Origin of the sequence: Vibrio sp. SNU_ST1 (assembly GCF_030563405.1) — a bacterium.
Lineage (GTDB): Bacteria > Pseudomonadota > Gammaproteobacteria > Enterobacterales > Vibrionaceae > Vibrio.
On record NZ_CP130749.1, the window covers coordinates 1441786 to 1499456 of the forward strand.

At 44.0% G+C, this 57671-nt stretch carries 60 protein-coding genes and 1 pseudogene (2 of these 61 only partly in view); 36 read left to right on the forward strand and 25 right to left on the reverse strand.

Annotated features, from left to right (window positions below; all coding sequences use genetic code 11):
* Positions 1-155, forward strand: the final stretch of a protein-coding gene (locus tag Q5H80_RS20600) for a pirin family protein (protein WP_304569995.1). Its footprint begins 718 nt before the window's first position; the window shows 155 of its 873 coding nt (coding positions 719-873); its start codon lies off the left edge, out of view; its stop codon occupies positions 153-155.
* A gap of 237 nt (positions 156-392) precedes the next feature.
* Here Q5H80_RS20600 and Q5H80_RS20605 read toward each other — a convergent pair whose 3' ends face one another.
* Positions 393-674: a pyrimidine/purine nucleoside phosphorylase gene (locus Q5H80_RS20605; protein ID WP_009846125.1), complete on the reverse strand. Its 282-nt coding sequence runs from the start codon at positions 672-674 to the stop codon at positions 393-395.
* A 382-nt stretch (positions 675-1056) separates the two neighbouring features.
* Here Q5H80_RS20605 and Q5H80_RS20610 point away from each other — a divergent pair, with 382 nt between their 5' ends.
* Both Q5H80_RS20610 and Q5H80_RS20615 read left to right on the forward strand, forming a co-directional pair.
* A complete protein-coding gene (locus Q5H80_RS20610; protein WP_304569998.1) occupies positions 1057-1521 on the forward strand; it encodes a DUF2850 domain-containing protein in 465 nt (154 codons plus the stop codon).
* Positions 1522-1921: 400 nt separating this feature from the next.
* Positions 1922-4462, forward strand: coding sequence for a glycosyl hydrolase family 18 protein (locus Q5H80_RS20615; protein WP_304570000.1), 2541 nt, complete (start codon positions 1922-1924; stop codon positions 4460-4462).
* Between the two features lie 133 nt (positions 4463-4595).
* On the opposite strand, the gene Q5H80_RS20620 is transcribed toward Q5H80_RS20615, so the two are convergent.
* Both Q5H80_RS20620 and Q5H80_RS20625 read right to left on the reverse strand, forming a co-directional pair.
* Complete coding sequence (locus Q5H80_RS20620; RefSeq protein WP_041473185.1) at positions 4596-5444, reverse strand: alpha/beta hydrolase; 849 nt, start codon at positions 5442-5444, stop codon at positions 4596-4598.
* 224 nt (positions 5445-5668) lie between these two features.
* Positions 5669-6262, reverse strand: a complete 594-nt coding sequence (locus tag Q5H80_RS20625) for a TetR/AcrR family transcriptional regulator (RefSeq protein ID WP_017100910.1) — start codon at positions 6260-6262, stop codon at positions 5669-5671.
* Between the two features lie 161 nt (positions 6263-6423).
* Here Q5H80_RS20625 and Q5H80_RS20630 point away from each other — a divergent pair, with 161 nt between their 5' ends.
* From Q5H80_RS20630 to Q5H80_RS20640, 3 genes are all read left to right on the forward strand, one after another.
* Positions 6424-7380: an AEC family transporter gene (locus Q5H80_RS20630; RefSeq protein ID WP_304570005.1), complete on the forward strand. Its 957-nt coding sequence runs from the start codon at positions 6424-6426 to the stop codon at positions 7378-7380.
* Positions 7381-7503: 123 nt separating this feature from the next.
* Positions 7504-8544, forward strand: a complete 1041-nt coding sequence (locus Q5H80_RS20635) for an acyltransferase (protein ID WP_304570007.1) — start codon at positions 7504-7506, stop codon at positions 8542-8544.
* A gap of 263 nt (positions 8545-8807) precedes the next feature.
* Positions 8808-9443 (forward strand): START domain-containing protein, encoded by a 636-nt coding sequence (locus Q5H80_RS20640; protein ID WP_304570009.1) that lies wholly within the window; start codon positions 8808-8810, stop codon positions 9441-9443.
* 111 nt (positions 9444-9554) lie between these two features.
* Here the strand turns inward: Q5H80_RS20640 and Q5H80_RS20645 are convergent, their stop codons facing one another.
* The 4 genes from Q5H80_RS20645 to Q5H80_RS20660 form a co-directional block, all read right to left on the reverse strand.
* Positions 9555-10085 (reverse strand): DNA mismatch repair protein, encoded by a 531-nt coding sequence (locus Q5H80_RS20645; protein WP_304570011.1) that lies wholly within the window; start codon positions 10083-10085, stop codon positions 9555-9557.
* Between the two features lie 8 nt (positions 10086-10093).
* Positions 10094-10480: an MAPEG family protein gene (locus tag Q5H80_RS20650; protein ID WP_304570013.1), complete on the reverse strand. Its 387-nt coding sequence runs from the start codon at positions 10478-10480 to the stop codon at positions 10094-10096.
* Positions 10481-11127: 647 nt separating this feature from the next.
* Entirely contained in the window at positions 11128-11595 is a 468-nt protein-coding gene (locus Q5H80_RS20655) for a YjiG family protein (protein ID WP_004737023.1), read from the reverse strand.
* Entirely contained in the window at positions 11595-12332 is a 738-nt protein-coding gene (locus Q5H80_RS20660; RefSeq protein WP_304570052.1) for a nucleoside recognition domain-containing protein, read from the reverse strand. The genes Q5H80_RS20655 and Q5H80_RS20660 overlap by 1 nt, the downstream gene beginning before the upstream one ends.
* Before the next feature lie 652 nt (positions 12333-12984).
* Here Q5H80_RS20660 and nhaD point away from each other — a divergent pair.
* Positions 12985-14424 (forward strand): sodium:proton antiporter NhaD, encoded by a 1440-nt coding sequence (nhaD, locus tag Q5H80_RS20665; RefSeq protein WP_304570053.1) that lies wholly within the window; start codon positions 12985-12987, stop codon positions 14422-14424.
* Between the two features lies 1 nt (position 14425).
* Here the strand turns inward: nhaD and Q5H80_RS20670 are convergent, their stop codons facing one another.
* The 3 genes from Q5H80_RS20670 to Q5H80_RS20680 form a co-directional block, all read right to left on the reverse strand.
* The gene (locus Q5H80_RS20670; RefSeq protein WP_304570054.1) at positions 14426-14809 is read right to left on the reverse strand and encodes a hypothetical protein; all 384 of its coding nucleotides are present in this window, start codon (positions 14807-14809) and stop codon (positions 14426-14428) included.
* Positions 14810-15010: 201 nt separating this feature from the next.
* On the reverse strand, positions 15011-15487 hold the full coding sequence (locus Q5H80_RS20675; protein ID WP_304570055.1) for a methylated-DNA--[protein]-cysteine S-methyltransferase: 477 nt from the start codon (positions 15485-15487) through the stop codon (positions 15011-15013).
* An 83-nt stretch (positions 15488-15570) separates the two neighbouring features.
* Positions 15571-17019: an AlkA N-terminal domain-containing protein gene (locus Q5H80_RS20680; RefSeq protein ID WP_304570056.1), complete on the reverse strand. Its 1449-nt coding sequence runs from the start codon at positions 17017-17019 to the stop codon at positions 15571-15573.
* A 232-nt stretch (positions 17020-17251) separates the two neighbouring features.
* Between Q5H80_RS20680 and Q5H80_RS20685 the strand changes: the two genes are divergently transcribed.
* Positions 17252-17455: a hypothetical protein gene (locus Q5H80_RS20685; protein WP_304570057.1), complete on the forward strand. Its 204-nt coding sequence runs from the start codon at positions 17252-17254 to the stop codon at positions 17453-17455.
* A gap of 179 nt (positions 17456-17634) precedes the next feature.
* On the opposite strand, the gene Q5H80_RS20690 is transcribed toward Q5H80_RS20685, so the two are convergent.
* Positions 17635-18525 carry a LysR family transcriptional regulator gene (locus Q5H80_RS20690; protein ID WP_304570058.1) on the reverse strand — a complete coding sequence of 297 codons (891 nt, stop codon included), beginning with the start codon at positions 18523-18525 and terminating at the stop codon, positions 17635-17637.
* Positions 18526-18679: 154 nt separating this feature from the next.
* Here Q5H80_RS20690 and Q5H80_RS20695 point away from each other — a divergent pair, with 154 nt between their 5' ends.
* The 6 genes from Q5H80_RS20695 to norW all read left to right on the forward strand — a co-directional run bounded on the left by Q5H80_RS20695 (position 18680) and on the right by norW (position 25774).
* On the forward strand, positions 18680-19033 hold the full coding sequence (locus Q5H80_RS20695) for a DUF413 domain-containing protein (RefSeq protein ID WP_304570059.1): 354 nt from the start codon (positions 18680-18682) through the stop codon (positions 19031-19033).
* 470 nt (positions 19034-19503) lie between these two features.
* Positions 19504-20304 (forward strand): glucosamine-6-phosphate deaminase, encoded by an 801-nt coding sequence (gene nagB, locus Q5H80_RS20700; protein WP_304570060.1) that lies wholly within the window; start codon positions 19504-19506, stop codon positions 20302-20304.
* Positions 20305-20679: 375 nt separating this feature from the next.
* Positions 20680-21546 (forward strand): glycerol kinase, encoded by an 867-nt coding sequence (locus Q5H80_RS20705; RefSeq protein WP_304570061.1) that lies wholly within the window; start codon positions 20680-20682, stop codon positions 21544-21546.
* Positions 21547-21876: 330 nt separating this feature from the next.
* The gene (locus Q5H80_RS20710) at positions 21877-22533 is read left to right on the forward strand and encodes an NAD(P)H-dependent oxidoreductase (RefSeq protein ID WP_304570062.1); all 657 of its coding nucleotides are present in this window, start codon (positions 21877-21879) and stop codon (positions 22531-22533) included.
* Positions 22534-23097: 564 nt separating this feature from the next.
* Positions 23098-24603 (forward strand): anaerobic nitric oxide reductase flavorubredoxin, encoded by a 1506-nt coding sequence (norV, locus tag Q5H80_RS20715; RefSeq protein WP_304570063.1) that lies wholly within the window; start codon positions 23098-23100, stop codon positions 24601-24603.
* 1 nt (position 24604) lies between these two features.
* Positions 24605-25774 carry an NADH:flavorubredoxin reductase NorW gene (gene norW, locus Q5H80_RS20720; RefSeq protein ID WP_304570064.1) on the forward strand — a complete coding sequence of 390 codons (1170 nt, stop codon included), beginning with the start codon at positions 24605-24607 and terminating at the stop codon, positions 25772-25774.
* Between the two features lie 173 nt (positions 25775-25947).
* Here norW and gltS read toward each other — a convergent pair whose 3' ends face one another.
* The 5 genes from gltS to Q5H80_RS20745 form a co-directional block, all read right to left on the reverse strand.
* Positions 25948-27174, reverse strand: coding sequence for a sodium/glutamate symporter (gene gltS, locus Q5H80_RS20725; RefSeq protein ID WP_304570065.1), 1227 nt, complete (start codon positions 27172-27174; stop codon positions 25948-25950).
* A 315-nt stretch (positions 27175-27489) separates the two neighbouring features.
* Positions 27490-27846, reverse strand: coding sequence for a YibL family ribosome-associated protein (locus Q5H80_RS20730; RefSeq protein ID WP_086051420.1), 357 nt, complete (start codon positions 27844-27846; stop codon positions 27490-27492).
* Positions 27847-28033: 187 nt separating this feature from the next.
* A complete protein-coding gene (locus Q5H80_RS20735) occupies positions 28034-29998 on the reverse strand; it encodes an acyltransferase family protein (RefSeq protein WP_304570066.1) in 1965 nt (654 codons plus the stop codon).
* A gap of 78 nt (positions 29999-30076) precedes the next feature.
* Positions 30077-31255 carry an O-antigen ligase gene (locus Q5H80_RS20740; protein ID WP_304570067.1) on the reverse strand — a complete coding sequence of 393 codons (1179 nt, stop codon included), beginning with the start codon at positions 31253-31255 and terminating at the stop codon, positions 30077-30079.
* A gap of 252 nt (positions 31256-31507) precedes the next feature.
* On the reverse strand, positions 31508-31894 hold the full coding sequence (locus Q5H80_RS20745) for a tautomerase family protein (RefSeq protein ID WP_304570068.1): 387 nt from the start codon (positions 31892-31894) through the stop codon (positions 31508-31510).
* Between the two features lie 251 nt (positions 31895-32145).
* Between Q5H80_RS20745 and Q5H80_RS20750 the strand changes: the two genes are divergently transcribed.
* The 15 genes from Q5H80_RS20750 (at position 32146) to Q5H80_RS20820 (ending at position 43803) form a co-directional block, all read left to right on the forward strand.
* Positions 32146-32760 (forward strand): LON peptidase substrate-binding domain-containing protein, encoded by a 615-nt coding sequence (locus tag Q5H80_RS20750; RefSeq protein ID WP_304570069.1) that lies wholly within the window; start codon positions 32146-32148, stop codon positions 32758-32760.
* Between the two features lie 110 nt (positions 32761-32870).
* On the forward strand, positions 32871-33518 hold the full coding sequence (locus tag Q5H80_RS20755; RefSeq protein ID WP_304570070.1) for a sigma-70 family RNA polymerase sigma factor: 648 nt from the start codon (positions 32871-32873) through the stop codon (positions 33516-33518).
* Complete coding sequence (locus Q5H80_RS20760; RefSeq protein WP_304570071.1) at positions 33511-34191, forward strand: ChrR family anti-sigma-E factor; 681 nt, start codon at positions 33511-33513, stop codon at positions 34189-34191. Before Q5H80_RS20755 ends, Q5H80_RS20760 begins: the two co-directional genes overlap by 8 nt.
* 143 nt (positions 34192-34334) lie before the next feature.
* Positions 34335-35282 carry a DUF523 and DUF1722 domain-containing protein gene (locus Q5H80_RS20765; RefSeq protein ID WP_304570072.1) on the forward strand — a complete coding sequence of 316 codons (948 nt, stop codon included), beginning with the start codon at positions 34335-34337 and terminating at the stop codon, positions 35280-35282.
* Positions 35279-36694 (forward strand): deoxyribodipyrimidine photo-lyase, encoded by a 1416-nt coding sequence (phrB, locus tag Q5H80_RS20770; protein WP_304570073.1) that lies wholly within the window; start codon positions 35279-35281, stop codon positions 36692-36694. The genes Q5H80_RS20765 and phrB overlap by 4 nt, the downstream gene beginning before the upstream one ends.
* Positions 36695-36708: 14 nt before the next feature.
* Positions 36709-37140, forward strand: coding sequence for a nuclear transport factor 2 family protein (locus tag Q5H80_RS20775; RefSeq protein ID WP_215402721.1), 432 nt, complete (start codon positions 36709-36711; stop codon positions 37138-37140).
* Positions 37140-37871, forward strand: a complete 732-nt coding sequence (locus tag Q5H80_RS20780) for an SDR family NAD(P)-dependent oxidoreductase (RefSeq protein ID WP_304570074.1) — start codon at positions 37140-37142, stop codon at positions 37869-37871. Before Q5H80_RS20775 ends, Q5H80_RS20780 begins: the two co-directional genes overlap by 1 nt.
* A gap of 2 nt (positions 37872-37873) precedes the next feature.
* Positions 37874-39145, forward strand: coding sequence for an NAD(P)/FAD-dependent oxidoreductase (locus Q5H80_RS20785; protein WP_304570075.1), 1272 nt, complete (start codon positions 37874-37876; stop codon positions 39143-39145).
* Positions 39142-39948, forward strand: coding sequence for a DUF1365 domain-containing protein (locus Q5H80_RS20790; protein WP_304570076.1), 807 nt, complete (start codon positions 39142-39144; stop codon positions 39946-39948). The genes Q5H80_RS20785 and Q5H80_RS20790 overlap by 4 nt, the downstream gene beginning before the upstream one ends.
* Before the next feature lie 104 nt (positions 39949-40052).
* Positions 40053-41333, forward strand: a complete 1281-nt coding sequence (locus Q5H80_RS20795) for a cyclopropane-fatty-acyl-phospholipid synthase family protein (protein WP_304570077.1) — start codon at positions 40053-40055, stop codon at positions 41331-41333.
* A complete protein-coding gene (locus Q5H80_RS20800; protein ID WP_304570078.1) occupies positions 41311-41835 on the forward strand; it encodes a DUF2878 domain-containing protein in 525 nt (174 codons plus the stop codon). The genes Q5H80_RS20795 and Q5H80_RS20800 overlap by 23 nt, the downstream gene beginning before the upstream one ends.
* A gap of 3 nt (positions 41836-41838) precedes the next feature.
* A complete protein-coding gene (locus tag Q5H80_RS20805) occupies positions 41839-42402 on the forward strand; it encodes a chalcone isomerase family protein (RefSeq protein WP_304570079.1) in 564 nt (187 codons plus the stop codon).
* Positions 42399-42941 (forward strand): DUF3833 domain-containing protein, encoded by a 543-nt coding sequence (locus Q5H80_RS20810; RefSeq protein WP_304570080.1) that lies wholly within the window; start codon positions 42399-42401, stop codon positions 42939-42941. Before Q5H80_RS20805 ends, Q5H80_RS20810 begins: the two co-directional genes overlap by 4 nt.
* Positions 42942-43169: 228 nt before the next feature.
* A complete protein-coding gene (locus Q5H80_RS20815; RefSeq protein WP_017061275.1) occupies positions 43170-43433 on the forward strand; it encodes a hypothetical protein in 264 nt (87 codons plus the stop codon).
* Positions 43434-43563: 130 nt separating this feature from the next.
* On the forward strand, positions 43564-43803 hold the full coding sequence (locus tag Q5H80_RS20820) for an RNA-binding protein (RefSeq protein ID WP_004732698.1): 240 nt from the start codon (positions 43564-43566) through the stop codon (positions 43801-43803).
* A gap of 148 nt (positions 43804-43951) precedes the next feature.
* On the opposite strand, the gene Q5H80_RS20825 is transcribed toward Q5H80_RS20820, so the two are convergent.
* The 3 genes from Q5H80_RS20825 to Q5H80_RS20835 form a co-directional block, all read right to left on the reverse strand.
* Positions 43952-44296 (reverse strand): ribosome recycling factor family protein, encoded by a 345-nt coding sequence (locus Q5H80_RS20825; RefSeq protein ID WP_304570082.1) that lies wholly within the window; start codon positions 44294-44296, stop codon positions 43952-43954.
* Positions 44297-44450: 154 nt separating this feature from the next.
* Positions 44451-44918, reverse strand: a complete 468-nt coding sequence (locus Q5H80_RS20830; RefSeq protein WP_304570083.1) for an OsmC family protein — start codon at positions 44916-44918, stop codon at positions 44451-44453.
* 28 nt (positions 44919-44946) lie between these two features.
* The gene (locus Q5H80_RS20835; RefSeq protein WP_304570084.1) at positions 44947-45339 is read right to left on the reverse strand and encodes a GFA family protein; all 393 of its coding nucleotides are present in this window, start codon (positions 45337-45339) and stop codon (positions 44947-44949) included.
* A 242-nt stretch (positions 45340-45581) separates the two neighbouring features.
* Between Q5H80_RS20835 and nagE the strand changes: the two genes are divergently transcribed.
* The 4 genes and pseudogenes from nagE to Q5H80_RS20855 all read left to right on the forward strand — a co-directional run bounded on the left by nagE (position 45582) and on the right by Q5H80_RS20855 (position 48732).
* A complete protein-coding gene (nagE, locus tag Q5H80_RS20840) occupies positions 45582-47060 on the forward strand; it encodes an N-acetylglucosamine-specific PTS transporter subunit IIBC (RefSeq protein ID WP_304570085.1) in 1479 nt (492 codons plus the stop codon).
* Positions 47061-47458: 398 nt separating this feature from the next.
* Positions 47459-47887 carry a hypothetical protein gene (locus Q5H80_RS20845; RefSeq protein ID WP_304570086.1) on the forward strand — a complete coding sequence of 143 codons (429 nt, stop codon included), beginning with the start codon at positions 47459-47461 and terminating at the stop codon, positions 47885-47887.
* 6 nt (positions 47888-47893) lie between these two features.
* Positions 47894-48139: pseudogene (locus Q5H80_RS20850) on the forward strand (GNAT family N-acetyltransferase); the annotation flags it as partial.
* A gap of 41 nt (positions 48140-48180) precedes the next feature.
* Positions 48181-48732: a hypothetical protein gene (locus Q5H80_RS20855; RefSeq protein ID WP_304570089.1), complete on the forward strand. Its 552-nt coding sequence runs from the start codon at positions 48181-48183 to the stop codon at positions 48730-48732.
* 53 nt (positions 48733-48785) lie between these two features.
* Here Q5H80_RS20855 and Q5H80_RS20860 read toward each other — a convergent pair whose 3' ends face one another.
* From Q5H80_RS20860 to Q5H80_RS20870, 3 genes are all read right to left on the reverse strand, one after another.
* Complete coding sequence (locus Q5H80_RS20860; protein ID WP_304570090.1) at positions 48786-50072, reverse strand: HAMP domain-containing sensor histidine kinase; 1287 nt, start codon at positions 50070-50072, stop codon at positions 48786-48788.
* Positions 50056-50730: a response regulator transcription factor gene (locus Q5H80_RS20865; protein ID WP_304570091.1), complete on the reverse strand. Its 675-nt coding sequence runs from the start codon at positions 50728-50730 to the stop codon at positions 50056-50058. Before Q5H80_RS20865 ends, Q5H80_RS20860 begins: the two co-directional genes overlap by 17 nt.
* A gap of 206 nt (positions 50731-50936) precedes the next feature.
* Positions 50937-51872 (reverse strand): LysR family transcriptional regulator, encoded by a 936-nt coding sequence (locus Q5H80_RS20870; protein ID WP_304570092.1) that lies wholly within the window; start codon positions 51870-51872, stop codon positions 50937-50939.
* A gap of 116 nt (positions 51873-51988) precedes the next feature.
* On the opposite strand from Q5H80_RS20870, the gene Q5H80_RS20875 reads away from it, so the two are divergent.
* The 3 genes from Q5H80_RS20875 to Q5H80_RS20885 all read left to right on the forward strand — a co-directional run bounded on the left by Q5H80_RS20875 (position 51989) and on the right by Q5H80_RS20885 (position 55119).
* A complete protein-coding gene (locus Q5H80_RS20875; RefSeq protein WP_304570093.1) occupies positions 51989-52672 on the forward strand; it encodes an SDR family oxidoreductase in 684 nt (227 codons plus the stop codon).
* A 97-nt stretch (positions 52673-52769) separates the two neighbouring features.
* Positions 52770-53978 carry an MFS transporter gene (locus tag Q5H80_RS20880; RefSeq protein WP_304570742.1) on the forward strand — a complete coding sequence of 403 codons (1209 nt, stop codon included), beginning with the start codon at positions 52770-52772 and terminating at the stop codon, positions 53976-53978.
* Positions 53979-54030: 52 nt separating this feature from the next.
* A complete protein-coding gene (locus Q5H80_RS20885) occupies positions 54031-55119 on the forward strand; it encodes an alkene reductase (RefSeq protein WP_304570094.1) in 1089 nt (362 codons plus the stop codon).
* Positions 55120-55415: 296 nt separating this feature from the next.
* Here Q5H80_RS20885 and rlmJ read toward each other — a convergent pair whose 3' ends face one another.
* The 3 genes from rlmJ to secD form a co-directional block, all read right to left on the reverse strand.
* Positions 55416-56282 carry a 23S rRNA (adenine(2030)-N(6))-methyltransferase RlmJ gene (gene rlmJ / locus Q5H80_RS20890; protein WP_304570095.1) on the reverse strand — a complete coding sequence of 289 codons (867 nt, stop codon included), beginning with the start codon at positions 56280-56282 and terminating at the stop codon, positions 55416-55418.
* 232 nt (positions 56283-56514) lie between these two features.
* A complete protein-coding gene (gene secF, locus Q5H80_RS20895; protein WP_304570096.1) occupies positions 56515-57453 on the reverse strand; it encodes a protein translocase subunit SecF in 939 nt (312 codons plus the stop codon).
* 2 nt (positions 57454-57455) lie between these two features.
* Positions 57456-57671: the 3' end of a protein translocase subunit SecD gene (gene secD / locus Q5H80_RS20900; RefSeq protein WP_304570097.1), read on the reverse strand. Its footprint extends 1584 nt past the window's final position; 216 of the gene's 1800 nt are visible here — the last part of the coding sequence; its start codon lies off the right edge, out of view; it ends in the stop codon at positions 57456-57458.

Genomic DNA, 57671 nt, shown 5'->3' on the forward strand with positions numbered 1-57671 from the left:
CTTTAGACAGCATAGAAGATTCAGGTGTACTGGTTTTTTCTGGTGAACCTATTAATGAACCTGTTGTGCACTATGGTCCGTTCGTCATGAATTCAATGGAAGAGATTGAACAGACGATTCAGGATTACAACAACGGCGTATTTGAGACCTACTGATTTACACATGTCTGTCTTTGAACTTTGAATTGAAGGTTGAAGGTTGAAGGTTGAAGGTTGAAGGTTGAAGAGATTTTGCAACGAACAACAATTTGGTCATCCATTTGATGACTGTAAAAACAAGTGACACTATCCACTGCCGGTTATTATCACTTATTTAACCACGCTCCTAGAGCGTGGTTTTTTTCTATTAAATCATAGATAAACGATGCTTTGCTTGAACGAACTCAGACCTTCCTACAAGTATTCACACAGGTAAGCTGTCGCTTCTTTTACCTGTAAATCGAATGAAGAGTCACCCGCAACGTCAAAAGATTCACCAGATTGGAATGTCGTCCAATCGTCATCGCCAACACGCTTTACAATTAAAGCACCTTTAACAACGGTCATCTTTTCCGGAGCTGCAGTACCGAATGTGTATTCACCAGCGGCCATCACACCAACACTCACATCAGCACCAGACTGGTTAAACGCTAACGACTTAACACCACCTTCAAAGTATGTATTTTCTTTAATCATTGTACTTCCTTGTTATCTCAAAATTGCATTATTAGGCTCAACGAATAAGCCTATGCGTAAATTTAGGTGATAATTGTTTTAACCAATTCGAGACTGTCCTACAAGAAATAAATGAATATAGCTTAGGATCTGTTGACCTATCGAAGTTAAATTTCGTTCGAGATAAAATCATTTTAGGCGTGGCAATGGGTATACAACCTAATCATTCTAAGTAAATATCCCTTAGCAAAGCATGAAGACTGAATGTGTGGGTAAAAATCACTGAGGCAGTTTGATTCAAAAGAACATTCGATCCTACTTCTAACTCTTATAAGAACCTTTGCAACCTATCGTTTTATTTTATAGAATCATCACCAGTATGAGTAACTAAAATGAAGAGATAATGGCTAAAAATACCACGAAAAGCAGCGATATATTGGCCAATTCGTTACTCTACGCCTTCTTAATTGCAGGCTTTATGATTTTCCTCACCGTCGGCTATTTCGGCTACCAAGCCTACCAAAAATCTGTAAGCCCAAGTAACGTCCATGGCACATGGATCGAGATTGGTGCTCCACCTTACAAAACAGATATTCTTACACTTTCCGATGATGGTGTGATGATGAACTATCGTTTCATCAGTACCTCGTTTGATTTTGATGGCAAAGATGTCACGATCAACACAGGTTCAGGCCCAACGATCTATACCATTAGCGGTACCTACGACTCACCTCGTTTAAAGCGGTTAGTACCTAACACACCATCCAAGCAATTCATTAAAGAAGGTTATGAAGATACTGCAACGGGTGATACTCAAGGCCTCATGCAGCAACGACGCGCAGTACTAGCTGAGCAATTCAAAAAATAATACTTTCAACAGCGCTTTGTTTAGTAACACCCCTTACATCAATACGACAGGCCCTTACAAGCACAGGTATGACGTGCTTCAGATTGTGATGCCACTTCAGTTCGCGATATTTTATTGTAGCTTGTCGCAATTTCTCATAACTTCATGTCGTGTGATTTCACTTATGAGACTTTCCTTCTGAGTGAGGTTTTATTTTATAAAACATGGACTCAGCCTCTCATTCATTAAGCAACAGAATTGTAACAAGTTACAATTTTTTAGTTGTCCATCGAAAACGGATTTATTTTCAGTCATGAAATTAAAACTCTCTCGAATACTGATGGGGAAGCTCCTTCAAAACTGACGGGAGCTGCTTATAGGGCCACTTGGTTCTAAACCTTCAAGGAATGAGAGAAATAGTATGATTCGTATAAACACCTGTGCTGCGAGTATTGCTCTAGCGCTATCTGGTACGGCATTAGCTGCGCCAACAGCACCTAGCATTGACATGTACGGTTCCAATAACCTGCAATTTTCTAAAATTGAGCTCGCAATGGAAACCACGTCGGGCTACAACCAGATGGTTAAGTATCACGACAACGCAAAAGTCGACGTCAAGTTCAACCAATGGAGCGGAACATCAGGAAACACTTACAACATCTACTTTGATGGCGTTAAAGTTGCGACTGGCCCAATTACTGGCAGCCAAACTACAGCTTCATTCGAATATGGCCAAGGCGGCTTATTTGAGATGAAAATCGAAGCGTGTGATGAAACAGGCTGTGCCAAGAGTGCACCCGCTCAGATCACCATCGCTGATACCGATGGATCACACTTAACGCCACTTGCGATGAACGTGGATCCGAACAACAAGTCATACAACACAGACCCAAACACGGTCGTAGGTACTTACTTTGTTGAGTGGGGCATCTATGGCCGTGATTACACAGTCGATAACCTACCTGCTGACAATTTGACCCATATCCTTTATGGCTTCATCCCAATTTGTGGTCCTAACGAATCAGTAAAATCAGTGGGCGGCAACAGTTACAACGCACTAATGACAGCATGTCAGGGCGTTAACGATTACGAAGTGGTGATTCACGACCCTTGGGCGGCTTTCCAAAAGAGTTTCCCGCAAGCGGATCATGAATACAGCTCCCCTATCAAGGGCAACTACGCAATGATGATGGCGCTAAAACAGCGCAATCCAGACTTGAAAATCATCCCATCAATTGGTGGTTGGACGTTGTCTGATCCGTTCTTCGATTTCACAACCAAAGCTAACCGAGACACCTTCGTTGCATCGGTTAAGAAATTCCTTAACACGTGGAAATTCTACGATGGTGTAGATATTGACTGGGAATTCCCTGGTGGAGGCGGTGCGGCGCCAAACCTTGGTGACCCTGTGAATGATGGCCCAGCTTACATTGCACTGATGGCAGAACTTCGCACTATGCTTGATCAACTAGAAGCGGAAAACGGTCGTACTTACGAGCTAACTTCTGCGATTGGTGTCGGTCACGACAAGATCGAAGACGTGAACTATGGTGAAGCAATCCAATACATGGACTATATCTTCGCAATGACTTACGACTTCTACGGCGGTTGGAACAACGTGTTAGGCCACCAAACAGCACTGAACTGCGGTAACTTCATGCGCCCGGGTCAATGTGATGGTACAGGGCTAGATGAAAATGGCGAACAGTACACAGGCCCAGCTTACACTACAGACAACGGCATCCAATTGCTTCTTGCGCAAGGCGTTCCAGCGAACAAACTTGTGGTTGGTACAGCAATGTACGGTCGTGGTTGGGAGGGCGTATTACCGTCATCACTTTCAGATCCTAGCGATCCAATGACAGGCGTGGGTAATGGCAAACTAACCGGCAGCTCTGCGCAAGGCGTATGGGAAGATGGCGTTATTGACTACAAAGGCATAAAAGCGAACATGCTTGGTGCAAACAACCAAGGCATCAACGGCTTTGAATATGGCTACGACGAAATGGCAGAAGCGCCTTACGTTTGGAACCGTACTTCAGGCAAGTTGATCACATTTGATGATGACCGCTCAGTAAAAGCAAAAGGTGCATACGTTCGTAGCCTTGGCCTTGCGGGTCTATTCTCTTGGGAAATTGATGCGGATAACGGCGATATCCTAAATGCGATGCATGAAGGTCTAGCAGGTGGAACTACTGACCCTGTAAACCGTAAACCAACCGCAGCAGCGGGCGCAGACCAATCGATTGAAGGCCCTGCTTCTGTTTCTCTAGATGGCAGCGCTTCAAAAGACAGCGACGGTACAATTGCGAGCTATGCTTGGTCACAAGTAAGCGGTACGGCGGTAACGCTAGCCAACGCGAATGCGGCTGTTACGAGTTTCGATGTGGTTGAAGTCGTGCAACAAGAAGTACTAACGTTCAGCCTAGCGGTAACTGATAACGAAGGTGCTACTTCAACTGACACAGTGGTTGTGACGGTAAATCCTAAAAACACAGGTCCAGTAAACACAGCTCCGATCGCAGTTGTTTCTGCTCCGGCTGAAGTGAGTGCAGGTGATGTAGTTGTCGTTGATGCTTCGGCTTCGAGTGATGCAGACCAAGACACACTGACCTTCACGTGGGATGTACCTGTTGGTATTGGTGCTACTGTTCAAGGTTCTTCAGTAAGCTTTATCGCGGCTGAATACACGCAAGATACGACACTGAATTTCTCAGTGACAGTCAGTGATGGTACAGAGACATCAGTAGCAGCTACTTCAGTGAAAGTTCTTAAGAAAACCACAGGCGGTGGCACGTGTACTAACGTTTGGGATTCAAGTGCGGTCTACAATGGCGGTGATCAAGTGACTCAAGGTGGTAAGGTTTGGGAAGCGAAATGGTGGACAACAGGTGAAGATCCAACAACGACTGGCCAATGGGGCGTGTGGAAAGAGATCGGCCCAGCAAACTGTGCAAACTAAAAATAGGGTTTTGATAAACGCTAACTAAGCGTCGACTAAACACCTAAAAGCAAAGGCCAACCAGATAATGCCTGGTTGGCCTTTTTAGTGTTTGTTTTCTTAACCTGCGTTCTACTTGCTTGATTAGTTAAACTTAGCCAATCAAGTTATCAAAGCTCTCAAACACTTGCGGGCACTTCATCACTCGTCCGTGGCCTTGGCCTTGAGTCGCGATTAAGGTGACAAGATCCATTTCATAGGCTGCACGCTTCGACACATCAAACTTAGTAAACTTATCTTGCTCATCATGAACAATGATAGTTTGAGACTCACGAAGCGCTAGCTTTCCATAAGGATCCACAGACTGAATCGGGTAGTTAAATTGCTCTTCTACTTCTCCGACTACCGCCTCAAACAGTTTCATTGAGTAACCAGAACGAGCAACACTGCCAAATAGGTTTTCTAGATAATCCAACACGGGGGCAATGAGCAATAACGGCTTGTTTTCCAATTTAACGTGCTTACATTCCAATGCAGAAGCGGTACCCATGCTGTGACCGACCAAACCTGCTACCTCTCCCACTGAATCGAGAATGGCTTCAAGGCCGTTCACAAACGCAGGGATATGACCATGCACACCATCACTGCCACCATGAGCAGGATGATCATAAGCCATTGCAGTAAAGCCTTTTGCGGCAATGTGCTCCATTAAAGGGAAAAACTGACTCGCGGTGCCAGACCAGCCATGAGTCAGTACCCAAACTGGCCCCGTACCCAAAGAATAGGTTTTTAAAACGCCATCACGACCTTTGATTTCACTCTTGATAAGCCCTTGCGGATCGGCATTTTTCTGCTCAGTACGCATTGGAGTGAGCAGCAGCTTACGTGCCGTTTTCTTCGCATGACTTGGCGCTAAAATGTAGTGCAGATTGGTTGTGGCGCCAATCAAGCTACGCTTGAAGCTAAATTTGTTCGATGTATTAAAATAGATTTTATCACTCATGACCGTTCCTTATGTCGCCGTATTCACGGACGGATCGAGCTCGGCCACTAAAAACGAACGACCGTGCTATTTGTTGGTATAAAAAATGGCGATAATGCTGTTTATGCATGCTTGCCGCCACTTCTCTTAAAATCTTTTGCAAACATTAATTAAGCAAGGTCACATGCTTTGCGAGCTCAATGGTTTGCGAACTAAATGATTTGCGAGTTAACCTGCTATATGTATTAAACCGCTTTCCAGCTAGCGATTAAGCGCTGTACACCACTCCAAAAATGGGTGTGGCTCGCTTGTTGCCCTCGTAATGAGTAGAACAAATTTGCACTTAGATAGAGGCCATATAACTCAAAAGTTGCCTGTTTCGGGTCTAAATCAGTTCTGAACTGTTTGCTTTCAACCGCTTTCGCTACCTGAATCGTCAAGTAATCAATCCACACTGAAATGGTTTTCTGCAGTGCCTTCTGAATCACCGAGGTTTCGCTGCCTGCATCTTTCCAAGCATCAATAAACATGCAGCTGCCTTGGAACGAGTGGTTCCAACCCAGCCAGTTATCGAGCAGTTGTTTAAGCTTGGCTTCAATATCACCATCTCCCAGCTCTCTTGCGGGAATAATGACTCTATCGGTGAATATGGCGTTGGAATACTCGAGTACAGAGAGTTGCAGGTTCTCTTTAGAGTTGAAGTGCGCAAACAAACCACTCTTAGACATGCCACACTGCTTGGCTAACTCACCAATCGTCAGACTCTCAAGCCCATTCTCACTCGCAAGTGCAAATGCATGGCTCAAAATATACTCTTTAGTTATCTTTCCCTTGCTCATTATTCACCAATAATAAATCTGATGCTTTATTTTTAGCACGTTCGTACTTTTTTGCAATTTTTATTTGTAAAACACTTATTTTGTTTTCTCTGATGTCAGAAACTGTGGAAAAATGCGACAGTATTCAAAGGAATTTGAGATCGACTAACAAAGGAAAAAGAATGAACACACTTTGGGAACAGTTTGCGTTTTCGGCGTCGGTAACAGGCCCTATCTGTTTAATGCTGTTTCTTGGTGTGATGCTCAAGCGAATCGGCTTGATCAATGATAATTTCATTGATGTCGCATCTAAGGTGGTATTTCAAGTCACCTTACCAGCAATGCTATTTCTTAGTATTGTTCAATCAAATCATAATTTTTCAGCCAGTAGCGCGTTAGTTGCCTTTGGCATCATCGCTAACTTTATCTTTTTCTTGTTCACGATTTTCTCGACCAAGTTGGTATTCAAAAGCTCTAAAGATCAAGGTGTGATCATCCAAGGGGGATTCCGCGCTAATACCGCGATCATCGGCCTCGCCTACGTGGCTAATATTTATGGCAACCAAGGCGTGGCATTGGCTGCTATCTATGTCGCATCCCTGACCGTGCTGTATAACATTCAAGCCGTGATTGCACTGACACCCAAAGGCAAAGACACCGGCGCTAAAGCCATTAAAGTGATCGCCAAGTCCATCACCAAAAACCCGTTAATCATCGCTATTTTCTTAGCGGTCGTCTTCTATGCACTTTCAATTCCCATTCCAAAAATGGTGACTGATGCTGGGCAATACTTTGCCAACATGACTTTGCCTTTGGCTCTGCTCTGTACTGGTGGTTCTCTAGATATTAGTTCGCTTAAACAAGAAAAGTTGTCTACGTGGTTCGCCTCTAGTTACAAGTTAATCGCCTCACCTTTACTGACTACACTGGCTGGTTGGTACTTAGGGTTTGAAGGGCTAAATCTCGGACTTATCTTCTTGATGAGCGCAGCACCAACGGCAGCGGCAAGCTATGTTATGGCGCGTGCAATGGGAGGAAACTCAACACTCGCGGCTAACATCATCGCGCTTACTACTGTTGTTTCTCTTATCACTTGTACACTAGGTATATTTGCACTCACTGCAATGGATTTAATATAGCTGCGACAAGCTTCAAAAAACCGACACAAGCCTTAAAACAAAGGTCATAAGCCTTGATTTAGGACTAACTGGTTGGACATAAAGGCTGCTAGATTTCGTAAAAATTTTACTAAGAGATCTGATATGTCTTCCGTTCAACATACGCCTTCACAACACATCGCTAGTATCGAGTTAGGCAGAGTGATTGCTATCTTGGCGATCATTGGTTTGCACGGCCAAATGGCACTCACTTATTGGCAAATAGATGAAGTGCCATGGGTTGGTTATGTGCTCAACCAAACCGCTCGTTTTGCCGTGCCTCTGTTCTTCCTTATTTCAGGCTATCTGATCCAACCTAAGCTCACAGCATCGCCTTGGACAACCTTCACCAACTACTCCAAACCACTACTCAAAGTTTGGTTGGCATGGAGCATCATTTGCTTAGTGATGCCATTCAATCTCGCGAAAGTAGAAGAATCTGGCTATCTAGGTGAACGTGAAGGCTATTGGGGTTTCTTAATGAATACCCCACTCAACTCTTTCTTAGAGGGTGGGTTGGTACATTTATGGTTCATTCCCGCCCTTGTGTGTGCGGTTTTGATCATCGCCTTAATGGTAGATATGAAACTCGATAAGCTTCTGCTGCCGATGGCCATTCTTCTTTACGTCTATGGTGTATTGGCGGGTAGCTACACAAGTTTAACCGACCTTAGCGCCCCTTTCTTCACACGTAACGGTCCGTTCTTCAGCACGTTAATGGTGACCTTAGGTTTCCTCATTCGTCAGCATCAATGGAAAGTGTCCTCAGCCAAAGCATTAGGGTTATTGGCGTTAGGCATGGTCATCCACTTTGCCGAAGCGGCATGGTTAACCCAATTTGATATCACCTTTAATATTCACGATTTCTTATTTGGTACAGCTTTGTGGGGGATTGGTGTGTTCATGTGGCTTTTAGCAAATCCAAACCTAGGCAACTATGCGTGGGTTCGTGCCATTTCAAATCGCATGCTAGGTATCTACGTAAGCCATTTGCTGATCATTATCGTGCTGTTCAATGTCTGTGGAATATTGGGCATCACTGAGCTCGCTAAAGATATCACCGTGTTCTTTGGCACCTTTATCCTGAGCTTTATATTGATCGCTAGTATAGAAAAAACGCCACTGCGACGCGTGTTGCTTCGCTAATCGTTTTCAATGCAGCGCCCCTATAACGTATTTTTCTCCAAGAATCATTTAGCCCTTCTACATCGATGGAAGCCCGTGAATGCACTCAGGTGCTATCACGGGCCAGCTTTAAGCATCAATTCAACCTCAAGCGTCAGTTTTACACCAAGATAAACAGCGATGTAGTGCTCAAATCAGAGAGAAATCAGTGCGATTTCAGCACGAATCAAAACCATTTTTATTCTATACTCCTAAAGATAAGCTTTTCTTTTCATGGAAGAATAATGATATTACCTAGAATTTTAGCAATCGGACTCTATGCTTTATCAACACTGACTTACGCTGATCCATGGCAGTTCGTAAAAAGTGAAGATGGCATCATCATTGATAAGAGACCTCACACTGAAGGCTTGGTAGAAATACGAGCACAAATGCAAACGCCCACCACTTATTCTGGTTTTTTGCTGTTATTGGAAGACAGCGAGAACGTGCCAAACTGGATAGATAACGTATCGGAAAGTCGTGTCTTGATGCAGATATCTGAGGATGAAAATATCGTCTATACTCAGTTCAAAGCGCCTTGGCCTGCTAGAGACCGAGATATGGTGACCTACTCAAAATACAGCATCGAGGATGGGCAGTTTGTCTTGTCGATCAAGGATGCGTCTGATTATTTAGCGAAAGAGTCGGGGTACATTCGAATTTATGATGTAGATGCCTTATGGACTCTGCAACCGCTCACCAATGGTAATACCTATATCACCTATACCGCTTACGCGAACGCCGGTGGCATCCTGCCAAATTGGTTGATGAACAAATTATCGATTGATAGTGCACTGAGCACGTTTAAAGGGCTAAAAGAACAATTACAGAAGTACCAAGGCCAGCAGCACCCTAACCTGCCAAGTGAGTCTCGCTAGCGATACCAGTCGATGGGTAGGTAGGTAGGTAGGTAGGTAGGTAGGTAGGTAGGTAGGTAGGTAGGTAGGTAGGTAGGTGAGTAGATAAGTAAGTAAATAAATAAATAGATACTAAGGCCTTCTAGCGAGGTCGCGAGCCAAGATAAGCGCTAAACCAAACACCTGAAGAAACAGCGCAATATTCTTATAGAAAGCCATTTTCTCATCGAGCCTTTGGATTAACTCAACCAAAGTCAGGTTATCCAAATAGTAGTCATCGATTCGTGAGCGTTGCGATTCTTGAGCGCTGTTTATCAGCATCATAAGCTTGGGTAAATTAGCCAGTGAGATAGCCGGCACCTCATCACTCACCCAACTCCGAAGTTGGCCGCGCAACGCTTCATCAAGAATAATGGCGGGTTGAGCCCTTTCTGCTGATGACTTATCAAGGTGAATAAGAATAGCTTCACGCTTACGCTCTAGGGTTTCAATCGTATTCCAGGCCAATTGTATAGAGTACACATTGCCGTATTTACGATCCTTGTATTCCGATTTTTCCGCTTCAATTTTGTCAAGCACTAAGCTCGACATGACAATCGCCATGATGTTGAGAATTAGCCCCGCAAGGACAATCGCCCAAGCAGGGGGAAGGCGCAATGCCATAATGCTCCCTAGAACATTCTATCAAAAGGTAGGTAAGCTAAGTTTAGGACAATCAAAGAGATCATGCAGATAAGCGTTAACCCCATGCCCACTTTTCTACCCTTTAAGTTTTTTGCCAGAATACCTTTTGCATGAATCACACGCCCCAGAATAAATGCAACACCAATGGCATGAATAAGCCACACACTGGCACCATTCATCTCTAAAAATCCCATCAAAATAACCGTGATTGGGATGTAATCCATTGCATTACTTTGTGCGGAACGTGCTATCTGTAGCGACTCAACACCGCCATCTGCATGAGCAACCAGATTGATTCGTCTTTGCTTAATGACTTCTATCGCCAACCAAATCATTACGACCGTCAACAAGGCTGCGTAAAGTGCTGTAACCATTATATTTTCCTATTACTCTGAGTTTGTTGAGCGTATTTCGCTCACCTATCGACAGATGAGTTCAACAACGAATGATATTCGCGCCCGAACATTTGTAAGAGATCTCTCACACCGAACGTAAGAGATCACAGTCAAGCTTCGCAGAAAAAAGAAAAATTACAAACCCAACCCCTTGTTTTATATGAATCCACGCATATTTATTTTAGTTAACGAGGATATTTATTTCCTAAAGCTAATTGCGAATAAAGCCTCCAAAGTGTTTAATACTCATGTCGACAGGGAGTTGGCAGGAACAGGAAAAAGCCTAACGGATTAGGTATCTTCAGGATGAAGATTTGATGGCTTAGGATGAGTGATCAGCAAGGAAGTTTTACTCTAGGATAGAGTCACTTGTCAGGATGATGAGTTAGCATGGACACCGCTAGGAAGGCGATGGATTGGATAGGTTAAAGGATTTAGCCAAATCAAGGAACGATGCAAGGAGCATACGTGACCTTATTAAAAAATAAGTAACAACGTCAGTAGCAGGATGGCTACGAAAAAGAATAAACCCCGTTTGGTGAAAGCCAAACGGGGTTTCTTTTTTCAACGTCGAAAAGCTATTAGTAGCTAATCGTTCAAATAGTAGCTAACCGTTCAAAGCCACGTTACAAAATAATGTTCATCAAAAACATAGCACCAAACGCATTCAATACTGAAATCGCGATCATCACAGGGATATAACGGCCTTCAGTACCAATTGGTCCCATGATGCGCCCCATATATTGCACCTGAGAACCCATCAAGTAGATAGCTGGCGCCAAGATAGCAATATGGTTGCCGTTCAGAATGCCTTGGTCAAATAGCGTAATAACCACACCGACTGCACCACCCATCGACATCCACGCGCCAATCAATACTGCTGCCGCTTCGCCCGGTAAACCAAATACCGCCATGATAGGTGCAAACACACTACCCATCAGATCCAGTGCACCAGTAATCTGCAACGCCTTAATAATCACAAACGCCATCAGAACATTAGGTACTGTAGAGGTTGTCGCAATGACCCAGCCTTTCTTAGCACCTTCAACGAAAATATCAGTAACCATTGGTTTCTTTGCTTTAACTTCGCTCATTATGCTACTTCCTCTTCCAGTTTTTGTTCTTTGTCTAATTTTGTTTTGTCTTCTTTACCTTCAGTAATGTTGAGGTAGAGGCGGAATAAGTTCGCACCAACAAACTTGAAGATAAACATCACCGCAACAGCAAGACCAATTGACGATGTCACTGCCAAAGAACCATCCATCGCCGTTAGAGTGAACAACACCGCACCTGAAGAGAAAAAGTTAACGATCGCCGCACCCGCAGTAAACTGGAACATGGTGAACACATCGGTTTCACGCTTAGTCAAATGCCCTTCATCTTTGAGCTGACGTGTCATCGCAGCACCAGCATCGGTACTTTGCAGAGAAGCAATCAGTGCCAAGCCTGAGTTACCTGGAATGCCCATCAAAGGGCGAAGCAGAGGTGTCAGTAGTTTACGAGCCGCGTCCAGTGCACCGTAGTGCTCAAGTACGTTGATCATGCCCAATGCAAACATCACGGTCGGAATAAGTGTCAATGCAAAAATGAAACCGTCACGCGCACCACTACCGCCTTTACCACGCAGTGACGTCGTTGCTGCTTGGATACCATCAGCCGACTCACTCACATCGTAAGCGACCTTACCAAATGAACCGTTGAGCGTCGTAAAATCGAGCACTCCATACCATTCATTGGACTGCATTAAGCCTGAAAAGAACACAATCGCGAAGGCGAGTGCGATATAGCTACCGATCGTGACTTTACGATCGGTTTTGGTTGGATTAGTCATAAGGACCTCTATACATCTCGTTTATGTGGAACAGAACACGTATAGATAGTGCAAACTAATGAGCAAAAGGTTAATGACCAAAATCAAATAGTGCATCGGTTTAAATAAAAGAACCAAAGCAACATATAAAACTGTGATTCAAATTTTAAAGCAGAGGTATACGCTAAAAAAATTAAAATATTTCTCATACAAAACTAAACAAACCTAGCTTCAACACCGCAACCAAAAACGCACATAATCGCCACAATAATCAGGCTTCGAATAGAAAAAGCTTTCATACAATGCTAGACACACTGGCTATGGTATATCCAGTACTGATCGCCTATTGAAGTATGCTCTGCAGAATAAACAATATCGCCGAATCTCAATGCTGAATGATATTGGCCATTTCGAACAAGCTCTATCGGTTCTAAACCCGGTAGGGCTTTTTCCCTAACCTCTATTTTCTCTATTTCCTCTATGATTGACGAGTTGCTGATGCTCGACCGTTTTCCTATGAACGACGGAGTTCCTATAATCAACGGCTTTCACTGTGACCTCACGTTTTCAATATAATCTATTGAATTATTAAGATATCTATCACACTGCACAGTGTTATTTAGGTCTACGCTTTTACCCGTGTTAATAACTTATTAACTTCGGAGCGTAATCCATGTTAGGTACCCAGCTTTCTGCTGTTCTCTCTTTGTTATTTTTTTCCACGGTAGCAGGCGCTGCCACTTCTCAGTTAGGAGAACCGCTCAAGCTAACTAGCTCGTTCGCTGGCTACTTGTCGCTGACCATTTTCGTTGTCGCCTACATCGTGGTGATGATGGAAGAATACCTAAAGCTCCGAAAATCCAAACCCGTTCTGCTTGCCGCTGGCCTGATCTGGATAATCATTGGCTTTACCTACCAAGAACACAACCTTGTTGAAGTCGCTAAACAAGCGCTCGAACACAACTTACTCGAATACGCCGAACTATTACTCTTTCTACTCGTCGCCATGACATACATTAGCGCGATGGAAGAGAGAAGACTGTTTGATGCGTTGCAAGCGTGGATGGTAGGCAAAGGCTTTAACTTTCGCTCTTTGTTCTGGATAACCGGTATTCTGGCCTTCTTTATCTCACCTATCGCCGACAACCTTACGACAGCTCTATTGATGTGCGCTGTGGTTCTTAAAGTGGCAGGTTCTAACCCTAAATTCGTCAACCTAGCCTGCGTGAATATCGTGATAGCCGCCAACGCTGGCGGTGCATTCAGTCCATTCGGAGACATCACAACGCTCATGGTATGGCAGGCTGGTTATGTGAGTTTTAGTGAGTTCATTCCTTTGTTTATTCCTTCGGTGATGAATTACCTCGTCCCTGCGTTGATCATGTCTTACTTTGTACCCACCACTCAGCCCGACACAGTCCATCAACACGTTGAATTAAAACGTGGTGCGAGACGCATCGTATTCTTGTTTATTATGACAATCGCGACCGCTGTTGCTTTCCATGCCGTACTCCACTTCCCTCCAGTAATGGGCATGATGATGGGGCTCGCCTATCTGCAGTTCTTTGGCTATTACTTACGTAAGACCTTACCCAACTCACTCGCCAAGAAAAAGGCAGTGGCGATCGCCAATAACGATGAAGGCGCCCTGAAGCGACTCGGTTCTGTTGTGCCATTCGATGTATTTCGAAGAGTTTCTCATGCCGAATGGGACACGCTTTTGTTCTTCTACGGCGTGGTAATGTGTGTCGGTGGCTTGAGTCTGCTTGGTTACTTGGAATTAGCTTCGGGCGTGATGTATAGCCAGTGGGATCCTATTTGGGCCAACGTCATGGTGGGGATCTTATCGGCTATTGTCGATAACATTCCGGTGATGTTTGCGGTGTTATCCATGGAGCCACAAATGTCGATGGGCAACTGGCTACTGATCACTTTAACTGCAGGCGTTGGCGGCAGCTTGTTATCTATAGGTAGTGCAGCAGGTGTGGCATTGATGGGGGCGGCGCATGGTAAGTACACCTTCTTTGGCCATTTGAAATGGATGCCTGTAATCATGATTGGCTATGCGGTCAGTATCGCAGCTCACCTATGGCTGAACAGTGATATGTTTTAGTCTAAGGCTTATCAACTAAAGGCTTATCAACACGTGTCCAGACATTGCTTAACTGCACAGCTGGACACTGGTTGCAGGTTAACACTGCTCCTTCTTGTTGAATGCGCATCATCAACCCAGAATCCACTCGGCTATTTCCTGAATTCAACTCGATGTTAATCAAATCATTTTCAATACGATAAGTTCTAGTGACCGTGTTACCGATTGTTTGATAGGTCATTTGTCCTGACTCAAAAAGTAGATAGCTGTTATCGTCCGCGTTCTCATACATCCCTTTGAACAAAACAAGCTGCGGTACTTCAAAGGGGCGACTAGTATCAGTTAAACAACCGGTCAGCAATAACACACTAGTGAAAGCTACTATCAGAAAATGATGGTTATTCATTTGGGCATCCTTGCCTAAAAAACATGGCTAAATAATATGCAACCAAATCATTATTTTCCAGAAAGTAGCGAATTTATTGCAAAGTCACGTTTTATTGCAGAGTCACGCTTGAGATCTCTTAACATTCACCCTGAGTCGTACAAGCTTCAACCTTAGCCCACAGAACAGCGCTTCAGTCGTTAGCTAAACAAGTTTCCAAGCTTATTTTCTTCCCTCTATCACCAACAAGCGTTGTTTACGTTCTACGCCCCCCGCATACCCGGTCAGCTTGCCATTTTTACCAATCACACGGTGACACGGCACAATCACTGACACCGGATTTTTTCCATTCGCTAAACCCACTGCTCGCACTGCTTTGGGGTTACCAATCGCATCGGCCAATTGTGCATAGCTCCATGTTTCTCCATAAGGAATGGTAGTAAGCGCCTGCCAAACCGACTGCTGAAATGGAGTACCCTTGGCTGCGATCGGCACAGAAAACTGGATTGCTTCACCAGCAAAATAACGATTGAGCTGTTTGATAGCCAACGCAAAGATCGGAAAGCTATCATCTTGAATACCTAACTGTTCGGGCTTGGTAGTGTGTGTTTCAAACCAAAGGCCGAGCAGCCCTTCATCGTTCGCCTGTAAAGTCACGGTTCCCAATGGGCTTTGATAATAAGTAAAACGGTTAGCCATAATATCTCCTAGCTTGATAATTCTGATGTTTGTTCATTGCTTTCTATATCAGAGAGGTATCTCTATTCCACTTGAAACATCGTTTAAGACTGATTCCAACAATGGAACGTGGCGTAACTTCCCCAAGGAGAAACACTCTGTGTATTAATGGCAGGGCGATGCTCGATGAATTTCTTCACCACCAAGTCACCAACTAAAAGGTGGTTAGGTTCGCTTAACCCGCGAAGTAGTGCATATTGAATTGTCCAAGGCCCAATGCCTTTTAGCTCAATCCACTTAGAAGGATGCTCAGATTCGTTGTCGACCATGTATTGGGCAAAACGCTTTAAGGTTTCCTTACGACTTCCCGGCGTTCTTAGAAAACTCACATCAGCATCAGCTATTTGTTTAGGTGTTGGGAAATACGCTTTCTCTGATGCATCAACTATTTGTTGTAAGTCAGAGCACTCTTGTGAATTAGCCTGCTCTTGTAAATCAGAAACCTGATATGAACCAGAGAGCTCTCGCACCAACAAGTTAAGCTGACCAATGGCCGCTGTTACCGAGACTTGCTGACCGAGAATCGCTCTTACCCCAGCTTCCCAAGCGCTCCACACACCAGGTATGCGGATGCCACTCTTAGCCACCAAGTTAGGGTCAATGGTTGTAAAAAATGCCTCGACCTTGGCAATATCGACATCAAGGTCGAATATGCGTCGAATGTTAGCAATCAAGCTTCTTAATTGACTTATATCGTCCAACTCAAATTCAATATCCAAGCGGTTTTCTTTGGCTAAAGTCGCCTTGAACCAACCCTTTGATCCGTTCACATTTACCGTGCGCTTATAATAATCTTCGCCAACGTCCTCTACGCCTTCAATTATTCTTCGTCGATAGAAATCCAGCAAATGCTTCCAGTCCAATGGTCCGTGAAAGCCTAGCTGAATATGATTGCGCAGATTATCACTGAGCTTTGTTCGCCGAATTTGGCTTGGCGAGAGCTGCAGCTCCTTTAGAAAAGCATCATTGAAACGACGCGTGCTATTAAATCCACTCGCAAAGCCGACATCGGTAATACTCATGCTACTGCTGTGCAGTAACTGCTTGGCAAACATCAATTGGCTATAAAGGCTATATTGCTTTGGTGACACGCCGATGTAATTGTTGAATAAGGTTCGTAAATAGCGGTCTGAAATACCTAACCGCGTTGCAAGGTCGACGATAGACCCTGAATTCAGAGCGCCATTATCAATCAACTGCATCGCACGTAAGAAAGTGGTTTCAACGCCCTTCCATGCCGGAGAAAAAGGTGCACTGTCGGGTCGGCAGCGTAAACAAGGGCGATATCCCGCTTTTAAGGCTTGAGCTTGATGAGAAAAATACTCGACATTTTCTTCTTTGGGCGGGCTTGCTGGGCAAATCGGACGACAAAAAATTCCGGTGGTTTTTACCGCCGTAAAAAACATCCCATCAAAGCGAGCATCTCGCGCGTATCGAGCCAAATGGCACTGCTCGCTCGTTAACGCGCTGTTGTGATGAATATTCTTAGACATACTCTGTCCTTCTCGTTAGCCATACTGTGCTCCAATAACTAAAAGTTTACCGTGAACTGTTATGGTCGCTAGCCACTTTCGGAACTGAAGGTTAGATAAATCACAAAAAAGGGTTTTCTTTTCGCTCAATTCGACTAAATTTAACCTTGAGAAAGGATTATTCTCACAACGTCAACGAACGGTACTCAGCACATTAAGATGCAGAGACCTATCGAATAATAAGGAAAAGGCTATGGTTCTTCACACATGTCGTATTGTTTTATCAAACCAACAGGTTCTCACCAGTCAATCAGTCGAGCAATCTCTAAGCTTTCTTGAAGACGAAGCGGATAAGGGGATTTCTAAGATAGAGATTGACGCAACGGATGGTAATAAAATCCATTCTTACATGTCACACTCTCTTGAAGAGTCTATCGAGAATTTAATGAACCTATAGGGCTTTTAAAAAAGGCTACACATACCAGGCTTAAACGATTTTGTTGAAATTAGAAACGATCTCTAATTCAGAAAAGAAGTACACCTCTGGTTTAAAAACAAAAATGGCTCCCAACTATATAACTAGTTAGGAGCCATTTTTATTTAATCAACAAAGCATATTGGTTACAGAAACGGCGGTTACTCTGGTGTTTGTTCCGCGGCTTGTTGCAACGTGTAGGCAGTCGATGGGTCAATTTCATTAACCAACTTCTCAACCTGAATGATCGCATCAACCGAAGTACTGCTTTTACGGTAGCTCAGGTAAATTGGGCGATACCAGTCTTCAACCCCTTTGACCTTGTGCAATTGACCCGACTCGATAAAAGGTTCAACCATAGAAACAGGTAAATACGCACTGCCACCTTTCTCTAAAATAAAATCGAGCGCAATACGTGCTGTAGAGGTACGTAGATACGGTGCTGGAACTCTAGGGTGACGCTCTGCGTGTTCAGAACCGAAGCGCGTTCCCCAATCGACATACACATACTTATGTTGGAATACAGATTCCAGGTCATCTTGCTGCGTTGATACCAACACCAAAACCAAATCAGCGACTTTTTTACAGTTCAGTTCTTCCGCTTTGATCTGATCGAAAGCGAAAGCCATGTCTAAGGTTCGTTCTAGTAAATTACGGTTAAGTTGCTCGCGCCCCATCACCTCGGCCATAAAGCCGTAGCCACCAAAAGAGTCGGTCACCACACTTAAGCAGTTTTGTAGATACGCGTCCCAGATATTCGGTGTGCCACCCAGTGTTAACTGCAAGGCTTTTCCACTTTCTAACGACAGCTCAAATTTGGCTTGTTGTAAGGTGGATACCATCACTTCAGCATAACCAATCAAACGCTCACCAGAAGAGGTCAGCTTGATGTTATTGCGGTCACGAATGAAGAGCTGAGTATCAAAGTAGCCTTCAAGCTGTTTGATCCGCGCACTTACCGCCGCTTGTGTTAAATACAAGTTTTCAGCTGCACGCCCAAAGTGACGCACCCTTGCAACCTCAAGAAAGGTTCTAAATACTTTTACATCCATCAAATACATCTCTGTAATAAATCTGCTAACTAGCCGATCTAGGATTGTTTATCGTAAAGGCAAAAACGTTTTGTTTTCCATTTTAGCCTTTTAACAATATTTTCGCGTGAGCAATAAACACTAATTTCTATCTAACCACATTACTGAGGCTGATATGTCTGAGACCGAATTCCGACACGGAAAAAAACGTTTTTATGACACCATTAAATTCCCACGAGGGTTCGCTAAGTCAGGTGATTTTACTCTGTCAGAAGAGGAAATCCTAACCTTGTTTGGTGACACTATGCTTGCACTTGAGACTGGTGAGTTAACACCAACCAATGCAGAAGAAAAGCACTTCATCAAAGTGTTATCTCACCCTCATAAGGCCAAGTCCAAGTTAGAGCGTGTTTGGTTGAAGTACATTCAACTGGCTCGTGGACGCCGTCGCTTTCATACCCTAAACGGCTGTAAACGCGGCGAAGCACCTAGGGAAGAATTCGAAAGTGAGTTAGTGTTAGAAGATTAGTAAAACTGCTCAAAGTGATACCTCATCACTTTGAGCTTTTTTTTGGTTCATCTCGGATTAGCGGGAACTTAAAACAAACACGCACATTCTTCATCATAATCAAGTGTAGACAACCTACACAAAAACACCAATATTTATATAAAATTCATATCGATAGCGTGATGATCGCACAATTTCAATACGTTCTACGAATGTTAATCCTAATTGGGTTCACCGCACCTCAGCCTACCTTTCTCTTTTAGCGCATGCCTCTGAATTAAGTCAATATGGCGGTATATGAGAAACGTATTAATCTTGTTTAACTGTCCCAAATATCCATACAAGAATTGTGCAATTTTGAACGTTATAGTCTCAAATATGACGAAAAAGCAAAAACTTGACCTAAAACAATAGCGCAACCTGACAACTTATTTTATAATGCGAATTAATGTTTAAGAACACTATAAATTCTAATATCTAGGGGCAAATTAATGAGACTTATCCCGTTAAATCAAGCAGCGCAAGTAGGCAAATGGGCAGCAGCACACATCGTTAAACGTATTAACGATTTTAAACCAACTGCAGAGCGTCCTTTTGTACTTGGTCTACCAACTGGTGGTACGCCACTAACTACTTATAAAGCACTTATCGAGCTACATAAAGCTGGTGAAGTTAGCTTCAAAAACGTAGTTACATTTAACATGGATGAGTACATTGGCATCCCTGCTGATCACCCAGAATCATACCGTACCTTCATGTACTCTAACTTCTTCAACCACATCGACATTCAAGAAGAGAACATCAATCTTCTAGATGGTAACGCGGAAAACAACGAAGTTGAGTGCAAACGTTACGAAGACAAAATCAAGTCTTACGGCAAAATCAACCTATTCATGGGTGGCGTAGGCAACGACGGTCACATCGCTTTCAACGAGCCAGCTTCTTCTCTATCTTCACGAACTCGTATCAAAACGTTGACTGAAGACACTCGTATCGCGAACTCTCGCTTCTTCGATGGCGACATCAACCAAGTTCCTAAGTACGCACTAACAATCGGTGTTGGTACTCTACTTGATTCTGAAGAAATCATGGTTCTAGTAACAGGCCACAACAAAGCTCTTGCTCTAGAAGCAGCGGTTGAAGGTTCTGTTAACCATCTATGGACGGTATCAGCTCTGCAACTTCACCCTAAATCAGTGATTGTTTGTGACGAGCCGGCAACTCAAGAACTTAAAGTGAAAACAGTTAAGTACTTCTCTGAGTTAGAAGCTGAGAACATTAAAGACCTATAATTCTTAGTTCTTGAATGAGAAAGGCGTCTTGTAATAGAAAGCCTCCTTAGGTAGAAAAGCCACTTAAATGTGGCTTTTTTGTGCCTACTATTTTTCTTTTTGATACACGGAAAAGCTCTATACCGTCATAAATATTTTGCAGCTCTCACCTAACTATCCGGTTACCAAGCGATAGGTATTTAGTGCAAGCTGTTTAGATTCAACTAAAGCCCCACCTCCCACAAAATCAAAATCAGACATGGTTTTCTACTAAAAACATAGGCCAGTGAACTGCAGTTAGCATTGATAGATGTGATATGGTATTCACTAGTGCTATCACATCATGTATCTCTCCAACACCCATCAGCGGATCACTCCGCTATTTGAGAAAAGACTATGTCAGACAAAATTTCCACATCCGCACTCGCTAAACAAAAAGGCATAGAAGCTAAAACTCTATTTAGCGATCTAAAGACCGCAGGCTATATAGTGCGCTCACAGGAACGTTGGGTACTCACCGAAAGAGGAGAAAGCTTTGGTGGGGAGTATGTGGATCATAAGAAGTTTGGTGTCTTTATTGTCTGGCCAGAAAAACTGCTTATCGATTTGGAGTCATTCTCGGGAAAAACATTGACCGCTACCCAAGTCGGCAGTGCCTTTCAACTCAGCGCAAAGAAAATCAATTTATTGCTCAATGAGCTTGGCTGGATAAAAAAAGAAGATGACGGTTGGCATGTCACCTCTACAGGCTTAAAAGCTGGTGGTGAACAGAGGGAAGACAAAGCCACTCAAAACTTATTTGTGGTATGGCACGATTCGTTGCTTCGCAATAAACGTTTGAAGCAGTCTGTTGTCGAATTTCTAGGGCATGATGCTGAAAGCTACTCTACCGATGTCTCGTTTTCTAGCTTTCGTCAGAAATTTGAGGCGAAACACCGGACCTTAGACGGACATTATGTACGTTCAAAGGGAGAGCTGATCATCGATAACTGGCTTTATATGGCAGGAGTGGTTCATGCGTACGAGCGTCCGCTGCCGATCTCAAAAGAAGTGATCTGCGATTTTTATCTACCAAGTGGTAAGGTGTATATCCAGTTTTGGGGAACCGATTCTGCGCCAATAACCGAAGACAAGCGTATAGAGACAAGAAAAATATACCAAGAGCACGGCTTTAGCTTAATCGAAATCACTCCTGAGGATATCCCTAACCTAGATAGCGTGCTCCCACCATTATTACGCCAATATGGAATAAAAGCGTACTAAGCCTAAGCCACTGAATCACGATACTCCAAACCAATCAAGTTCACATTTATTGAATCATTATGGACATTATTAACCATAGTGATTTGATGTGTTCGCTATTTTTCCCCAGCCATTCTTCTATTATCTTACACCCATCGACTTGAGCTACCGCAGATACTCGATTTATGGGGGCATGTTCGATAGCCATTTAAGCGTTAAGTCTTTTAGAAATTGACGGTTCGAGCAACGATTTCGATAGAGATACTGCCTAAATGCGTTATCCGTTTATTGTTGACGTTACCGAACATAAAACCCTACAACATTTATTATTGATAGATATTAGGATTCAACATGACTCATCCAATCATTACTGATCTAAACACTCGTTACACAGCTAAAAAATACGATGCCGAAAAACGCATCTCTGCGGAAAACATGGAAGTAATCAAAGAAGCACTTCGTTTATCAGCTTCTTCTATCAACTCTCAGCCTTGGAAATTCATCATCATTGAGAGTGACGCAGCAAAACAACGCTTCCACAATACTTTCGAGAACATGTTCCAGTTTAATCAACCGCATGCGAAAGAAGCGTCACATACGATCCTGTTTGCTCATGATCCTAAATACACTAAAGAGAAATTCGCGAAGCGTGCAGATACGGAAGTAAGCTCTGGTCACCTACCTGCTGAAATGTACGAGCAATTCTTAGGTGCTTACGCATTCGCAGAAATGAACACAGACGAAGCCGGTTTCAACGGTAACTGGACTAAGTCTCAGGTGTACATCGCACTAGGTAACACAATGCACACGCTAGCACGCCTTGGCATTGCTTCAACACCGATGGAAGGTGTAGATGCCGCTATGATCGGTGAAGAGTTTGCAGACGAACTAGACGGTCACGTTGTTGATGTAGCGCTAGCAATCGGCTACCACAAAGACGGCGAAGACTATAACCACGGTAAACCAAAAGCACGTCTAGCTCTTGATGAAATCGTGACGACGCTTTAACGCGTTAATTAAGTGATGAATGAATCAACAGCTATAACACGTTAAACAGTGACAACGCTTAACTGCTACAACGCTTTAATTTTTAAAACGCTTTTTCGTTTTACAAAATATAGTTTCAACAGCACTTCAGACTGTTAAATTACACTGCCTTGTTTTGGCCAGACACTCGTCTGGCCTTTTTCATGCCTGTATTTCGCATCCATCCTTTCTATCTCAGCTTTAGCCATTCCAGCCGCTTTTTAGACCACCAATACTTGATCAGTCCACGCGTTCTAATTCGCGAAGCGCAGGAGTTACGCTATAATCCCCTTTGTTGAAACATGTTCCTCACCCTGCTTTTTCTGAGCAAACATCATTAATTTTCTTGCCAAACCGCCACAAATCTACAAATTAAATCCGAGTCATAAGGACACTTAGGATTCATTTTGACCATAAAAACCATCACGTCAATATGACTCACCAAACAACGAGACTATCAAATAAACACATTAAAAACAAACACTTAAAAACATGGCACGACTAGTGCAGTGATGACCTTAGATATTTAAATAAGGTATTATCATTATGACTATTCACGTTAAATCAAATGTTCACTGGGTTGGCGTCCACGATTGGGAAACAGAACACTTCCATGGTAAGGAATACCACATGAACAAAGGTACCAGCTATAACTCGTACCTGATTCGTGAAGAGAAAACGGTGCTTGTTGATACCGTTGATCATCGCTTTACTGAACAATTTCTTGCAAACCTTGAGATGGAAATCGACATCAATGAGATCGACTACATCATTTGTCAGCATGCAGAAGAAGACCACTCAGGTGCCCTTTCGGCACTATTAGCCAAAATTCCAAACACACCCGTCTACTGCACAGAAGCTGGCGTTAACTCGATTGTTGGCCATCACCATCAGCCTGACTGGAACTTCCGAACCGTCAAAACAGGCGACACGCTCGATGTCGGTAACGGTAAGCAACTCATCTTTGTTGAGATGAAAATGCTGCACTGGCCAGACTCAATGGCAACATACCTCACAGGTGACGAGATCCTGTTCAGTAACGATGCGTTCGGTCAGCACTACTGTGATGAAAACCTATTCAACGATCAGCTAGACCAAGTAGAGCTGCACGATCAATGTCTGCGTTACTTCTCGAACATCCTCACACCTTTCGCACCTTTGGTGAAAGCGAAGATAGAAGAAGTGTTGAGTTTAGGTGTACCGATCGATGTGATTGCGACTTCTCACGGTTGTATTTGGCGCGACAACGCGACTCAGATCGTTGAGCAATACTACGAGTGGTCGAAAGCCTACAAAGAAGATCGCATCACCATTGTCTACGACACCATGTCGAACAACACTCGCATGATGGCCGATGCTATCGCTAAAGGGATCCGTAAAGGCAGCCCAGAAACGGCAATCAAGGTCTTCAATATCTCTAAGCACGACAAGAATGACATCCTTGCCAACATCTTCCGCTCAAAGGGCGTACTTGTTGGTTCATCGACCATGAACAATGTGATGATGCCGCAGATCGCTGCGCTACTTGAAGAGATACACGGCCTACGTTTCGCAGAAAAAAGAGCCGCTGCATTCGGTTCTTCAGGTTGGACCGGTGGCGCAGTTAAACGCATCGATGCTCGCCTACGTGAAGCCAATTTCGAAGTCAGCGCACCACAACACATCCACTGGAAACCAGACACAGACGCCCTTCGTCAATGTATCGATTACGGCATGACACTGGCTGAGGTGTGGCGTGTAGAAGCCGATGAAGTGAGCACACCGAAACAAGTATCACGAAATGTAACACCGCTTGAAGCTACACCAACACCGACAAACACCACTGAAGAACTCAAAGACACGACAGAGCAGAAGCCAGAAGTCGCTCAAGATAAGCCAGTACACAGTGCAGACTGCACTTGCTGGCGTTGCACAGTGTGTGAATGGGTGTACGACCCACAATTGGGCGAACCCTACCAAGGCGTCGAACCTGGAACACCATGGGCACAAGTACCTGATGACTTCCTTTGCCCTGAGTGTCATTTAGGCAAAGAAGTGTTTGTGGAGAAATAACATGTCGAACATTGTGATTGTGGGCGGTGGTTTCGCCGCCCTACAAACCATAAAGATGGTACGGAAAATTGACCAAGATATCGCGATTACCATGATCACGGCAGATGCTGGAATTGAGTACAGTAAGCCGAATCTTTCACACGCATTCAGCCAGGCTCAAACACCACAATCGTTAGCCGTTAATAACGCTCAGCAATTGGCTGAGCAGTACAGCGTGGTCATCAAAACCAAGGCTTTAGTCAGTGAAATCGATACCAGGCAGCAGTGTGTTCATGTTGACGGGCAAATCATCCACTATTCGAAGTTGGTATTAGCAACGGGGGCTACACCTTTCATACCACCAGCGGAAGGGCTTAAACGCAGCGCGACCATTACGCTAAATAGCTTGGAAGAGTTCGATAAACACAAAGCTCAGATCGATGACGCCCAACGTATCACTGTGATTGGTGGAGGCTTGATTGGGGTCGAGCTTGCATTCGACCTTCAAACTGCGGGCAAAGATGTCACGATTATCGAACCCGCAAGTTATCTATTGAACAGCCTTGTGCCGCCTTTCGTTTCACTTGAGTTGGAAAGGGAGCTAGCAAAAACAGGGGTTACCGTCGAAACCGACTCTGCGATTTGTCGAGCGACTTACCTCCACGATGGAGTCAGGCTACAAACTACCGCCTCACGATTAATACGAGCAGATATCGTGATTGCAGCAGCAGGATTAAGGCCAAATACGGCTTTAGCCACGCAAGCGGGAATAGAGGTCAACAGAGGCATTGTGGTTGATGACACCCTGAAAACCAGCGCCAATAATGTGTATGCGATTGGTGATTGCGCTGAAATTGAAGGTCGTGTGATGGCCTATTTGCAGCCAGCAATCTTGTCTGCAAACGTATTAGCTAAGCAACTCACAACGGGAGAAGGGGAACCATTATTGAGAGAAGCAAAGCTCAGCTTGCCTCATATCATCACTAAGGTGAAAACACCGAGTTACCCAATTCAACTGGCAGGGCGTGATATCCAAACCGCTCAGAGTTGGGAAACACGATTCGATCCTAAAGGCATTGTCGCTAAGGGCTTTAATGAATATAACCAGTTGGTTGGATTCATTGTCACGGGAGAACACACCAAAGCCGCGTTCCCTCTGCTTAAGGAGCTCCAGACCAGCTCTCCAGCATAAGTACAAAGGTGAACAAGCAGTCGACTCATTATATAGGTCGACTGTATTCAACACGAAAATGCACATCAAATTCGGGAAAATTTGATGCTTTCAACTAGAACAACTCTAGGTATAAGCAATAAAAAAGCCAGTCAATAGACTGGCTTTCTTGTAAGCAAAACGTGGCGTTCACATTAACCGATAAACGAGATATACCCTTGTAGGATAATCAGGTTAACAATATCGATAAAGAAAGCACCGACGATTGGTACAACCATGAAGGCTTGTGGCGACGGACCGAATCGGTTCACCAAAGAGCCCATGTTCATTACCGCAGTTGGTGTTGCACCTAGGCCGAAACCACAGTGACCACCCGCCATTACTGCCGCATCGTAGTTAGAACCCATTACTTTGAACGTCACAAAATAAGAGAAGATACCTAACACCACAGCCTGAACCGCAAGAATAGCTAAGAACGGAATCGCAAGATCAAAGATATTCCAAAGCTTAAGGCTCATTAGCGCCATCGCTAGGAACAGTGACAATGACACCGTACCAAGAATATCAACCGTTTCGCTGTCCGTCTTATGCAGCTTAGTCACTTCAAACACGTTAGTGATGAACACACCGATAAACAACGCGTAAACGAAGTCAGGAATCATCAACCAAGAAATTTTAAAAGTCGCCACCCACTGCTCTAGGTACTTCGCACCCGTGATACAGATTAGAAGGATGAACAACACTTCAATCACCTTCTTCGCCGTCACTTTGTCTTCTTCATACTCGTTGTAAGTAACCAGTTCAGGAAAACGCTCGTGGGTTTGCGTGCCAGTGCCGTACTCAGATTCAAGCTGGTTTTTATCAATCAACTTTTGAGCGACTGGGCTACCGATAATACCACCGATAATCAAACCAAACGTGGCTGAAGCCATCGCTATTTCTAGAGTATTGGCAATGCCAAACGTGTCGGAAAAAGTTTGCGACCAAGCCGCGCCAGTACCGTGCCCACCCGAAAGCGTGATAGAACCAGCAATCAAACCCATCAAGGGCTCAAGTCCTAGTGCCGTTGCTAAGGTTACGCCTACACCGTTTTGGATAATGATGTAAACCGAAGCCACCCCTAAGAATAGGAATACCTTAGCACCACCTTTCATCAGCTGTGTGTAGTTAGCCGCAAGGCCGACCGTTGCAAAGAACATCAACATAAATGTGTTCTGCAAGGGCAAAGAAAACTCAAGATCAAGGCCGTTAAAGTGCAGGGCTGTAATAGCAAAAGCGACAATCAAGCCGCCGACGATGGGCTCTGGGATATTGTACTTTTTGAGAACCGGAAGCTTTGCATTGACGAAATGACCTAGAAACAAAACACTAATCGCGATTAGGAAGGATTCTAGTGGTCCAATTGAAATTAATTGATTCATATAACCTCTATTTTTTTACGTTCTCATCTTCCTTAACGAGTCTAGTTTTATTTGTAATTATCTGTGCTGCTCTACCTATATTTATAAAAATTGGAGAGAAATTGTAATTCGAAAAGCGAACACATTACTGCGTTCACTTGGTGCCATGTTAGTAGCACGTTAACTTTTAGAGGAGATAAAAGGGTTTGTGACAACAATCACCTCTAAAAAGTTGAAAACGGCGTGAGTATTTTTGCCGCTGACTCTGCTTTTTTAATACCTAAAAAAGCAAAAAGGAGCTATTGCTAGCTCCTCTTTCATCACCATCGCTGGTAATTAGAATTTTTTCGGCGCGTAACCAGTCATAACCTCAATGCGAAGTTCTTTACCAATCTTCGTCATTGGGTGAACAATTACTAATCCTTTAACAGACTTTTTAAGTTTACCCATATCCGCTTGCTCAGCCTTAGTAATCTCACGCTTGAATGGCATATCAACCAGAGACTTACGCTCTTGATTTACATCGAAGCTTTCTTTGTGTTTCAGTTGGGCAATCTTCTTGGTTAGCTTCTTAATCTCGTCTTCAAATTGACGAACAACAGGACGATCATTACGAGTTTTAGCAGCCGCTAACTTGTTGCGACACTTGTCTAGACGGTTGTTAATTTGTTGAAGTTCGTTTTTAACACTCATAATAATTTCCTAAGATTTAACAAGCCAATTCGGATTGGGGCGCGGAGTATAGCACAAGGGTTCACTTGAACCGAAATTTATCTTAAACATCGCTATCTAAACGCATCATTTAAGACCAACACAACAGGTCCAACCACAGAAACGCCCTTATTCTTTCGTGTAAACAATAAGGGCGAATGAGCATTTCCTACGGCGTTGATTGACCCCATATTTTTTCGCGAAATTGAGGAATAAGTTGGCTAGCACCAAATTCATTCAGGTGGTCGTCATCAACGTATGTTGGGTGATTGTTGATATCCCCTCGGCACTGCTGATCATCACAAAATATCGGTTCAGGGTCTATAAGAGTAATTCGACAATTTTGGCTGATTTTTTCATAAGATTCCGTAATCAATGCGGTTCTTTGTCGGTACTCTTCTAGAGGAATGGAAACCGAAATATCAGATTGATTTAGAATCGAATACTTATACATAGTTTTAGGTACATCTTTCTTCAGTTCAGGGACTGGCTTAACCAAATAAACAGGGTTAGATCGGCTTAAAGCGCACATGGTCTTTTCGAAGTTAGACAAAATCGAGTTTAGATATTCTTTCGATCTGTTCTGAAACCTTTTCTCTCCTGCGATTAAACTAATTTGTTCATTCTCGCTTTGCCATCCATCTTCATTAGAGCCATATAAATACCCCCCCATTCTGTTAATGACAACAATAGGAACATTTGGGTACTTGATTCTAGCTTTCGTGATAGAGGATGAAACAAAATCCCCACATTCTTCTGATATTTCACCACTTGCAAGCACTCTTTTTATACCTGAAATCGTCGGACATGCGCTTCTCGTCCAGTCGATGACCGATGTATCATTAGGTGCTGACGCTTCAACACTTCTCACTATCGATGCTCCATGACTATCGCCTAAAACAATCGCGGATACAGGCCCAGAGCCATACTGACACTCAGGAGATGGCCCAAATTCGACGTGGCACTCTCCGCTTCGTGGATTACGGTCATAGACACTTTGTGCAATGACTAGCTGTGTTTTATTCAGACGCCAAAGTAACCCTTCACTTTCATAAATAACCTGCCCTATCAAGGCAATAAAGGAAGCAAGAATGAGAGGATAATAGTTCAAAAAGAACTTACCGCCTTTGGGGGGCTCCTTAGGTCGGTAACTTTCAATGAACTTAAATGAAAGGATCCCCATCAATACCGATACCATTACTCCTACTATATTGTGAGTAATAGTGTTGCTCGTGAGGTTCTTAATGAAAACATTAATAGGCCAATGCCAGAGATAAATTGAGTAGGAACATAACCCAACCCCTTGTATCAGCCGTGATTTATGAAAGGTAAAATTGAGGTCCAAATTCAAAAGCAGAATTATCGCGGTAGCAATGACCGGAATAAGCGTCACATGACTCGGCCAAAGTGTACTGCTGTCGATCATGAAAGGAGATATAAACAGTGAGGCAATAGCAACTAACAGCAACAACTGAACATTGGATTTTTTGAATTCAATGGGCTCTCTTTTCAAAGCAACTACCGAACCTGCGAGCAGTTCCCATGCGCGAGACGGTAATGTGTAATAAGAAGCCGAGCTCCCCAAATACGCATAGTTATAAGCTAGACTTCCTATTAGAGTCGTTCCAATAGCGACGGCAGCACCTTTAGATCCGAATAACTTGTAGGTCGCCATTAAAACGAGAGGATATAGTACATAGAATTGCCATTCTACGGATAAAGACCAAGTGTGAAGCAACCACTTACTTTGCGCGGCCACATCAAAGTATCCCGACTCTTTTAAGTAGGTATGGTTAGAAACAAACCCGACACTGGTGAGAATATGCTTACCTAGTTTTCTTAACGCCCAAGGATCTAGGTAAATAATGCCAACGAGTAACACGACAAGACACATGATCGCCAAAGCAGGAATAATGCGTTTTGCTCTCGCTAAGTAAAAGTCCTTTAATGAGAAGGTATTAGTTTCCAAACTCGACATGATAATCTTTGTCATCAGGAAGCCTGAAATGACAAAAAACACATCTACACCTAAAAAGCCGCCAGTGATAAAACCCGGGAAAAAATGGAAAATGACGACGATTGAGACAGCTAATGCACGTAATGCATTAATGTCATACCTGAAATTTTTATTCATTATTTATTCGTTATAACCTTAAATCAATAAACGCACTAAAACTATCCACAATGAAATTAGCGTAATATGCCGGTTTCATTACGCTTCTGTTCTCACTTGCAGTTTTAGTAGTACTCCAATAAACACAAAGTACATCACAGCTAAATCACCATTCCTGAAAGGTGAATCGAATAGACACATGAAAGAAAAATAAACGACCGGTAACAATACAATAGGCGATAGCTTGTATCTTGAATTAAACAAAGGGTACATCAAACTAAGCATGAGAAGGGCAATGCCTACCAAGCCAGATGACGCAGCTTTATCAATATAATTATTATGAAGGTGTGCATTAACGATAAACCTCTTTCCCGAATTTGTTGGCGTAAATGAGAGTTTATCTAATTGCGCTTCTTTATCACCTCCAATGCCGAGCAAGGGGCTATCCACAAAGAAATCGAACCCTGCTTGATACATTTGTAATCTTAAGCCTATGGAAGTATCCATGTTGCCTTGTGATATCTCATGGTATTCATGCAAGCTATAGTCAATACGTTCACTTACCACGTCATATTTCGACATCAAAAACACAGAAATAACGACCATGGCACTAATACCAAGCAGCGTTTTGTACTGACGATGCTGTATCATCATTTTGAATAGGACAACTAAACCAATAATAATAACGGCTAATAGAGGTCCTCTTGAGCCCACCAAAAACATTGATAGAAAGGCTATAAATGCCAAGATAGCTATTGCTTGGGGCATTTTTCCTTCATACGAAATACAGCCAAGTGCGAGCAACAAAATAACGGAGAAGCCTTGAATCGAAGCTATAACAAGAGCATTAGACGGCAAGCTCCCCCGATCCCCAGAGAGAAAAAAGATATAGTAAGCAACGAGGACAGTTGTACTGACAACAGAAGTGAAACATAAGTTCTGTATATCTGATAACTTAACAAAGCCATTTCGATAAAAAAGGAAAAATACCAGAGCAATCAAAGTTGCCCTCAATTCTTGACTACTGAAACCATGCAACTCGTAAGATACAGTGGAAAAAATAGAGAGCAAGAGCAGTATCCACACCCAGCCATCTTCAAACCAGTCATGCTTCTCCTTGTTTTTTCGGTACAAAAGAGCACAACAGACCGCAATCAATAAAGTGATACCCGCAAGTGGCTTACTCCCCTGACCTAACCACACCTGAACGGTAACAATCCAAAACAAAGGCAGTGTAATGAGTATCTTTTGAATTAAATTCGTGTTGATTCTAACCATAACTAATCTAAAAATGCTGAGAAGAGTTGCACTCTAAAACAAACTTGCCACTGTCGCAAACGAACTGTAGTGACATACAGCGGAAAATAAAGAAACTCGTCCCTCTAGGGCATAGTCCATCGATCATTTACCCATGATTCATATATCCAAACTAAGCCCATCTAACGGCTTTGGCATCAAATTCCAAAACCACGACTAAATAGGTTAACTTAAGTCTTCTGTCTTACGAATTAGAAGTTAGAAGCTTAAACCCTAGACCTTTACTTTATACTTAAGATCTTGGGCCTCATCGCCCGTCATACCTCGAAATCCCCAGCAGTGCGATGGCTGCTCCTTAATAGTGATCTCGATATCAATGGGAGATATGGCCAGCTGCTTCTCTACTTCAGAAAATATCTTCTTAATCAGGCGCTTTTTGGTATTCACCGCTCGCCCTTCCATCATATTGATTTCTATGACGGTATAAGCTTCTGTTCTTCCTTCCGGGTAAAAGAAGTCATCTCGTTCCAATGGCACAAATCGATGTGCTCGCTTGTCATCGGGTAAACCCATCTCACTGTTCAAGCACTGCTGCAATACATTAGAGAGCTGCAACTTAATTGGATTTAAGCACTCTTTGATACCATAAATAACAATCATGACCATTCCTTTGATGCGATGTTAGGTATAGAAGAACGTCAGATGGAAGCATCGTTTGGCGACCATCTGTTCGCTTACTATTTGTACATATAGTACCTAATGACTCGTATGAGAAAAGTTAAAAACAATGAATTTATGAACAGGTGCAACAAAATACCTATCCCTTTGCAAACATAAGTCTAAGCGAATTGATCGAACACCATCATCCCCACGTATATCTTCTCAAATCACATTTAACTAAGGAGTGCTATGTGCCGAATTCAACTGGGAAGATCACGCGGACAGAAGCCAAACCAGACAAACCCGTAGAGTCTTCTCTAGAGCTTGCTGTGTTCCCTCTCCCCATCTTTCTGTTGCCCGGAGGCCGGCAGAGACTGCGTATTTTTGAACCAAAGTATCTCGCGATGGTTGCTCACGCGGCGAAAGGTGATGGTTTCATCATTGCTACTCAAGACAACTGTGAACACCTCTGTTCATGGGGAACAAAGGTGTCCATCGTTGATTTCAATATGTCAGATGATCAGATTTTGGAAATTGATGTCGAAGGCGAAAAATTAGTGCAGCTTCACTCCTCCTTCCGCGACACAGACGACTTGATCAAAAGTGATTACCGCCCGTTGCCTCACTGGCCACAACACAACTATAAGGTGCCAAACGTAGTTACTGCGTTTCTTGTCGAGTTGTTTCGAGAACACGATTCAATCAGAGCACTCTACCCAGCTCCTGACTTCGAAAGCCCTCAATGGATCTGTGCTCGACTACTCGAAATGATGCCTATCCCATTGGAAAAGAAAACAGAATTTACTGAGCCAGCCAGTTTTCCGTCTTTAGTTCCCTTTTTGAATCAAATCATTACGGGGCAGTAAGCACTTTTCTTCACTATAATTTTGTATAGTGGAAATTAATTTAAATTACAGTGATCCCGACCTTCACCTTTCGCGTAGTGTTTCTCAAATTCGCATGATGGTTAGTTACTATGCAAGTGGAAAGCAGAAGTTCAGGGAACGGCAAGGAGCATGTCATTATTCCCGATAACGAAGTACCGACAGACAACAAAGTACCGACAGAGCTCTCGACTTGGTTGGTTTTGGTTGGTACAGAACGAGACAAGCAGGCGTTCACCTGTTTGTTCAAATTTTTCGCTCCTAAGATTAAGCGTTTTGGAATAAGTAAGTTAGGTGGTGAAGCTGCCGCCAATGAACTGGTTCAAGACACCATGACCAATGTTTGGAAGAAGGCACACCTCTACAATGAAGAGAAAGGCGCTGCGACCACTTGGGTCTACACAGTAATGCGTAATGCAGCCTTCGACATGTTGCGAAAAGTGAAAGCGAAAGCCGAACAAACGATAGCTGACGATATCTGGCCGATAGATGCAATGGTAGCCGAATCTCAAAGCGAAGATTTACCATTCGGCGATCATTTGATGAGCAGACATGTAATGACTCAGATAGAGAAATTACCGCTCGCTCAGAAAACCATCGTCAAAGGTGTTTACTTTCAAGAGCTCTCTCAAGAGCAACTCGCTCTACAACTTGGCGTCCCACTTGGAACGGTTAAATCACGTCTAAGACTCGCTTTAGCCAAACTTAAGGTTCACATGGGGGACCAAAGCCATGATTAAACATCATCCAAACGCGGCAATTTTGAAAGACTTCGTCGATGGCACGCTGGCTGATTCAGTTTCTTTAATTGTTTCTAGCCATGTGGAGCTGTGTGAGCACTGCCAACAACAAGTAAAGCAGCTTACCGCTGAAGTAGCTAATAGTGTGTTCGACGCGGATCCAGTATTTTCAAATGAAGATCTAGACAGCTTCTCAATGGACGACATGGGCTTCGATTTTGACGCGATAGAGCAAATTACGGCCGATGCTTCTCAATCAGCTGAAGTAACTCCAGAAGTTCAAGAAGTCACCGTAGCCACAACTACATTCACAATCCCTCGCGCCCTCAGCTCGGTGGCAAGAAAAGATTGGATGAAGCTTGGCAAAATTTCACGAGCAAGACTCGATTTTGATGACGAAGCACACCACACCAGCTTGTTGCACATCGACAAAGATGGGCAAGTGCCTTGCCACACCCACAAAGGCTTCGAGATCACGCTTCTTCTAGAAGGCAGCTTCGAAGACGAAATGGGTGTCTACAACAAAGGCGACTTCATCTGGTTGGATGGCAACCACACTCATCAACCAGCAACCAAAGAAGGTTGTGTATGTTTAACCGTTTCAAGTGATGCCTTGTATTTCACTAAAGGTGTGAGCCAACTGTTCAACCCATTAGGTAAATACATTTACTAGATTGGGGCATTGACTGAATTCGTCACAAGACTCGCATAGTTGGCTAATTAGAAAAGCAATATCCGAATTAGAGAAATGTGAAATAAGCAACAGAATACACAATATAAGAATAACGATGAGCAATGATCGTAAGGAATTGACCAATGGATAAAAAAATAAAAATAGGCATTAGTGCATGTGTCGCCGGTCATAAAGTTCGGTTCGATACTGGCCATAAACGTTCTCGCTTCTGTACAGACGACCTAGCAGATTACGTTGAGTTGGAACCAGTTTGTCCGGAAATGGGCGTTGGCCTTCCAACTCCTCGCCCAACCATTCGTCAAACAAGAATGTTGGATGACATCATTCATGTTTCTCGCCCAGATGGTTCAGGTGATGTGACCAACGAACTGATCGAGTTCGGTCAAAACTATTCAAAGAACAACCAACACATTGCTGGCTTTATTGTGTGTCAAAAAAGCCCAACCTGCGGTATGGAGCGCGTCAAGGTCTACCACCACCATGGGCGCGGTTCTGAATCAACAGGTATTGGCATGTTCACTAAGCAGATAATGGAAGGCAATCCACTGCTTCCGGTTGAAGAAAACGGTCGCCTCAACGATCCCATTTTGCGTGAAAACTTCATGACTCGAGTATTCACTTACCAAAAATGGCTCGACCTTGTTGATGAAGGCATTACTAAACACAAGCTGATTCAATTCCACAGTGCTCATAAGTACCTAGTGATGTGTCACCACGTTGAAGGCTACAAGAGCCTAGGCAAACTTTTAGCGAGTAACGACCTAGAAATCGATGATTTGGCAGCTCAATACATCGAAGGCTTGATGAAGGCGTTATCACATCACGCCAATCGAGGCAGTCACGCCAATACTCTGCATCACTTGCAAGGTTACTTTAAGAAGCAACTGAGTAGCAGCCACAAACAAGAACTCACCAACCAGATCGCTTCATTTAGAGAGGGCGTGATTCCACTACTCGTACCGCTGACACTGATCAATCACTATCTAATGGAGTACCCAAACGAGTACTTAGAATCGCAGGTCTACCTAAACCCTCACCCTCAAGAACTTAAACTGAGATACGGATATTGAGCGACATTCTATGGATACGACGAGACCTGAGGATTCACGATAACCCGGCACTCGTCGCTGCAATTGAAAACGGCGTCTCTGTCGCCGTTTTTATTTCAACACCACAGCAATGGCAACAACACCACCTTGCACCAATCAAAGCTGATTTCATCTATCGTCACCTAAAACAGCTTGAATCCCAGCTCGCCGAGTTTGGGATCATATTGCTGCACCTAAAAGCTACCGATTTTGACGACCAATCCAGACAGCTTGTTGACTTGTGCAGGCAACTTAATGCTCAATGTGTGTTCGCAAATTCAGAGCCTGAAGTCGATGAACAAGCTCGTGACCAACAACTGATATCGAGCGGTATAAATCTTCAGATCAGCGACTGTGATGCGATGCTCCCTCTAGGCAGTGTGCTTAACCAGCAAGGTGAGATGTTCAAGGTTTTCACGCCATTTAAAAATGTCTGGTTAAAAGAAGTGCAAGCAAAAGGCATTCAATGCAGTCCTGCTGCGCTCACTTCTAAAAACAATGCTAAAGCCCTATTGCCTGACAACCTGCAAACGCTCAAGCTTGCCAGTGACTATGACTTCGACTTTCCGCGAGTCGACTCAAGCCGTTGGCCGTTAAGCCAAGACGTACTTGGCAATGTGATACCTAACTTCCTAGCCAACAAGGTCAACGACTACGCTCAGCTGAGAGACATCCCTTCAGTAAAAGGTACATCAGGTTTATCGCCTTATTTAGCGATTGGCGCAGTGAGCCCAAGATGGTTAGCGATTCAATTGATTCAGCAACAGCCCGAACTATTATTTGATACGCAACTGCCTGCCTTTTCTTGGCTCAATGAATTGATTTGGCGAGATTTTTACAAGCATTTGATGTTTCACCATCCTAAACTGGTTAAAGGTGCGAACTTTCAGCAAAAATATAACGGCTTAGACTGGTATCAAGATCAGCCTAGCTTCAAAGCTTGGTGCGAAGGAAGAACAGGATATCCATTGGTTGATGCAGCCATGCGTCAACTGGTTGAAACGGGCTGGATGCACAACCGGCTAAGAATGGTCGTGGCCAGCTTCCTGACCAAGCACCTGCTTATTGACTGGCGTTGGGGCGAACGTTTCTTTATGTCGCACCTTATCGACGGTGACTTTAGTGCCAACAATGGTGGCTGGCAGTGGGCTTCAAGTACTGGCTGTGATGCTCAACCTTACTTCCGAATTTTCAATCCAATCACTCAGAGTGAAAAGTTTGATCCAAAAGGAATTTTTATTCGTAAGTACATACCAGAGCTGCAAAACATCCCTGATCAGCATGTGCATTTTCCACATGACTTTATCGCTAAAAACGGGATAGACAGCGAATACTGGCAACCCATCGTTGAGCATAAAGAAGCACGATTGAGAGCCTTAGCCTTCTTCAAATAATTAGAGTGAATATTATGGATAACTCTCTATGGCTTGAGAACTTTCTCAACATGTATCGAGAACTCGGAACCGACAATTTCGACGTACTTAAGACGGTTTATCACCCTGATATTGAATTCCAAGATCCGCTGCACCATGTCAGCGGTATCTCGGCGCTGACTCACTACTTCGAGAACCTCTACACGCAGGTTACGAGCTGTTACTTCCACATCGAACACACGTTCGAAGCGAACAACGAAGCATCAGTTTATTGGACAATGCAATTTGCTCACAAACAGTTAAATGGGCAGAAGCCTATTGAAGTGCAAGGTCACAGCCACCTCAAAATGCTTGATGAGCAAGTGATTTACCACAGAGACTATCTCGATGTTGGCTCTATGTTGTATGAACATATTCCGGTATTGGGCTGCGCCATCAAATCCATCAAGAAAAGAGCGAGCCGATAATGCATATTATGATTACAGGCGCGACCTCAGGTATCGGCCAGGCCCTTGCTAAAGACTACGCTCAACAAGGGCATCAGGTAATTGCTTGTGGCCGTAACCCAGACAAGCTGCAATCGTTAGTTGATTCTCACAAGACAGACTTAGCGGATTCGTCCATCACACCTCTGTGCTTTAACTTGACCGATTATCACAACTTCCCGGAGCTTGACCAAGACAAACCACTTGACCTTCTGATTCTCAATGCGGGCGACTGTGAATACATCGATGACCCAGTCAACTTTGATGCAGAGCTTTTTGAGCGAGTCATCAACATTAACTTAATCTCTATTGGTTACGCTCTAAAGTCTTGGTTGAAAAACATTAAACCCGGCGGACGCTTGGTTTTAGTAAGCTCCAGCGCCAGCTTTTTGCCTTTGCCTAGAGCCGAAGCTTATGGCGCTTCAAAGGCAGGTCTCACTTACTTAGGAAGAACGCTTTCGGTTGACCTTACCAAGCACAATATTCATGTCTCCATTGTGCACCCTGGCTTTGTTGATACTCCTTTAACCGAGAGAAACACGTTTGCTATGCCTATGATAATTAGTAGTGAGGCCGCCATTCAGCGAATTGTAAATGGTATTGCTCAAGGAAAGAGTGAAATCAATTTCCCAAGACGATTCATCACGTTGATGAAGCTATTCAGAATGCTTCCAACTCCGGTTTGGCAAAAACTCGCTTCAAGGATGGTCTAACAATGAAGAAAATCGCCATTATTGGTTCAGGTATCTCTGGACTCACTTGCGCGCACATATTAGATAAGCACCACGACGTAACGGTATTCGAAAAAAATGATTACGTTGGGGGGCACACCGCCACCGTTGATATTGAACATCAAGGCTCGGCGTTCTCGATTGATACTGGCTTCATCGTGTTCAACGATCGAACCTACCCAAACTTCAATCAGCTCCTTGAACAGTTGGGCGTTGAACGACAACCGACCGAGATGAGCTTTAGCGTCCACAACACCACCACCAAGTTTGAATACAACGGCCACAGCATTAATTCATTATTCGCGCAAAGGAGTAACATCTTCAAGCCGCAGTTCTGGTCTTTAGTGTCTGACATTCTCAAGTTCAACAAACTATGTAAGGCTCAGTTTGAAAGCAATGAATTCACACCAGATGTCACCCTTGGCAGTTTCCTACGCGAAAATCAATTTTCTGATTTTTTCAGCCAGCACTATATATTGCCAATGGGCGCGGCTATTTGGTCGACAAGCTTGGAAGAGATGGAAGAGTTTGAGCTCAAGTTCTTCATCCAATTTTTCTACAACCACGGCCTTCTAGACATTGCCAACCGCCCACAGTGGTATGTAATTCCTAAAGGGTCTCACTCTTATGTTGAGGTCATCCTTTCCCGCCTAAGCAAACCGGTGGCATTGAACACATCAATCAAACAGGTCACCCGCAAAAAAACGGGCATTACGATTGAATTTGAAGATGGCAGCACACAAGACTTCGACGAAGTAATATTTGCCTGTCACTCAGACCAAGCATTACGTCTGCTTGGTGACGCGACAGAACAGGAGCAACAGGTACTGGGCGAAATTCCATATAGCCGCAATGAAGTGGTTCTTCATACCGACACCAACTTGCTGCCAGATAGAAAGCTGGCTTGGGCGAGCTGGAACTATATGTTGGATGGAGACGGTAAACGTCCTGCCTGTGTCACTTACAACATGAACATTCTGCAAGGCATCGAAAGCCAAGACACTTTCTGCGTCACCTTGAATCAGAGCGACGCCATCGATCCGGAAAAAATCATTCGAAGCTTTGTGTATCACCACCCTGTTCTGAATTCGAACACGGTGAACGCACAGCAACAACGTGAAAAAATCTGCGGCCAAAATAAGACTCACTTTGCAGGCGCTTACTGGTACAACGGATTCCATGAAGACGGCGTCCACAGTGCACTCGATGTGACTAAACGCTTCGGTTTAGATTTGAGTACGAGTTCAGAACTATGAACAGCCAAACCCTGACATCCGAAATGGGGATCGCATCCGAAAAGAGTGAAGAACTCAGCGGTATCTATTGGGGTAACGTCAGACATCGCCGTTTTGGCGACATCACCCATGAGTTTAGCTATCAGCTTTACATGATGGGGCTGGACCTTGATGAACTGCCCCAAATCACAGCGCGTAGTGCGCTATTCGGAACTCGATGGTACAACCCGATTCGCTTTGTAGAGTCGGATTATCTTGCTGAAAAAAAAGAAAACACCAGTATTGATGAACCAAAGTCACTTAAGCAACGTATAGCTTCCAAAGTGCAACAACTTGGTGGGGTTTGGTCTGATTCAAACCGTGTGACGATACTGGCACAGTGCCGTTGTTTAGGTATCTATTTCAGCCCGATAAACTGTTTCTTCTGTTATGACGAAACAGGCGACTGCAAATACATGTTGGCTGAAGTGAGTAACACGCCTTGGCGACAAAGACACTACTACCTCATCGACATGCACCAAGAGCTGAAGGTAAAGAAAGCGTTTCACGTTTCGCCGTTTATGGACTTAAACATGACCTATTTTTGGAAAATTAAGCCGCCAGCGAAACGCACGTTAGTCCACATCGAAAGCCGCCGAGACGACAAGCTTTTCGATGCGACATTGGCTTTGACAAAGCAGTCAGTAACAAAGAAAAACATTAGACAAACGGTATGTAAAATTCCGGCGATGACGATAAAAGTCGTGATGGGGATTTATTATCAGGCTCTCAAATTATTCCTGAAAAAAGTACCGTTTGTGGCGCATCCAGACTCAACACCTTAAGCGCCGAAACCAATACTCAATTAGGTTGTGAGTGTGCTCAAACCAACGAATGCCACCCAACTTAGTTGGCAAAAAAGTTAGAATGAATTCTCAGCGAGGTTGACATGGAACAGCTTGCCAAACAAAACAACAACATTGAACAACAAGCTAAAGCCGTTGCTGTTTCAAGCAACTGTAATTATCGAGCTTTGATCTTTAAGGTTTTAGAAAGCCTGCAATTCGCGACGTTGGAAATTATCGAGCGCGACCAATATTCGGTGTTCGGCGATCGAAAATCCGACTTGAAAGGTCGAATCGTGATCCATGATGCGACCTTTTTTAGAGACGTCGTCGTCAACGGAAGTATTGGTGCATCCGAAGCCTACATCGATGGTAAATGGACCAGCCCAAACCTGACTCGTGTTATCCAAATCATGGCGCGCAACCAAGCGCAACTAGACGAATTGGATGATAAAACACAGTGGATCTCTCGAATCAAAAATCTGCTTTTGCGACGTAAGAATGCTAATACCGAGCAAGGGTCTAAACGCAACATTCTCGCTCATTATGATATCGGTAACGAACTGTATGAGCGATTCCTGGACAGCTCAATGCAGTACTCAGCGGCTATCTACAGCGAGGACGCGTTAACCCTTTCTAAAGCACAACAAAACAAGATGAAAACCATCTGTGAGCGCTTAGAGCTGTCTGGAACAGACAAAGTCGTTGAGATTGGTACTGGCTGGGGCGGCTTAGCGATATACATGGCCCAACATTATGGCTGCCACGTCACCACCACTACGATTTCAGACGCACAGCACGAGCTTGCTGAACAACGAGTGAAAGCGCTTGGCTTAACCGACAAGATTACCTTGCTCAAAGAGGACTATCGCAACCTCACTGGTGAATACGACAAGTTGGTTTCTATCGAGATGATAGAAGCGGTCGGTCACGAATATCTGCAAACCTTCTTTGAGAAGTGCTCTTCGCTACTCAAACCTTCAGGCAAGATGCTGATTCAAGCGATCACCATTGCTGACAGCCGTTATGAGAAGTACCGCAAAGGTATCGACTTTATCCAGAAGTACATCTTCCCGGGGGGCTGTTTACCTTCAGTGTCAGTGATGACCCAACATCTTGCGACCAGCACAGACCTTGTGGTTCAAGAAATTGATGATATTGGCCTGCACTATGCTCGCACACTCAACGACTGGAACGTTGCCTTTGAAAACAGCTGGGAAGATTTGGAATCACTGGGTTATTCAGAAGAGTTCAAACGCCTTTGGACCTTCTACTTCTGCTACTGTGAAGGTGCATTCAAAGAGCGAGTGATCAGTACTCACCATTTAGTCGCAAGAAAACCTCGTTACTTTGGAGCGAAAGATGAAACGGTTTTGGATTATTAATCTCGTTCTGTTTCAAGCAACCTGGGTTTGCAGTGCATTCTTTACCGCGCAAGCCCCGTTCATCGCGCCACTGATTGTGGCCGTGCACTTCGTACTCTCTCCAACTCGCAATAGCGACCTGAAAATACTCTGTTTACTTCCATTGGGGCTATTACTCGATAGCCTCATGCTTCACTTCGGCGTGTTTGCCGTCGATTCTGAAGTTGCCAATCAATCATGGTTTCCCGTATGGCTCATCTGCCTATGGATCATGTTTTTGATTAGCTTCAACCACAGCCTTAATTGGCTTTTAAAATGCTCGAAAGTGATCTTGTTTGCCATAGGGTTCGTAGCAGGTACTAGTAGTTATTGGGGAGGCATCAAAGCAGGCGCCCTTCTTACTACATGGCCAGATGCATCTGTAATTGCTGCCCTTGCAATGAGTTGGGGGATCTTGTTGCCCTTACTGGTGGCCGCCTACTCCAACTTAGTACAACCTGAAATGGCAAGGACAACGAGGTGACTTATGGCTTATTCACGCATGTTCAAACCTAAGAGCGGTATTGTTAGCGCTCACCAGCAAGCAAAAAACACACTTTTAGGCTTTATTACTCTCTCGTTAGTGTTTGCTGCTCTGTTATTTTCCGGAAACACCAGAGCTTCAGCTGTCGATGATTTAAACAAGCGTGGTCAGGGTGAAATGAGTTACCTGTTTTGGACTCTCTACTCTGCCGAGTTCTATACCGCACCCTCTACTTCAGAACGTGCTTTGAAAATAGAGTACTACCGAGCGATAGAGAGTAAAGATTTGGTCGAAGCTACTGAAGATCAATGGAATAAGCTTGGCTACCCTAATAGCAATATAAAACGTTGGTTAGAACCGCTCTACTCAATGTGGCCTAATGTAGAAGAAGGCAGCACACTCACTATCCGCGTAACCGAAGACAACGTGAGTCGTTTTTACTTTGATGAGCAGCCCATAGGCATCATCCAAGACAAGCAGTTTGGTGACGCTTTCTTAGCGATTTGGCTATCTGAAAACACCTCTGAGCCCGGTCTACGCAAACAACTTTTAGGTTTAAATAAATGAGTCCAAAAACAAAATTAATCAAACTCGCCTTGACAATATTGTCGCTCGCTTGGCTAACAGGGTGTGGCTCTGCAAGTTTAGAGAACCACGCAGACACCTCACCAGAGCTCAAGCTCAAAACCTTCTTTGATGGTGAATTGATGGCCTACGGCATGGTGCTTGACCGCTCTGGTAACTTACTGCGCCGCTTTGATGCCAAACTTATCGCGACTTGGGACGGTGACAACGGAGAGATAAAAGAGTGGTTCTCTTTTGCTGATGGCGAGCGCTCAACCCGCGTTTGGAACTTGATAAAAACCGGCGACAACACCTATTCTGGGACTGCCAACGATGTCGTTGGAACCGCTTATGGGGAGACTCTAGGTTCAGCGCTTTATTGGAAATACGATTTAGAAATCGAAGTAGACGGTAGCACTTATGAAGTGGAGCTTGATGATTGGATGTTCTTGATGGACGACAAACGCTTGTTCAACAAGACTGAGATGTCCAAGTTTGGCTTTAAAGTCGGAGAGGTCATCTTATACATCGAGAAAATCTGATGGTTCGAGCCTTAGCTTCACCTTGTTTGGTTAGCCTTTAATTACAGCCCACAACGACATATTGTGGGCTGTTTTGTTTGTTCCCGCGAATTGCATTCCTGAAAGCTCAAGCCTCTGTGCTAAGATGCGCCACCAGCATACAAATGGGCTAGACTCATACTCAGTAGTTCCTGTTTGTTTCGCTAAGCGTAGATTCCCTACCATGAATAATTGAAAAGGCTTTAAAGCATGAGCAAGTTGACCTCAGCGGAGCGTAAAGCTCGCGACAATGAACGTTTCTCACAACGTGTAAACGACCGCAGAGAAAAAGGCGAAGACGTAGTTGCTTACGCACTGACCAACAAAAAAGCTGTAAAATTCCTGACTAAGTCAGAGAAAAAACGTTTCAACGAAACAAGAGCAACTCTTCAAGAAGAGAAGCGAGTAAAAGAACAAGAAGAGCTTAACCGAATCGAAGACGCGTTCACGATCAAACAGTTCGACGACGAATAATCACGTTTGATTACTCAAAAGCGCTGGCTCTGCGTAGTAAACCAAGCAAGCGTGATCTCAAATTATTATGTCTGGGTGAGCACGAAAGTGTGCGACAATGCTCGGCGTAAATTCATATTCAAGGTTTATTATGAAACTTCTAGTTCGTAACCTATCGCGCTCTACTGCAGAGCAAGACATCCGTGTTCTATTTTCTGAGTTCGGCTCAGTAAAAGAGTGCAGCCTAGTTTTAGACCAAGAAACTGGCGAATCTAAAGGCTTTGCTTTTGTTGAAATGCCAGAGCACGAAGAAGCTAAAGCGGCACTAAACAAGCTGAACTTGTCAAAGCTTGGCAAAAACACGATTCGTGTAAAAGTAGCTAACTCTTAATCGAGTAAACGTTTTATAAGCCACATGGCTTAGCTTAAGCAGCACAAGCACAGATGATAAAGCCCGTAACGATATGACGTTTTCCAGCGCAATATCACTACGGGCTTTTTTCTGCTCGCGATTCTCTTTTCACACGATTCGAATACACCTACAGCGCTTCATGTTCATCAATGGCACGCCTTGCTTCTGCCATTGAACATCCAGATTCCATCACCAGTTGAGCGACGGTCATTGCAGGTGTAGCGGCCAACAGAGATGCCAAACACACCACAGGTTTAGGCAGCACTTTGTCGATTGCGATTCCTATCCAACCGTCTTTTTCGTGAGTTAACATCATTTTAAATTCAACGAGTTGATGCTCTTGAGCGACCAACAGCCAATTGCGCGAGCGACGAACTCGCTTCAACTGACACCCGCATTCATCAGCACTTGCCATCACTTGGCTTTTATCACTTACACGGTGTACAAAACTATTCAATGGGACGCTAAACATAACTCTCTGATAACCAATCGATTCCTATCATTTAAGCGCTCTTAGCAGCAACTCAAAACTCTCTATCAATAACCCTATAAAATCACACTTAGGATTACACAGCGTTTACGAAACTGCCAGATCCTGTTTTTGCTCACAAAGAATGAACTGCAGGTTACCCAATAGTCTCTACCACAATATCTGTTTTTACCGAGTTCGCGATAAAGCAGTTTTTGTGCGCTAAATGATGAAGCTTGTCGAGTTGTTTGACCGTTGGCTTCTTAGTACCGGAGAACACAATGTCAGGTCGCAGAGTCACCTTAGTGACAGACGAGCGGCCTGATTCATCTTCTTCCAGCACACCAACGGCATCATCGACATAAGAGTCGATCACGTACTTCTGCTTGGCGGCAATGCCCAAAAACGTCAGCATATGGCAACTAGAAAGTGCCGCAATAAAGGCTTCTTCTGGGTCAACATTCGCTTCCACTGAAAACGGCAGTGGTACAACATGAGGAGAAGATGAAGCAGGCACAGTGACACCGCCATCAAACTCCCACGTATGACCGCGGCTGTATTGGTTGTCGCTAAAGGCTTCATCTTCCGCTTTTTGCCAACGAATGACCGCACCATACTCAGACATAAACACTTCCTTTTTAATACCTAATAAATTAACGATCAGCAGGGTGATTGACGCCATCGTTGGTGACCACTTCACCAATATCAAAAGGATTCACCCCTTCCAAGCAACCGATATTAAAACCGTATTCATTTGGGCTTGAGCGGCGTTGGTGATGGGTATAGATGCCGCAGTTTGAGCAGAAGTAATGCTTCGCGGTGTTGGTGTTGAATTGATAAAGCTTGAGATGCTCTGCACCTTTGAGGATCTTGATACCATCCAGCGCCACAGAGCCAACGATCGCTCCCCTACGACGACAGATAGAACAATCACAGCGACGTGGTTTTTCTATGCCATTAGGCAAGCTGAGTTCTAATTCAACCGCACCGCAATGGCAGGTTGCCTTGTGAAAAGGTTGGATAACTGTATCTCCGACGACTTTCATTTTTATCTCTCCAATCACGTCCATGTGGTCAAACTATTTTAACGAGAACGATTTACATTGTCCGTAACCAAGCTTTGAATTTAGCACTTTTAGAACAATCAGATTATCCATAAAATCTTCAATAATTCTCAGTCTTACAACGACATCGCCCTACATTAATAATCGTTAATCTAAGCACAACCGATCCTTAATCCTTATGCAAGTAAGCTCTCTCTATCAATAAAAATAGAGAGAGAAAAAACGTGAACATACTTGGATACTTACAAAAAATCGGTAAAGCACTGATGGTGCCGATCGCCGTACTGCCTGCCGGTGGTTTGATGCTAGGGCTAGGTTATGCCCTTGACCCGTCAGGTTGGGGAGCTAACAGCGCCTTAGCCACCATACTCGTATACGGTGGTAAAGGCATTATGGATAACCAAGCGTGGTTATTCGCGGTTGGTGTCGCTTATGGTTTAGCAAAAGACAATAACGGCGCTGCCGCGCTCTCTGGCCTATTAGGTCTGCTCATCGTGGAAATGATCGTGGGTAACGTGAATGTTATCTCACAAATCACCGGTGTCCCTGTTGACCAAATGGGCGCATCTGAACTTATCGCCTCCAATGCAGCAGTGAGTGCATTCACAGGCATCATGATAGGTATTGTCGCCGCCACTCTATATAACCGCTTCCATACTATAAAACTGCCTGCGGCTCTCGGATTCTTTGGTGGCAAGCGTTTCGTTCCAATCATCACTTCACTGGCCGCAATTAGCATCAGCTTAGTCATGGTTTATGTGTGGCCTGTCGTCTACGGAGCACTGGTTGAGTTCGGCATCTCTATTTCTGAGATGGGTGCGACAGGCGCTGGCCTCTATGGTTTCTTTAACCGCTTACTTATTCCTGTTGGCTTGCACCACGCACTTAACCAAGTTTTCCTATTCGATTTAGTGGGCATCAATGACATTTCTAAATTCTGGTCGGGCACCGGTGAACTCGGTATGACTGGTATTTATCAAGGCGGTTTCTTCCCTGTTATGGGTTATGGCTTACCAGCGGCATGTTTAGCGATGTACCACTGTGCAAAACCAGAAAACAAAAAGAAAGTCGGCGGTATTCTAGGTGCTTCAGCGTTAACCGCTATCTTAACCGGCGTAACAGAACCGATTGAGTTTGCCTTCATGTTTGTAGCACCTGTGCTTTATGTTATTCACGCGCTTCTTGCCGCTATGTCGCTATACATTGCTGCCAGCATGCAGTGGATCGCTGGCTTTACCTTCAGTGGTGGTTTGATTGACTTCGTGTTGTCTTACAATCTTCCACTCGCAGTAAAACCTTACATGTTGATACTTCAAGGTCTATTCTTTGCGACGATTTACTACTCAATATTCCGCTTCGCCATCCTAAAGTTCGATTTAAAAACACCGGGACGTGAAGATGTGGACGTAGCCGAAGTAAACCAAGTTTCATCGAATGAGAAAGCGGCGCAATACTTAAAAGCGCTAGGTGGACATGCCAACCTAACCAGTATCGATTCATGTATCACAAGGCTGCGCTTAACACTTAAAGACATCAGCGTTGTTGATGAAGCGACACTGAAAGCGATTGGCGCAATGGGTGTGGTAAAGATTGGGGCTAACAACCTTCAGGTTATTATTGGAACAGAGGCAGAAGAGATCGCTCATGCGATGACTCAAATCCCTAAAAGCCAAGATCTAACCTCGGTCCCACTTCCGAGTTAAACCCAGCGTCGCTAAAACACAGCACACGTTACTGTGCTCGTTAAAACACTCAGGCCAAAGCGATTCGCTTTGGCTTTTTTGTACTCGCAGCACAAGGAGATTATGGGAGCGAAAAAGAGAAAAAGAGAAAAAGAGAAAAAGACAGGGTCTTAACAATGTGTAAGCACGAACAACCACTTTTAAGACGTTGATTAATCAAGAATTCAAGAACTACTTCAGAGTGATAACGTACTCCACCTAGGCAATAATGCGTGCTTGCAAGGTTGCTCATTTAAACAATAAAACTGTTTTACATTATATGCATAGCATTCAGTTGGTTATAAGCAACAACACTGATACTATAAATGGATACATTCTCACCGAGTTATACAAAAGACTTTGCATTAGGGAAGATTAAGATGACTAAAACTAATAAATTACTTTTGATTTTAGCTCTCTCAATGATTCTCATGGGAGCTTCAAAGGTGGTTGGATACTACTTCAACTATGGATTAACCAACATCGTATACACAATCTACGTATTGATGGGATTACTATTTTGCTTCCTACTTTACGCTAAAATGCAAATTGCTAACTGGCTGTTGTTCGTGTTTTTTCTGGCTCAAGTTGTCGTGGTATATAGTCCCACTTATAGATATGACTTTACTACAGGGTTGACCGTGCACTTCACATATTGGGCAGGATCAATAGATACCCCTCCAAATGAGAGGTTTGGATTTGCTTTCAATTTTCTATCGGTTTTTCTGATGGGTTTGTGTATTGCAGGGATAGGAAACACCAAAAAAGCTGATACCCTCGAAAATAGCGGTAAAGTCGATAATATATAATAAAACTATCGTGCGCAAAGAGTGATGAATACCCATGACTTTATGGTGTCGGATAGCTTTCGTGGTAAAGGTGTTGGCAAGGCGCTGCTGAATGGTATCGAACAGTATTGTCGTGATAATGATTACCTAAAAATCACACTAGAGGTCAGTAATGATAATGTTGCAGCTAAAAATCTCTATAGTTCTTTGGACTACGAAGATTACAAGGTAGTTTTGAAAGGTCAGCAACATTGGCAGAAGTACCTCAATTAGCATGCACTTAACAGGGCTATATCCATAGTTAAAGGAATCAGATGAACAAAATACAAATAGCTTTAGTCATGGTAAGCATGATTGTCCTCGGTTTCATGTTGGGTGGTGGTTTCAACTCTGCTGAACGAGATACAGTGATTCAAGGTAAAGGTTTACCTTTATTTGAAGTCAAAGTTGCCAGTTCTTTCCCAGTGAAACCTCTGGGGAATTTCAATATTACAACTGATAGCCCAGTTACTAACTTTCGAGTGCCTTTAGCGCTTGAGAACGAAACTAAGCTTAGTTTTCTATCAGACTTCGAAGTTACAATAGATAACGAGTCTGAATTGGTGGGGCGAGTTAAAGTTGAGCGAGCTTTTATTAGTAAGGGGGGGTGTATTGCTGCATTAGGTTCCTTAATAGAAAAATTTCAGGAGCACTATCCAGTATTTCAGTTTGAGCCTGGCAAGTCGAGCTACTCGAAAATGGTTGGAGATTTGCGAGTTAGTGCTTCATGCTCGGTTTACGAAAAATCCCCATACGTTTCGTTAGAGTACTATTTAGAAAGTAACTCCGTAGTGGATAACATCCTTAAAGCTTTTACGCAAAGATAAAGCTATAACAAATAAGGATTAAGGTGTTGTTCTGCCTACAAAGTCCACTAAGGTTAACGTTCAAAATAGAGGCGCGCTCTTAATCCGGGGTTGTTGTCTCTTAAAATAAGATGGGCATGGTGACGCTTTACTACGGCATCAACCAGAGACAAGCCAAGGCCATTGCCAAATTCCGTTCTACTTTTATCAGCACGGAACATAGGCCGGCACACATTCATCTTATCTTTGTCTGATATCCCGATACCGTTGTCCGCCACCGTGACACCAAAGTAATCAACCACCACTTCAATTTTTCCCTTTTCAGGTGTGTATTTCACTGCATTTTCAACCAAGTTGAAGACAGCCCTGAAGAGTAGGCTTTTATCCCCCAATACTTCGCACTCTTGGTCTAGCCGACAAACCAAGCTCTGTTGCTTCATTTCAGCAATAGGGCTGATAAACTCGATCGCATCTTGAGCTATTTTTCCAAGGTCTACACGCTCTGTGGCGATCAACGTTTGCCCGCTATTCAGCTTGGTGATCTCTAACATGCTATTGAATAGCGATAAGATGAGCTCCAACTCATCATGGCAAGCCGAGAATTGCTCTTGATGTTCATCGGTCAATGTGGAATCCGACAATACCTCTTCTAAGCGTAACTTTAGCCGAGCCATGGGAGTGCGCATATCATGAGCCATGCCTACTGTTAACGACTTCAATGACTCTTCATTTTTAGCCATTTGCTCAATCATGAAGTTGAGGTGAATCGCCAAAATATCAAATTCATCATCTTGTTTAGAAACAGGGATTTTTACGCTTTTTTCACCACACAACACTCGATTCATCGCTTGGTTGACTCTTTCTAAACGCTTTAAGATCAGAAGCGTAAAAAACAGAGCCGCGATCAGCATCACTGCAATGGGCAGCACGATGCCCGAAAAGACAATCGGGATCAGAGTTTTTCGATACTCTTCAACCGCCTGTCTATCAATACCAATCACCAAGCGATGCGTATCTCCAATGCTAATGTTGGCGGTTTCAGATATAAGAGAAACAACAGGATAAGACGTGGTTAATAAAGGGCTTGTTCGCTCAAAAAGGCGATAGTAAAAATTAGTATCGGATGTTTGCTTTACGGCAAGTAACCTTTCAACATCCTCTTTACTCTGATTGGCTGCATAACTGAATTCGGATGACTCATCTTGCAGCTGTCGAATGAGTTGTGCCCGATGGAACGCATCTGAGTCTTTGTATACCTGCCTAATCACGATGACATTAATCACTGTCACCAACACAAACAAACCGACTAGAGTTTTAAATACAGAGGAGCGAGTGAGGGAGTAGTCATCGACGAAGGACATAACCTGCCCCTCTCACGGTGTGAAGTAAATCAGGACAACCGGCGTCTTCTAGTTTGCGCCTGAGATTAGCGACATGAACATCAATGACATTGGTTTTCGGGTCAAAGTGGTAGCTCCAAATAGCCTCAAACAAGCGCATTCTTGAGACAACTTGCTCACTGTGCTCGACGAAATACTGAATCAGTTGAAACTCTTTCGGCTGCAATTGGAGATCTTGGTTTTTACACACTACTCTATGAGCGCGTAAATCGATTTCTAAGCAGTCATATATCAAATTTGTCTCAGTAACGGGCTGACGTTTAGTTCTATTGATAATGATGTCTACGCGCGCAATAAGCTCAGCCAACGCAAAAGGTTTGATCAGATAATCATCACTTCCTGCTTGAAGGCCACTTACGCGATCTTCCACGCTGTCCATGGCACTCAAAATTAATACCGGTAAATTTTCTTCTGTCGCTTTAATCGCTGAGAGAACTTTCATTCCATCCAAATACGGCAACATGCGGTCAAGAATCACCAGTTGATACTCTGAGCTTAAGGCCATCATTAAGCCTTTTTTGCCATCTTCCGCTTGGTCGACCGCATAACCATGCTCTTCAAGACCTTTGGCCACAAATTCTCTTGTGGTGGTGTCATCTTCTATGATTAATATTTTCACAACCCCCCCCTTTATCGGAGATAAATATTATCGTAAATCAAACATTTACCGCCAAAAAAAAGAAAGGCTCGCGTGACTAATGCGAGCCAGATGCAATTTAGGGGGTAAACTGCAATTCGGTAATAAAGTTTATTTGATCAATAAAGCTTCAAAGGCACTATAGATCTATCGTCATTGAGGTTTCATTTTCAATAAATTAACGATAATTAATCTCTGCCAGATTTCTCGACCAAGTCATTAAAATTACCAAGAAGAAAATCCAAAAACAGCCGAATACGCTTCGGCTGATATTTCTTACTGATGTACACCACATTCAAGTCGGCGCTCGATACTGAAGTAGAGGTATTGAAGTTCTTCATGTAGCCATTAAGTAGCGTCACAAGGCGTTGGTTATTGATGTCATCTTGCACATCGAGTACCGACTTCAACGCTATCCCTTCTCCTTTTAATGCCCAGTATCGAATCACTTCACCATCGTCTGAGAATCGCTTTGGAACAACGGTAATCGACTTCTTCATGTCGTGATCTTGAAAGTGCCATGTTTTAAGCTCTTCATTGCTGCGCAGCATCGCCAAACAGTCGTGCTCGACCAAATCTTGTGGTGTTAACGGCGTTCCATGCTTGGCAAGATATTCTGGTGAAGCACACAGCACACGTCGGCTTGGTGATAAGCGTCTTGAGATCAAGCTGCTGTCGACCAATTCCCCATAACGGATCACGATGTCCATGCCTGATTCAGCGATATTCGATAGGTGATCGTTCAAATACAGATAGGGAATAACGTCTGGATACTGCTGACAAAATTCCGACAAAATAGGAAGGATGTACTGCTTGCCGATGTCTTTAGGTGCCGCAATCTTTAGTGGGCCTTTAACCTCTTTGACGCCATTTTGAATCAAGTTTTCAGCCTCACTGACATTATCCAATATCTCCAGGCATGCCTTGTGGTACAGCTCCCCTGAGTCAGTTAGAGACACATGTCTCGTGCTTCGGTTCAGCAGCTTCACACCATAACGCTCTTCCAACGCCTGAAGCCTTGCTGTCATGGTCGCAGGAGAAAGCCCTAACTCTCGCCCCGCCGCAGCTAACCCATGATGCTTAACAATGCTCACGAACATCGCCATATCTGAAAACTTGTCCATTCACGCCCCCTTCTATTCAGTTAATCCGAATAATGATTTTATATTTTAGCCAATTATCAAATTTAGTCGAATAAATATAATGACAACCACCAGCAGAACACGCAGGAATTCAGAATATGAACAACGAACTTAAAAACCAAGAAAAGAGCACTTTCGTCATCATTGGTGGCACATCTGGTATCGGCAAAGCATTAGCAATGCAATTGAGAAACGAAGACAACACAGTACACATTGCCAGCCGACACACCGGCGTTGATATCAGCGATGAGAAATCGGTTTGTGAATACTTCGAATCGATCGGTGCATTTGATCACTTGGTGATAACCGCGGGGTCATACGCTCCCGCAGGAAAAGTGACAGACGTTGCTACCGCAGACGCAAAAGCAGCATTTGATACCAAATTTTGGGGCAGCCTAAACGTTGCTAAGCATGCTGCACGTTACATGAAACCCAACGGTTCTATCACGCTCACGACGGGCATGTTATCGCGCAAAGTCGTCACTGGCACTTACGTAAAAACCGCCATCAACGCTGCACTAGAGAGCGTAACTAAGGTGCTTGCAAAAGAGCTATCACCGATTCGAGTCAACGCCGTCAGCCCCGGTCTTACGATGACAGAAGCCTACAAAAATATGGATGACTCAGCTCGATCAGCCATGTACGACAACGCCAAAAATAACTTACCCGCAGGCAAGGTGGGCGAAGCTTCAGAGATAGCCATGGGTTACCTGTTTGCGATTAATAACCCATACGTAACTGGGTCAATTATCGACATCGATGGCGGTGCTCTACTCAGCTAACACTCCGCAAAGAAGCAAAGAACAATCGTTAGGACGTGTATCTAAACGCCCTAACAAACAGAATTAACACAGGTACTTCACTATGAAATCAGAAGCGATGAAACAAGAAGCCATCCATAAAGAAAAGATCCCATTCCAAGTTTGGATACTGACACTCGCAGCTTTTGCCATCGGCACCGCTGAGTTTGTTATTGCAGGTATCCTTCCACAAATTGCGACCTCCCTTTCGATCACAGAAGGTCAAGCCGGATACCTAATCAGTGCTTACGCGTTGGCTATCGTTATTGGTGGCCCGATTTTAACCATCTACCTCGCACGTTTTAACAAGAAGATGGTACTGATTGGCTTAATGGCTTTGTTCATCATCGGCAATATCTTGTCAGCCTTAGCCCCTAGCTACCCACTTCTACTTGCAAGCCGTGTTATCGCAGGTTTAGTGCAAGGTCCTTTCTATGGCATAGGTGCGGTTGTCGCGACCAATTTAGTGTCTGAGAAAATGGCAGGTCGTGCTGTCGGTCAGATGTTTGCTGGCTTAACACTCGCTAACGTTCTTGGGGTTCCCGCTGGTACTTGGGTGAGCTTGCAATTCGGTTGGCACACCACTTTCTTTACCGTGGCAGCACTTGGCACCATAGCCATGATTTCAATCTTAACATCAATAAAATCTTCAGGTCACAGCGAAGCGAAAGACATCAAAACTCAGCTGTTGGCATTCAAAAATCCAATGCTTCTCATCAGCTTGGCGATCACCGCTTTTGCTTGGTCTGGCTTCATGACGCTTTACGGCTACCTTGCGCCAATCGCCATGCACATCACTGGCTACAGTCAAGAATCAGTAACTTGGATCTTAGTAATTGTTGGTGTCGGCTTAATCATCGGTAACACCTTGGGCAGTCGCTCTTCTGACAAAAATTTAGGCAAAGCATCGATGCTTTGGGCTATCGCGATGATCGTTTCATTAGTAGTGGTTGGCCTTGTTGTAGACAACAAAATCCTCTTCGTTGCCGCTGCATTTATCTTTGGTATTGCATCATTTGCGAACGTTCCTGCCATGCAGCTTCGAGTAATGAACCACGGTGGCGAAGGGCAAGAGCTAGCAGCAACTGCGAATATCTCAGCGTTTAACTTAGCCAATGCCTTTGGTGGATTCCTTGGCGGCATGGTACTCGACAGCCAACTAGGCGCAGGCATGATTCCGTTCGCAGCCGTTGTCGTCCCAGTGATTGGTTTGTTGCTTATCGCAAAAGCCAACCGAGCTGAAAAGCCACAAAACGACTCTATCTTCAGCCCTGCGGAATCGAAATAGTGACCACCGCACGCTAAATCAATCAACACATGACCGACACAAGGTAAATACCATGAGCAAATTATTCGAAACAGCAGAACTCAAAGATCTAGAACTACAAAACCGCGTGGTTATGGCTCCCATGACACGCGCTCGTACAAGCCAACCTGGAAACGTGCCAAATGAAATGATGGCGACTTACTACCAACAACGAGCCAGTGCTGGGCTAATCATCACTGAAGCGACACAGATCTCAGATGACTCGCAAGGGTACTCATTCACACCCGGCGTCTACACCGATGCTCAAATCGAAGGTTGGAAATCAGTAACAACAGCAGCAAAAGAGCAAGGCGCAGCAATATTCTGCCAACTATGGCATGTGGGGCGCGTATCTCATCCAACCTTCCAAAAAGGTGAACGACCAATCGCGCCTTCCGCACTGGCTCCGGTAGAAACTCAGGTTTGGATTTCTGACGAGAATGGTAATGGCAACATGGTGGATTGCATTCAACCAAGAGAAATGACCCAAACTGATATCGATCGTGTGGTTCAAGATTTTGCTGAATCAGCAAAAAAAGCGGTCGAGGCAGGGTTCAATGGAGTCGAGATCCACGGCGGTAATGGCTACCTCATCGACCAGTTCCTAAGAACCAATTCGAACAAGCGCACCGACAACTACGGCGGTAGCCGCGAGAACCGACTTCGCTTTTTGATTGAAGTAGTAGATGCCGTCATTGATGCGATTGGTGCCGATAAGGTGGGTGTTCGTTTAGCTCCGTTCATCACCTTCAAAGACATGAACTGTCCAGACATCGTGCCAACGATTCTCGAAGCATCAAAGGCGCTGCAAGCACGTGATATCGCTTACCTGCATCTATCAGAAGCAGACTGGGATGACGCACCGGTTATCCCTGAAAGCTTCCGAGTGGAACTAAGAGAACTGTTTTCCAACACTATCATTGTTGCTGGCAGCTACACACCAGAACGCGCCGAAGAAGTGCTAAATAAAGGCTACGCCGACCTTGTCGCATTTGGTCGCCCATTCGTAGCTAACCCAGATCTCGTTTCACGCCTACAAAACGGCAACGAACTATCCGATCTTGATGGCGCCACTCTGTTCGGCGGCAACGAAAAAGGCTATATCGATTACCCAGCGTTGTAGTGGATTTTGAAGTGCTAACAATGCCTTAAGTTTTCCTTCAGGCAAAAGAAAGGCTCGCGTGACTAGTGCGAGCCTTATGCAGTTTAGGGGGTAAACCACAATCTGATATTAATTTGGGTAATTATTTAACTTATGAGCCAGTATGCACCTGTGCGCATTGATGTACTATTTTTATATGATTCATCGCGATAAATCAATCGATAAAAGTTAGAGTTTGGTCAATTTAAACCATACAGATTGAAATGATTTAGCGATCTACATCTCGAAAATCATCATAAAACCCATAAAAATCAGATCTATAGGCTTCTCATTTGCCAGTAGCCTTCACCATTGGTCGAGAGTTGGCAGTGTAAATAATCAAGCGTATCTGCGACTATTCCTGAAATGCCTTGTGGTGGATTGAATAACAACAAACCACTGCCGATTAGGCGATCATCCCCTTTCGGGTCTCGAAGGCGAAGCTCCGACTTAATTGGACTTGGCAGCAAACCATCTTTTACTGCAGTAACACAGTGATTCAGAATCAGTGAGCTCTTGTCATCCGTGTAAAGCGGGTACCAAATCAGTGCAGATACCTTTTCTGATTGTTGATACGCTTTAACCAAGGCATCAATCACTGCGAGATATTCAGAATCGGTTTCATAGGGAGGATCGATAACAATCAGGTGATGATTATCGTGTTTTGCTACGTCGTCAGGCAACGCTTTAAGCCCATCACCCGCGGTAATAGTCAGCTTGCTTGAGACATCAAGGTCACGTTGTAACTTCTCAATGTTAGTTTGCAGTAAATCAGCTTCATCTTGCTGAATATCTGAAAAATAGAAGCTATCTTGGCTACGGCCTTGTTGATATGTAATGGCTGCAGAACCCGGATACAGAGAGATAAATTGATTCGGATTGTAGTATTCCAGCACCGACATAAAAGACGTGAATGACTCTGGAAGATAAGCCTTGTTTCGCCACAAGTACCCGACCCCTTCAGCAAACTCACCCGCATGATTGCTTGGCGCTGTGGTGAGGTCATAACACCCTGTGCCTGAATGCGTGTCGATAACATTGAGGCGAGAGTGTTGCTGCATTAATGATTTAACTAGTGCACTCAATACTGGATGCTTGAGTGCATCACCGTGGTCGCCTACATGACATTGATGTCGATATTCCATTCCCTTGCCTCATCTCTACTAACGTCATATAAACATACTTCATATAATGGGGGCTTGCATGCTCAATCCATTGTTTTTTGAAATAGCCTCTCTTTTAACTAACTGACTGACTCTTATAAAAAATAAAGCCCTTCGTCTTGCTACAAACGAAAGGCTTTGCTGAACTCATTCGTTAGTCAATGAGGACTATGGCTGAGCGCTATCTAATTAGAGGACTTAAGCAATCAGGAAACTAAGGATAGTCACCCTCAACTTCGACTACTGGTTTCACCTGATAGTGACAAGGCTGCAATCCAAGTAACTTAGGTAGGGTGATGCCTACTGAAATGGAGGACCACGTACCGCTGACAATACCCACAACGAGTGCAATTGCGAAACCTTGCAGTGCCGCACCACCAAGTAGCCAAAGCGCAGATACGGTGATCAGCGTCGTTCCTGAAGTCACCATGGTGCGTGAGAAGGTCGCTTTAACCGATTCGTTAAGCAGGTTGTCAGTATCACCGTTTGGATTGCCACGAAGCATTTCACGCACACGGTCGGCAATGATGATCGAGTCATTCAATGAATAACCGAGAATCGCTAACACGGCCGCCAATACGGTTAGATTGAACTCAAACTGAGTAAAGGCGAACAAACCTAAGATAAGCGTCACGTCGTAAATGATTGCAGCAAGAGCACCAAGTGCCAAACGCCATTCAAATCGTACACTCAGGTACAGCATGATCATTAGGAAACACACCAATACCGCCAAGCCACCTTGGTCAACCATATCTTGACCCACCTGAGGGCCAACCACGCTGCTGTTCAGCACTTTTACTTGGTCACTCACAGATGACAAAGCATCCACTAGATTTGGTTGCGGTGCGTCTGTCAGTTGGCTGTAACGAATCGTCCAGCGATCTTGTTCTGCCATACCAACCACTTGTACGTCTTGTTGGAAAGCCGTATCAAGTTTGGTTTTTAACGCATCTTTGGTTACTTGATCAGAGAGTTGAACTTCAGCAACAACACCGCCAGTAAAGTCCAAGCCCCAGTTAAAACCTTTCACCGCCACCAGCATCACAGAGCTCATGAACAGCACAATAGAAATCACAGACATCACCTTACGAAGGCGAGTCATGTTTTTATCTGAAAGGTAGCGGTCTGAAATAGTCATATTTGAAATACTCATGCTTAAATCCTTACGTCGTGGCGTTGGTCACGCCCCCAAACCAAATTGATGATCGCTCGTGAAGCAAAAATGCCCGTAAACATACTGGTTAGAAGACCTAAGCCCAATGTCAGAGCGAAGCCCTGAATCGGTCCATTACCAATGGTATAAAGAGCCACAGCAACGATCATGGTGGTGACGTTAGCATCGAAAATAGAAGAGAACGCACTGTCAAAACC

Bases quoted from the DNA above. Each gene is read 5' to 3' on its own strand.
- Q5H80_RS20775 (WP_215402721.1), top strand. From the start codon at position 36,709: ATGGATAACTCTCTATGGCTTGAGAACTTTCTCAACATGTATCGAGAA.
- Q5H80_RS20710 (WP_304570062.1), top strand. From the start codon at position 21,877: ATGACTCATCCAATCATTACTGATCTAAACACTCGTTACACAGCTAAA.
- norV (WP_304570063.1), top strand. From the start codon at position 23,098: ATGACTATTCACGTTAAATCAAATGTTCACTGGGTTGGCGTCCACGAT.
- rlmJ (WP_304570095.1), bottom strand. From the start codon at position 56,282: ATGGAATATCGACATCAATGTCATGTAGGCGACCACGGTGATGCACTC.
- Q5H80_RS20875 (WP_304570093.1), top strand. From the start codon at position 51,989: ATGAACAACGAACTTAAAAACCAAGAAAAGAGCACTTTCGTCATCATT.
- Q5H80_RS20815 (WP_017061275.1), top strand. From the start codon at position 43,170: ATGAGCAAGTTGACCTCAGCGGAGCGTAAAGCTCGCGACAATGAACGT.
- norW (WP_304570064.1), top strand. From the start codon at position 24,605: ATGTCGAACATTGTGATTGTGGGCGGTGGTTTCGCCGCCCTACAAACC.
- Q5H80_RS20655 (WP_004737023.1), bottom strand. From the start codon at position 11,595: ATGAGCGAAGTTAAAGCAAAGAAACCAATGGTTACTGATATTTTCGTT.
- Q5H80_RS20825 (WP_304570082.1), bottom strand. From the start codon at position 44,296: ATGTTTAGCGTCCCATTGAATAGTTTTGTACACCGTGTAAGTGATAAA.
- Q5H80_RS20640 (WP_304570009.1), top strand. From the start codon at position 8,808: ATGATATTACCTAGAATTTTAGCAATCGGACTCTATGCTTTATCAACA.
- Q5H80_RS20605 (WP_009846125.1), bottom strand. From the start codon at position 674: ATGATTAAAGAAAATACATACTTTGAAGGTGGTGTTAAGTCGTTAGCG.
- Q5H80_RS20635 (WP_304570007.1), top strand. From the start codon at position 7,504: ATGTCTTCCGTTCAACATACGCCTTCACAACACATCGCTAGTATCGAG.
- Q5H80_RS20885 (WP_304570094.1), top strand. From the start codon at position 54,031: ATGAGCAAATTATTCGAAACAGCAGAACTCAAAGATCTAGAACTACAA.
- Q5H80_RS20630 (WP_304570005.1), top strand. From the start codon at position 6,424: ATGAACACACTTTGGGAACAGTTTGCGTTTTCGGCGTCGGTAACAGGC.
- Q5H80_RS20670 (WP_304570054.1), bottom strand. From the start codon at position 14,809: ATGAATAACCATCATTTTCTGATAGTAGCTTTCACTAGTGTGTTATTG.
- Q5H80_RS20760 (WP_304570071.1), top strand. From the start codon at position 33,511: ATGATTAAACATCATCCAAACGCGGCAATTTTGAAAGACTTCGTCGAT.
- Q5H80_RS20780 (WP_304570074.1), top strand. From the start codon at position 37,140: ATGCATATTATGATTACAGGCGCGACCTCAGGTATCGGCCAGGCCCTT.
- Q5H80_RS20830 (WP_304570083.1), bottom strand. From the start codon at position 44,918: ATGTCTGAGTATGGTGCGGTCATTCGTTGGCAAAAAGCGGAAGATGAA.
- Q5H80_RS20620 (WP_041473185.1), bottom strand. From the start codon at position 5,444: ATGAGTGATAAAATCTATTTTAATACATCGAACAAATTTAGCTTCAAG.
- Q5H80_RS20880 (WP_304570742.1), top strand. From the start codon at position 52,770: ATGAAACAAGAAGCCATCCATAAAGAAAAGATCCCATTCCAAGTTTGG.
- Q5H80_RS20680 (WP_304570056.1), bottom strand. From the start codon at position 17,019: ATGTCTAAGAATATTCATCACAACAGCGCGTTAACGAGCGAGCAGTGC.
- Q5H80_RS20685 (WP_304570057.1), top strand. From the start codon at position 17,252: ATGGTTCTTCACACATGTCGTATTGTTTTATCAAACCAACAGGTTCTC.
- Q5H80_RS20795 (WP_304570077.1), top strand. From the start codon at position 40,053: ATGGAACAGCTTGCCAAACAAAACAACAACATTGAACAACAAGCTAAA.
- Q5H80_RS20675 (WP_304570055.1), bottom strand. From the start codon at position 15,487: ATGGCTAACCGTTTTACTTATTATCAAAGCCCATTGGGAACCGTGACT.
- Q5H80_RS20785 (WP_304570075.1), top strand. From the start codon at position 37,874: ATGAAGAAAATCGCCATTATTGGTTCAGGTATCTCTGGACTCACTTGC.
- Q5H80_RS20695 (WP_304570059.1), top strand. From the start codon at position 18,680: ATGTCTGAGACCGAATTCCGACACGGAAAAAAACGTTTTTATGACACC.
- Q5H80_RS20835 (WP_304570084.1), bottom strand. From the start codon at position 45,339: ATGAAAGTCGTCGGAGATACAGTTATCCAACCTTTTCACAAGGCAACC.
- Q5H80_RS20705 (WP_304570061.1), top strand. From the start codon at position 20,680: ATGTCAGACAAAATTTCCACATCCGCACTCGCTAAACAAAAAGGCATA.
- Q5H80_RS20765 (WP_304570072.1), top strand. From the start codon at position 34,335: ATGGATAAAAAAATAAAAATAGGCATTAGTGCATGTGTCGCCGGTCAT.
- Q5H80_RS20805 (WP_304570079.1), top strand. From the start codon at position 41,839: ATGGCTTATTCACGCATGTTCAAACCTAAGAGCGGTATTGTTAGCGCT.
- Q5H80_RS20660 (WP_304570052.1), bottom strand. From the start codon at position 12,332: ATGACTAATCCAACCAAAACCGATCGTAAAGTCACGATCGGTAGCTAT.
- nagB (WP_304570060.1), top strand. From the start codon at position 19,504: ATGAGACTTATCCCGTTAAATCAAGCAGCGCAAGTAGGCAAATGGGCA.
- nhaD (WP_304570053.1), top strand. From the start codon at position 12,985: ATGTTAGGTACCCAGCTTTCTGCTGTTCTCTCTTTGTTATTTTTTTCC.
- Q5H80_RS20870 (WP_304570092.1), bottom strand. From the start codon at position 51,872: ATGGACAAGTTTTCAGATATGGCGATGTTCGTGAGCATTGTTAAGCAT.
- Q5H80_RS20810 (WP_304570080.1), top strand. From the start codon at position 42,399: ATGAGTCCAAAAACAAAATTAATCAAACTCGCCTTGACAATATTGTCG.
- Q5H80_RS20610 (WP_304569998.1), top strand. From the start codon at position 1,057: ATGGCTAAAAATACCACGAAAAGCAGCGATATATTGGCCAATTCGTTA.
- Q5H80_RS20690 (WP_304570058.1), bottom strand. From the start codon at position 18,525: ATGGATGTAAAAGTATTTAGAACCTTTCTTGAGGTTGCAAGGGTGCGT.
- secF (WP_304570096.1), bottom strand. From the start codon at position 57,453: ATGAGTATTTCAAATATGACTATTTCAGACCGCTACCTTTCAGATAAA.
- Q5H80_RS20790 (WP_304570076.1), top strand. From the start codon at position 39,142: ATGAACAGCCAAACCCTGACATCCGAAATGGGGATCGCATCCGAAAAG.
- Q5H80_RS20625 (WP_017100910.1), bottom strand. From the start codon at position 6,262: ATGAGCAAGGGAAAGATAACTAAAGAGTATATTTTGAGCCATGCATTT.
- Q5H80_RS20855 (WP_304570089.1), top strand. From the start codon at position 48,181: ATGAACAAAATACAAATAGCTTTAGTCATGGTAAGCATGATTGTCCTC.
- Q5H80_RS20820 (WP_004732698.1), top strand. From the start codon at position 43,564: ATGAAACTTCTAGTTCGTAACCTATCGCGCTCTACTGCAGAGCAAGAC.
- Q5H80_RS20730 (WP_086051420.1), bottom strand. From the start codon at position 27,846: ATGAGTGTTAAAAACGAACTTCAACAAATTAACAACCGTCTAGACAAG.
- Q5H80_RS20645 (WP_304570011.1), bottom strand. From the start codon at position 10,085: ATGGCATTGCGCCTTCCCCCTGCTTGGGCGATTGTCCTTGCGGGGCTA.
- Q5H80_RS20845 (WP_304570086.1), top strand. From the start codon at position 47,459: ATGACTAAAACTAATAAATTACTTTTGATTTTAGCTCTCTCAATGATT.
- Q5H80_RS20745 (WP_304570068.1), bottom strand. From the start codon at position 31,894: ATGATTGTTATTTATGGTATCAAAGAGTGCTTAAATCCAATTAAGTTG.
- gltS (WP_304570065.1), bottom strand. From the start codon at position 27,174: ATGAATCAATTAATTTCAATTGGACCACTAGAATCCTTCCTAATCGCG.
- Q5H80_RS20735 (WP_304570066.1), bottom strand. From the start codon at position 29,998: ATGAATAAAAATTTCAGGTATGACATTAATGCATTACGTGCATTAGCT.
- Q5H80_RS20650 (WP_304570013.1), bottom strand. From the start codon at position 10,480: ATGGTTACAGCACTTTACGCAGCCTTGTTGACGGTCGTAATGATTTGG.
- Q5H80_RS20755 (WP_304570070.1), top strand. From the start codon at position 32,871: ATGCAAGTGGAAAGCAGAAGTTCAGGGAACGGCAAGGAGCATGTCATT.
- Q5H80_RS20740 (WP_304570067.1), bottom strand. From the start codon at position 31,255: ATGGTTAGAATCAACACGAATTTAATTCAAAAGATACTCATTACACTG.
- Q5H80_RS20800 (WP_304570078.1), top strand. From the start codon at position 41,311: ATGAAACGGTTTTGGATTATTAATCTCGTTCTGTTTCAAGCAACCTGG.
- Q5H80_RS20615 (WP_304570000.1), top strand. From the start codon at position 1,922: ATGATTCGTATAAACACCTGTGCTGCGAGTATTGCTCTAGCGCTATCT.
- Q5H80_RS20860 (WP_304570090.1), bottom strand. From the start codon at position 50,072: ATGTCCTTCGTCGATGACTACTCCCTCACTCGCTCCTCTGTATTTAAA.